Origin of the sequence: Acinetobacter sp. ANC 3813, from assembly GCF_002135435.1 — a bacterium.
Taxonomy (GTDB): domain Bacteria; phylum Pseudomonadota; class Gammaproteobacteria; order Pseudomonadales; family Moraxellaceae; genus Acinetobacter.
This window is the reverse complement of the sequence record NZ_NEGK01000010.1, coordinates 115,344-164,860: the sequence shown is the minus strand read 5'-3', so window position 1 is coordinate 164,860 and position 49,517 is coordinate 115,344. Positions and strand designations below refer to the sequence as shown.

Annotated in this window: 38 protein-coding genes and 1 rRNA gene (1 of these 39 only partly in view); 21 read left to right on the top strand and 18 right to left on the bottom strand. The window is 46.5% G+C overall.

From position 1 onward, the window contains the following. Positions 1-81: 81 nt before the first annotated feature. Together rrf and B9T34_RS15275 are read left to right on the top strand one after the other, a co-directional pair. Positions 82-196, top strand: a 5S ribosomal RNA gene (rrf, locus tag B9T34_RS15280). A 554-nt stretch (positions 197-750) separates the two neighbouring features. Further along, entirely contained in the window at positions 751-2,115 is a 1,365-nt protein-coding gene (locus tag B9T34_RS15275) for an MFS transporter (RefSeq protein ID WP_086213985.1), read from the top strand. A 321-nt stretch (positions 2,116-2,436) separates the two neighbouring features. Here the strand turns inward: B9T34_RS15275 and B9T34_RS15270 are convergent, their stop codons facing one another. Beyond that, positions 2,437-3,129: a TIGR04219 family outer membrane beta-barrel protein gene (locus B9T34_RS15270; RefSeq protein ID WP_086213999.1), complete on the bottom strand. Its 693-nt coding sequence runs from the start codon at positions 3,127-3,129 to the stop codon at positions 2,437-2,439. A gap of 725 nt (positions 3,130-3,854) precedes the next feature. Here B9T34_RS15270 and B9T34_RS15265 point away from each other — a divergent pair. Both B9T34_RS15265 and B9T34_RS15260 read left to right on the top strand, forming a co-directional pair. Beyond that, complete coding sequence (locus B9T34_RS15265) at positions 3,855-5,342, top strand: sodium-dependent transporter (protein WP_086213984.1); 1,488 nt, start codon at positions 3,855-3,857, stop codon at positions 5,340-5,342. Position 5,343: 1 nt separating this feature from the next. After that, positions 5,344-5,487, top strand: a complete 144-nt coding sequence (locus tag B9T34_RS15260) for a methionine/alanine import family NSS transporter small subunit (protein ID WP_086213983.1) — start codon at positions 5,344-5,346, stop codon at positions 5,485-5,487. 40 nt (positions 5,488-5,527) lie between these two features. Here the strand turns inward: B9T34_RS15260 and rsmB are convergent, their stop codons facing one another. Both rsmB and fmt read right to left on the bottom strand, forming a co-directional pair. Further along, a complete protein-coding gene (gene rsmB / locus B9T34_RS15255; protein WP_086213982.1) occupies positions 5,528-6,835 on the bottom strand; it encodes a 16S rRNA (cytosine(967)-C(5))-methyltransferase RsmB in 1,308 nt (435 codons plus the stop codon). Further along, positions 6,832-7,794, bottom strand: coding sequence for a methionyl-tRNA formyltransferase (gene fmt, locus B9T34_RS15250; RefSeq protein ID WP_086213981.1), 963 nt, complete (start codon positions 7,792-7,794; stop codon positions 6,832-6,834). The genes rsmB and fmt overlap by 4 nt, the downstream gene beginning before the upstream one ends. A gap of 404 nt (positions 7,795-8,198) precedes the next feature. On the opposite strand from fmt, the gene B9T34_RS15245 reads away from it, so the two are divergent. From B9T34_RS15245 to B9T34_RS15220, 6 genes are all read left to right on the top strand, one after another. After that, on the top strand, positions 8,199-13,589 hold the full coding sequence (locus B9T34_RS15245; protein WP_086213980.1) for an ESPR-type extended signal peptide-containing protein: 5,391 nt from the start codon (positions 8,199-8,201) through the stop codon (positions 13,587-13,589). A 75-nt stretch (positions 13,590-13,664) separates the two neighbouring features. After that, positions 13,665-14,471 (top strand): trimeric autotransporter adhesin/peptidogylcan-associated protein TpgA, encoded by an 807-nt coding sequence (gene tpgA / locus B9T34_RS15240; RefSeq protein WP_086213979.1) that lies wholly within the window; start codon positions 13,665-13,667, stop codon positions 14,469-14,471. Positions 14,472-14,973: 502 nt separating this feature from the next. Continuing rightward, positions 14,974-16,803: a dihydroxy-acid dehydratase gene (gene ilvD / locus B9T34_RS15235; RefSeq protein ID WP_086213978.1), complete on the top strand. Its 1,830-nt coding sequence runs from the start codon at positions 14,974-14,976 to the stop codon at positions 16,801-16,803. A gap of 668 nt (positions 16,804-17,471) precedes the next feature. Then, positions 17,472-19,157, top strand: a complete 1,686-nt coding sequence (gene ilvD, locus B9T34_RS15230) for a dihydroxy-acid dehydratase (protein ID WP_086213977.1) — start codon at positions 17,472-17,474, stop codon at positions 19,155-19,157. Positions 19,158-19,228: 71 nt separating this feature from the next. Beyond that, complete coding sequence (locus B9T34_RS15225) at positions 19,229-20,551, top strand: hypothetical protein (RefSeq protein WP_086213976.1); 1,323 nt, start codon at positions 19,229-19,231, stop codon at positions 20,549-20,551. Continuing rightward, positions 20,532-20,819, top strand: coding sequence for a chorismate mutase (locus tag B9T34_RS15220; RefSeq protein ID WP_086213975.1), 288 nt, complete (start codon positions 20,532-20,534; stop codon positions 20,817-20,819). The genes B9T34_RS15225 and B9T34_RS15220 overlap by 20 nt, the downstream gene beginning before the upstream one ends. 55 nt (positions 20,820-20,874) lie before the next feature. On the opposite strand, the gene B9T34_RS15215 is transcribed toward B9T34_RS15220, so the two are convergent. Beyond that, positions 20,875-21,768 carry a DUF4198 domain-containing protein gene (locus tag B9T34_RS15215; RefSeq protein ID WP_086213974.1) on the bottom strand — a complete coding sequence of 298 codons (894 nt, stop codon included), beginning with the start codon at positions 21,766-21,768 and terminating at the stop codon, positions 20,875-20,877. Positions 21,769-21,869: 101 nt separating this feature from the next. Here B9T34_RS15215 and B9T34_RS15210 point away from each other — a divergent pair, with 101 nt between their 5' ends. From B9T34_RS15210 to B9T34_RS15195, 4 genes are all read left to right on the top strand, one after another. Beyond that, complete coding sequence (locus B9T34_RS15210; RefSeq protein ID WP_086213973.1) at positions 21,870-23,429, top strand: DUF2271 domain-containing protein; 1,560 nt, start codon at positions 21,870-21,872, stop codon at positions 23,427-23,429. Positions 23,430-23,459: 30 nt separating this feature from the next. Next, complete coding sequence (locus B9T34_RS15205) at positions 23,460-24,050, top strand: PepSY-associated TM helix domain-containing protein (RefSeq protein WP_086213972.1); 591 nt, start codon at positions 23,460-23,462, stop codon at positions 24,048-24,050. Positions 24,051-24,059: 9 nt separating this feature from the next. Next, positions 24,060-25,535 carry a sulfite reductase subunit alpha gene (locus tag B9T34_RS15200; protein ID WP_086213971.1) on the top strand — a complete coding sequence of 492 codons (1,476 nt, stop codon included), beginning with the start codon at positions 24,060-24,062 and terminating at the stop codon, positions 25,533-25,535. A gap of 162 nt (positions 25,536-25,697) precedes the next feature. After that, positions 25,698-26,435: a sulfite exporter TauE/SafE family protein gene (locus B9T34_RS15195; RefSeq protein WP_086213998.1), complete on the top strand. Its 738-nt coding sequence runs from the start codon at positions 25,698-25,700 to the stop codon at positions 26,433-26,435. On the opposite strand, the gene B9T34_RS15190 is transcribed toward B9T34_RS15195, so the two are convergent. The 4 genes from B9T34_RS15190 to B9T34_RS15175 all read right to left on the bottom strand — a co-directional run bounded on the left by B9T34_RS15190 (position 26,432) and on the right by B9T34_RS15175 (position 32,533). Next, positions 26,432-27,337 (bottom strand): LysR family transcriptional regulator, encoded by a 906-nt coding sequence (locus tag B9T34_RS15190; RefSeq protein ID WP_086213970.1) that lies wholly within the window; start codon positions 27,335-27,337, stop codon positions 26,432-26,434. The genes B9T34_RS15195 and B9T34_RS15190 overlap by 4 nt on opposite strands. A gap of 119 nt (positions 27,338-27,456) precedes the next feature. Further along, a complete protein-coding gene (locus tag B9T34_RS15185; RefSeq protein WP_086213969.1) occupies positions 27,457-28,761 on the bottom strand; it encodes a solute carrier family 23 protein in 1,305 nt (434 codons plus the stop codon). A gap of 296 nt (positions 28,762-29,057) precedes the next feature. Further along, complete coding sequence (ppc, locus tag B9T34_RS15180; RefSeq protein WP_086213968.1) at positions 29,058-31,742, bottom strand: phosphoenolpyruvate carboxylase; 2,685 nt, start codon at positions 31,740-31,742, stop codon at positions 29,058-29,060. A 173-nt stretch (positions 31,743-31,915) separates the two neighbouring features. Then, complete coding sequence (locus tag B9T34_RS15175) at positions 31,916-32,533, bottom strand: TetR/AcrR family transcriptional regulator (RefSeq protein ID WP_086213997.1); 618 nt, start codon at positions 32,531-32,533, stop codon at positions 31,916-31,918. A 151-nt stretch (positions 32,534-32,684) separates the two neighbouring features. On the opposite strand from B9T34_RS15175, the gene B9T34_RS15170 reads away from it, so the two are divergent. The 4 genes from B9T34_RS15170 (at position 32,685) to dnaJ (ending at position 38,662) form a co-directional block, all read left to right on the top strand. Continuing rightward, positions 32,685-33,788, top strand: a complete 1,104-nt coding sequence (locus tag B9T34_RS15170; RefSeq protein WP_086213967.1) for an efflux RND transporter periplasmic adaptor subunit — start codon at positions 32,685-32,687, stop codon at positions 33,786-33,788. Positions 33,789-33,790: 2 nt separating this feature from the next. Then, on the top strand, positions 33,791-36,928 hold the full coding sequence (locus B9T34_RS15165; protein WP_086213966.1) for an efflux RND transporter permease subunit: 3,138 nt from the start codon (positions 33,791-33,793) through the stop codon (positions 36,926-36,928). 135 nt (positions 36,929-37,063) lie between these two features. Then, positions 37,064-37,441, top strand: a complete 378-nt coding sequence (locus tag B9T34_RS15160) for a hypothetical protein (RefSeq protein ID WP_086213965.1) — start codon at positions 37,064-37,066, stop codon at positions 37,439-37,441. Positions 37,442-37,546: 105 nt separating this feature from the next. After that, entirely contained in the window at positions 37,547-38,662 is a 1,116-nt protein-coding gene (dnaJ, locus tag B9T34_RS15155) for a molecular chaperone DnaJ (RefSeq protein ID WP_086213964.1), read from the top strand. Positions 38,663-38,734: 72 nt separating this feature from the next. Here dnaJ and B9T34_RS15150 read toward each other — a convergent pair whose 3' ends face one another. Next, positions 38,735-40,375 (bottom strand): PglL family O-oligosaccharyltransferase, encoded by a 1,641-nt coding sequence (locus B9T34_RS15150; RefSeq protein ID WP_086213963.1) that lies wholly within the window; start codon positions 40,373-40,375, stop codon positions 38,735-38,737. 200 nt (positions 40,376-40,575) lie between these two features. Here B9T34_RS15150 and dapB point away from each other — a divergent pair, with 200 nt between their 5' ends. Together dapB and B9T34_RS15140 are read left to right on the top strand one after the other, a co-directional pair. Continuing rightward, on the top strand, positions 40,576-41,397 hold the full coding sequence (dapB, locus tag B9T34_RS15145) for a 4-hydroxy-tetrahydrodipicolinate reductase (RefSeq protein WP_086213962.1): 822 nt from the start codon (positions 40,576-40,578) through the stop codon (positions 41,395-41,397). A 56-nt stretch (positions 41,398-41,453) separates the two neighbouring features. Next, positions 41,454-42,101 (top strand): START domain-containing protein, encoded by a 648-nt coding sequence (locus B9T34_RS15140; RefSeq protein ID WP_086213961.1) that lies wholly within the window; start codon positions 41,454-41,456, stop codon positions 42,099-42,101. Between the two features lie 21 nt (positions 42,102-42,122). Here B9T34_RS15140 and B9T34_RS15135 read toward each other — a convergent pair whose 3' ends face one another. Continuing rightward, complete coding sequence (locus tag B9T34_RS15135; protein ID WP_086213960.1) at positions 42,123-42,557, bottom strand: hypothetical protein; 435 nt, start codon at positions 42,555-42,557, stop codon at positions 42,123-42,125. Between the two features lie 98 nt (positions 42,558-42,655). On the opposite strand from B9T34_RS15135, the gene B9T34_RS15130 reads away from it, so the two are divergent. Beyond that, positions 42,656-44,098, top strand: coding sequence for a PLP-dependent aminotransferase family protein (locus B9T34_RS15130; protein WP_086213959.1), 1,443 nt, complete (start codon positions 42,656-42,658; stop codon positions 44,096-44,098). 87 nt (positions 44,099-44,185) lie between these two features. Here B9T34_RS15130 and ahr read toward each other — a convergent pair whose 3' ends face one another. The 8 genes from ahr to B9T34_RS15090 form a co-directional block, all read right to left on the bottom strand. Next, positions 44,186-45,208: an NADPH-dependent aldehyde reductase Ahr gene (gene ahr / locus B9T34_RS15125; protein WP_086213958.1), complete on the bottom strand. Its 1,023-nt coding sequence runs from the start codon at positions 45,206-45,208 to the stop codon at positions 44,186-44,188. A 1-nt stretch (position 45,209) separates the two neighbouring features. Continuing rightward, the gene (locus B9T34_RS15120; RefSeq protein ID WP_086213957.1) at positions 45,210-45,791 is read right to left on the bottom strand and encodes a DNA-3-methyladenine glycosylase I; all 582 of its coding nucleotides are present in this window, start codon (positions 45,789-45,791) and stop codon (positions 45,210-45,212) included. A gap of 23 nt (positions 45,792-45,814) precedes the next feature. Beyond that, complete coding sequence (locus tag B9T34_RS15115; RefSeq protein WP_086213956.1) at positions 45,815-46,060, bottom strand: hypothetical protein; 246 nt, start codon at positions 46,058-46,060, stop codon at positions 45,815-45,817. Between the two features lie 15 nt (positions 46,061-46,075). Then, on the bottom strand, positions 46,076-46,624 hold the full coding sequence (locus B9T34_RS15110; protein ID WP_416202721.1) for a M23 family metallopeptidase: 549 nt from the start codon (positions 46,622-46,624) through the stop codon (positions 46,076-46,078). A gap of 49 nt (positions 46,625-46,673) precedes the next feature. After that, on the bottom strand, positions 46,674-47,702 hold the full coding sequence (gene mutY, locus B9T34_RS15105; protein WP_086213954.1) for an A/G-specific adenine glycosylase: 1,029 nt from the start codon (positions 47,700-47,702) through the stop codon (positions 46,674-46,676). Between the two features lie 135 nt (positions 47,703-47,837). Next, positions 47,838-48,197 carry an HIT family protein gene (locus B9T34_RS15100; protein ID WP_086213953.1) on the bottom strand — a complete coding sequence of 120 codons (360 nt, stop codon included), beginning with the start codon at positions 48,195-48,197 and terminating at the stop codon, positions 47,838-47,840. A gap of 47 nt (positions 48,198-48,244) precedes the next feature. Continuing rightward, positions 48,245-48,982 carry a dienelactone hydrolase family protein gene (locus tag B9T34_RS15095; protein ID WP_086213952.1) on the bottom strand — a complete coding sequence of 246 codons (738 nt, stop codon included), beginning with the start codon at positions 48,980-48,982 and terminating at the stop codon, positions 48,245-48,247. A 197-nt stretch (positions 48,983-49,179) separates the two neighbouring features. Continuing rightward, positions 49,180-49,517, bottom strand: partial view of an FKBP-type peptidyl-prolyl cis-trans isomerase gene (locus B9T34_RS15090; protein WP_086213996.1) — the 3' portion only. Its footprint extends 352 nt past the window's final position; 338 of the gene's 690 nt are visible here — the last part of the coding sequence; its start codon lies off the right edge, out of view — the gene reads right to left on this strand; the stop codon is at positions 49,180-49,182.

The following is a 49,517-nucleotide window of genomic DNA, read 5'->3' as shown; positions in this document are numbered from 1 at the left end:
TGTTAATGTATTCTATTTGGTACGAAGTAAGGCATACATCAAATGATGTAAATAAGACCCGAACAAGTCCATAACAGTTGTGCTGGCGACAATAGCAAGAGTGAACCACCTGATCCCTTCCCGAACTCAGAAGTGAAACCTCTTAGCGCTGATGGTAGTGTGGGGTTACCCATGTGAGAGTAAGTCATCGCCAGCTCATTATTCTAAACACCCCCTGACTACTCAGGGGGTGTTTTTTTATGCCCATAATAAAATTATATAATCTGATGCTGGAATTTTAATACAAAAGTTTATTTGGCCGCTGTATAAGCACACGTCCTTTTAGCTTTTCACGCTGAATAAGCAATCGACCCGAAAAAACTCATGAATTGTGCCTAAGCTAAATACCATTTAAGTCGAATTTTGGCCTAAATAGGGCATATTGAGCATATAAAAATGTATTTAATTTAGGCTGTTTAGCCGAATTAAAGGTGAAAACTGACAATTTTTTTATCAAATCATCTATTGTCTGATTGCTTATAGTTGATTTTTAAATCATTGATATTGAATAAAAATAAAACTAGACCTCGTGTTCATCATTTTATTCTTAAGTAAATATTTCTAATTTCTATAGCTTTTTCTGACATTTTCTTACCAATTTAGAGTCCGATATTTTAAAGGTATGGGTTGATACCTTTGAAATTTTGGACAAAAACTGCCCTAAACCGCATTGTAATCCAAAATTAATCTCACAATTGGAGGTGAGTACTAATGTCGGCAAACACAATGAATGTGAATGATGTCGTTGATCATGCAAAATTTTCAAAATCACACCTAAGTATTATGCTGTGGTGTCTTATTTTAATTTTATTTGATGGCTATGATTTGGCGATTAATGGGGTTGCATTGCCTTTGCTGATGAAAGACTGGGGGCTGACAACAGTTCAGGCTGGCATGCTGGCCAGTACCGCATTAGCCGGTATGATGTTCGGGGCAATGCTGTTTGGCACTTTGGCAGATAAGATTGGCCGTAAGAAAGTCATTATGATCTGTGTATTTTTATTCAGCGGTTTTACCTTTGCTGGTGGCTTTGCATCTAATCCCACCGAGTTTGGCGTATTGCGCTTTTTAGCTGGATTAGGCATTGGCGGTGTATTGCCAAATCTTGTGGCGTTAACCTCAGAATATGCGCCTAAAAAACTGCGCAGCACACTGGTTACGACCATGTTCAGCGGCTATGCAATGGGCGGTATTATGGCGGCGCTGTTCGGCGCTTGGCTGACTCCAAATTTTGGCTGGCAGATTATGTTTTTTATCGCTGGTTTTCCATTGCTGCTGTTGCCATTTGTATGGAAATTCTTACCAGAATCTTTGACCTTCTTGGTAAAAGTTAAACGTGATGATGAAGCGCGTAACATGCTGAAAAAAATTTCCCCTGAGCAAATGATCTCTGAAAATACTCAGCTGGAATTATCTGAAGTTGTTGTGCCAGGCGGTACAACCGTAAAAGCCTTATATCAGCAGGGGCGTGGCGCAGGCACTGCATTGTTTTGGCTATGCTTCTTTATGTGCCTGTTAACCTTGTATGCTTTAGGCAGCTGGCTGCCAAAACTGATGATGGCGGCAGGCTATTCAATGGGCAGCAGCTTGATGTTCTTGCTGGCGATGAATATTGGCGCAGTCATTGGTACGGTTGGCGGCGGTATTTTGGCGGATAAATTCCATTTGAAGCCTGTGATCATCATCTTATGCTTAGCCGGTGCAGTTGCTTTATCGCTGCTGGGCTTTAAGTCGCCGCAGCCGGTGATTTACCTCTTGGTTGCTGTTGCTGGCGCATCTGCGATTGGCTCACAAATTCTGCTGTACAGCTATGTGGCGCAATACTATCCGCTTTCTGTCCGTTCTACAGGCATTGGCTGGGCATCGGCAGTGGGCCGAACTGGCGCGATTGTGGGGCCAATTTTAATTGGCATGCTGCTGGCGAAAGAGCTGCCGCATCAAGTTAATTTTATGGCAGTTGGCATTCCAGTCATTATTGCAGCAATTGCAGTGTTCTTTATCCGTAAGAGTGAAGAGGATGTAACAGATGCGATTCCAGCGAAGAAAGCATTAAAGGCGCAGCGTTCATACAGCTGAGTTTTAGTTTAACTTTAAAAGGCTCATCTTGGATGGGCCTTTTTTGAAGCAGCCTAATTAATATTTATGATTTACAAAGCTGGTAATGAATCTGATGCGCAGAAAAAAGCCCTTAACATCCTGTTAAGGGCTTTTTCATATCAGTTGATGACTGGATTCCGATCCGGTCTAAGCATCCTGCTTTCTTTAATTTTATTCTTTTAATTTTGCTCTTTAGAAACATCCTGTCTCTGTATGACTTAACTATAGTGCGGTCTGATTCAGCTGAATAGTGTCGATTTTCGTCAGACTATGTACGCAATTTCTTACAATACCATAGCTTTAGAAATGCGCTTCTAGACCAACATAAGGGCCTTTGAATTTAAGTTTGGTCTCTGCATCTGAGTCTTTTTCCAGCTGAATATCTAAGATACGGTAACCCGCTTTGGCACCTACATCGACAAGAATGGAATCAATGAAATTGTATTTTAATTCGGCCTGCGCATCGGTAATACGCTGATCATTCAGACCTGCAATGCTGACTTCCGCATTTGCACTTAAACCCGTAAACGGCAATTTTAGGCCTGCTTGCGCATACAGCATCGGCAGCGTTTCGCTAATGTCTTGTGTTGATGTGTAATTATGACGGATATCACCTTCTAGGCTTTTTACACCCGCGCCAATATCTGCATTGACGATATTGTCTAAGATTTCATAGTAAAGAATGAAATCTGAATAATCGAGATCCACCTGATTGCGCGGTGTGCCTGAAAATGTTTCGTCACTGTCTGCATTTAAATTGACATGCTTGATTTTTGCATTGGGTAAAAAAGGAATAGGATGTTCAACGGCAACAGAAAAAGACAGTCCGTGATCATCTGCCAGCTTTGCATTCGAAGGATTGAATTGCGGATGATCTAGATCTGCACTGTACTGCCAGTAGTCAATATTGCCTTTAACACCAATCACATCTGCCTGCGCATTCGTGATGGCAGCCATACCCAGTACAGCGCACAGTAGATTTAAAGCTTTCATGTTGCGTTCCATCTATGAAAAGTAAGTCAATTTTATCCGGTATGCTGGATGCATAATCAGCACTTCGCGCATCATAGCTCGAATTGCAATGAGCACAAAGCGATTTAATGCTGTGTTCTGAGGATGGTTGAGGCTGTTTATTGACTGACAGTTTGCGTACTTCACGTTGAAAGTTATGTAAAAATTTAAGTGAAAAAGAGATTAAATAAAGTGTTTTAGAGTGCATGAAGAATAGTTTTTTTATGCTTTGGATAGAAACAGAGAAAATGGGGTAAAAAGCTTCGCAAAAAAATATCCGTAACTTTTGTGCTGCAGGACTCATTGAAAGCGTTTGCAGCATCTGCGCGGAAGTATTTAACAAGGACATATAAAGCTCTAATTATCATTCCCAAAAGTTTGTTTATTTATAAAAAATAATGTATAAAAAATAAGCTGATAATTTGTGCAAACGAATAGAAATACATTATGAAAAGTGAATGTTTGGCGCATAAGTTACAGAAAGTTTGGTTAAAAAACGGTATTGTTGAGCTCATATAAAGGTCAATATCTGCTTAAAACTTTATGCAAGATTTAGCAGAATTTTCCTGTTTGCAATTGGCGGATATTGCTCAAAAGGCAGTGCGCTTATTTCAGACGCTCAGAATTATTTTTTATGGTACTTTTTTTGACTGCGAGATAACCCAATAAAAAGCAGCATTTAAAGAAGCCTAAGGTTTAGGTATTTTATGACAGATTCTCGTGAAAATTGGACGTCACGATCGGGCTTTATTATTGCAGCCATTGGTTCTGCAGTAGGGCTGGGAAATATTTGGCGTTTCCCTTATGTTGCTTATGAAAACGGCGGCGGCGCATTTCTTATTCCGTATTTAATCGCACTGATTACTGCCGGTTTACCGCTATTGTTTTTGGATTATGCAGTTGGTCACCGCAGCAGCGGTTCACCGCCTAAAGCGTATAGAAAGCTGTTTAAAGGCGGTGAAACTCTAGGCTGGTGGCAAGTCTGCGTGTGTATCATCATTGGTTTGTACTATGCCAGCGTATTAACTTGGGCCGGCAGCTATGTATATTTCTCGATTGGCCAAATGTGGGGCAGCGATCCAGAAGGCTTCTTCTTTAAGACGTATTTGCAAACCTCAGAAGCATCCGGTTTTGATCCTCAATTTGTCAGCCATATTTTCTGGCCGCTGGCAGGTATTTGGGCACTGACTTTAATTATTTTATATGGCGGTGTTAAAAAAGGCGTAGAGCTTTCGAATAAAATCTTCATGCCGCTGTTATTTGTGCTGTTTACCATTCTGGTTATTCAATCCCTGCGTTTGCCGGGTGCGGTACAAGGCCTGAATGCGTTTTTCACGCCAAACTGGTCAGCCATGATGGACTATAAAGTCTGGCTCGCAGCCTATGGTCATACCTTCTTCTCGCTGTCTGTCGGCTTCGGGATTATGGTGACCTATGCATCGTATTTAAAGCCGAAAACAAACTTGACGGGATCAGGTTTAATTGTCGGTTTTGCGAATGCATCCACCGAGATTTTAGCGGGTATTGGTATTTTTGCGGCTTTGGGCTTCATGGCTTTTACTGCAAATTCAAGCGTACAGGATGTGGTGAGCGGCGGGATTGGCTTGGCGTTTATTGCTTTCCCTAAAATTATTTCAAGTATGGGTCCAGGCGCAGATCTGTTCGGCATTCTATTTTTCACATCGCTCTTTGTTGCCGGGATTTCATCGATGGTGAGCATTTTGGAAGTTCCAATTGCAGCCATGATGGACAAGTTAAAATGGGCGCGTAAGAAGGCAGTAACGATTGTGGGCGGCGGCAGCGCAGTCGTGTCTATCGTGCTGTTTTCAAGTGTGAACTCGATTAAGCTGGTTGATATTATTGACCACTTTATCAACAACATCGGTATTATTGGCGGCGCATTGCTGTCCATTATCAGCATTGCATGGTTCAAGCGCTCAGCGCTGCTTGAGATTAAAAATCATGTGAATGCAATTTCTACGGTAAAATTAGGTAAAGGCTGGGATTTCACCTTAACCGTAATTACGTCAATGATTTTGCTGGTGACACTGGCGATGACGATTTACCATCTATTGATCAAAGGCTATGGGGATTACAGCGCAAGCCTGCAGTTGATCTTTGGCTGGGGCTGTGTGATTTTCTGCGCAGTGGTCGCTGTTGTTTTATCGAAAATGAAAGACCGCGAGGAGGGTTAAAATGAATACTTCCGCAATTATAATGATGGTTATTTCCATGGTCTTCTTATGGGGCGGGCTGGCATTGTCTATCCTGCACCTGATGAAAAATCCTGAAGAGCTGGATGATGTATTGGAAGATGTGAAGGACCAGCATACGCTTTAATGCTGATCCAAAAAAAAGCAGGCCGATTGGCCTGCTTTTTTTATGCGGTTTTTTCAATCCGGCAATAGAAGAAGCCGTCGCCAAAGTCATTTTCTGGCAGAATCTGGCGGCCGTGAATTTGCATCAGCCCCCATTTTTCTTCAATTTTAATTTCTTTAGCATCGTTATGTTCCGCAAAGAAATTCACCATTTGCTGTTCATTTTCGGCTTTTAAAATCGAGCATGTGATGTACAGCAAGGTGCCGCCTACTTTTAATTGCGACCACATGTGATCCAGAATCTGCTTTTGCAGTTCAACAGTCTGCTGAATATCTGAAGATTGGCGCAGCAGGCGGATGTCTGGATGGCGACGCATTACGCCGATAGCCGAACAAGGCGCATCCAGCACAATGCAGTCCACGGGTTCAGGCGCTGTCCACTTCGTCGCATCTGCCGTAATGATTTCAACATCGGCATAAGCATTCAGTTCAAGGCGTTCCAGATTTTCCGAAACCCGCAGCAAACGCTTCGCGTCATGATCCAGCGCAATCAATTTTTTAGGAGTGAAGCGTTCTAAAATATGCGCAGTTTTGCCGCCCGGCGCTGCGCAGGCATCGACCACGACTTTATCATCTAAATTTGGCAGCAGCTGAGCGCAAAGCTGCGCATGCTCATCCTGAACAGAAAAACCGCCTTCTTCGAAGCCTGGCAACTGGGTAATATTGCCCGTTTGGTCGAGTACAATGCCTGTATCTGAAAGATCACAAGCATGTGCATCAATTTGCTCTTCATTCAGAATTTCAAGATATTCGTCACGGCTGATTTGGCGTTTATTCACACGTAAAGTGAGTGGCGCGGTGTGCTTCAAATTTTGGCAAAGCTCGCTCAGCTGCTCTGGCCAATCTTTTTTCAGACGTTTGAACAGCCAGCTCGGCAGGCCGTGGCTGGCGTTCAAGGCGCTTTGAAAAGCTTCAGTTTCACGTGAAACGCGGCGCAGGATGGCGTTGACCAATCCGCTCATCGGTTCAAAACCCAATTGCTTGACAGCATTCACTGTTTCAGAGATGGCTGCGTGTGCAGGAATACGTGTACATAGCAATTGGTATAAACCTAAATATAGACAGCTTTCTAAGGCTTCATTATCTAAAGGCTTGGTCAGCAGCGGCAAAGTAATGGCTTTTAAAGAATACCATTGGCGCAGGCAGCCTAAAGTCAGTTCATGATACAGCGCGCGGTCACGCTCGCCGACGGTATTGATGTGCTGATTCAGAACCGATGTTAAAGATTGGCCATTTTGTACAGCCACCAGTGTTTTTACGACCTGAGCACGAAGGTTCAGATTTTTTGCAGAGGATTGATTTTGGCTCATGCGAATGTATTACCTACTGCTAATTTTTGAGTTTGATTAATTTGAACTGGATTTAATGCTTTGCCGCCCGGCCATTGCAGGCTGGTCAGGCAGATGGCTTTTTCATCGCCGCAGGCGACATGCACCCCCTGTTTATCCAGCAATAAAATAGTACCAGCGGCTTGTCCTGCTGCATTTTGCTCCGAAAGTGCAGAACCCCAAATACGCAAGTTATTGCTGTCGTCGAGTGGAATAAATGCAACAGGCCATGGGTTGAATGCACGGATATTGCGGTCAATGCTGACGGCATCCTGTGACCAGTCAATTTGAGCTTCTGCTTTAGACAGCTTATGCGCATAGACAGTTTGCGCTTCATCTTGAACTTCACGGCGCTCTAGATACTGCAGCAGTTGTTCTTCCGATTCCAGTACAGCAGCAATAGCTTCTGCGCCTTGCAGCGCCAATTTGTCATGCAGGCTGGCAGAAGTATCGTCGGCTTCAATTGGGCACAGCGTTTTATACATCATATCGCCAGTATCTAAACCCGCAGCCATTTTCATAATGGTGACACCAGTTTCTGCATCACCTGTGGCAATCGCGCGCTGAATCGGGGCTGCACCGCGCCAGCGCGGCAGAAGTGAGCCATGAATATTCAGGCAGCCGTATTTAGGCATATCCAGCACGGTTTGAGGCAATATCAGGCCATAAGCTGCTACGACCATGATATCAGCATTCGAGTCTGCAAGCGCTTGCTGTGCAGCCAATCCTTCTTCAGTGGATGCCTTGAAATGCAAAGGCTGATAAACAGGCAGATTGTGTTGCAGCGCCAATAGCTTAACTGCAGATGCAGTTAATTTTTGTCCGCGTCCCGCTTTGCGGTCAGGCTGAGTGTAGACCGCGATAATTTCGTGATCTGTTTTTAGCAGCGCAGCCAATGCTTGAGCTGCAAATTCAGGAGTACCCGCAAAAACGATTTTCACATGTATGCCTAGTCAACTTAAAAATAGATTATATCAAACATAGTCAAAAAAACCTGTGTCTATGCAAGCAGGTATAATAATAGAAAAAACATATTATATTTTAATATATTTAAACAAAAGATAAAATTAATTAGTATTGTTAAATAATTGAAATGTATTTTTTTGTTACCTTTTTATTATTAATATTTAATAAACAAAATGTATATATTTATTAATTTAACTAAAAAATGATTGATAAGTAATCATTTTTATTTGTATATCACCATTTTTTATTTGTGACTTTGCTCACATTTTTATAGAATAGAATAAAATCAATATTTTTTATACATAAACTTTGTTGATTTGTGTTTTATTTTTGATTGAAATTAGCACAAATGCGTTTAATAAAAGTGAGCCAGATTTAGATGAATAAAGTCTATAAAGTTGTTTGGAATGTGACATTAGGCACATGGACTGCGGTTTCGGAATTAGCGAGAGGCTGTTCAAAAACGAAATCAAAAAATATGAAGTCAGTGATTCTGCCTTTAGTGGTCGGTCTGACATTTTCTTCTGGAGCCGGAGCCGCTTCATATAACGCTGGTGGCGGCAATGCAGCAACAACCAATTCAATTGCGATTGGTACAAGCGCTAATACAGCCAGTTCTGTCACTGGCGCAAATCAATCAGTTGCAATTGGTTATTCAACAACAGCAAGTGGTGACCAATCGGTCGCTTTAGGTGCTAATGTTATTGCATCAGGTAATTCAGCTATTGCTATTGGCGGTGATGATATTGACCGTATTGCGAATGATAAGGCCGTTAACGACTCTTATGAGGCATTAACCGGCGTTCGTTTGGTTGCGGGTAACGCAACAGGCGGCAGTTACCGTGCAACCACTGCGAGTGGTGCAGGCGCGACTGCAATGGGTACGCAGTCTGCGGCCTCTGGTAATTTCTCGACAGCTTTGGGTATGACCTCAACTGCAAGTGGTAACGCAAGTTCTGCATTGGGGGTCTACGCAAATGCCTCTGGTGGCGGCGCGTTGGCTATTGGTGCTATTTCAAAAGCAGAAGCTGAGCAAAGTATTTCATTGGGTACAAATTCTAAAGTTGTACAAGCTGCATCTAACTCAATTGCCATCGGTAATGGTGCGGTAGCAAATAATAAAGACTCTATTGCTATTGGTTCAGGATCAAATGCGAATAGTCAAACATTATCAAATCAAGCCTATTTGGTTGGAGGCACGGCCAAAGGCGAAATGAATATTGGTGATCGCCGTATTACGGGTGTAAGTGCTGGTTCTTCAGATACAGATGCAGTCAATGTTTCACAGCTGAAAAAAGCTGCTACTATAGCGAAAACGACCGTCAGTAAAGGCAAAAATATTGAGCTAACGACGACTCAAAATGCAGATGGTAGCACCAACTATGAAGTTGCGACAGCAGATAATTTAAATGTAACGTCTGTAACTGCTGGAAATACTACGCTGAATAACAATGGTTTAGCAATTGATGGTGGCCCAAGTGTACTGGCTTCTGGCATTGATGCAGGCAACAAAAAAGTGACCAATGTTGCCAATGGTGATATTGATGCATCATCTAAAGATGCAGTCAATGGTAGTCAGTTATTTAAAACAGATAACAAAGCACAAGCTGCTTTAGATACAGCCAATAAAGGTTTTGCACTGAAAGCACAAGATGGCCGAACAGTTCAAAAAGCGTTAGGCGAAGCTGTTGAGGTTGTGGGTGCTGATACAAATATTGAAACACAAGTGACCAATGGGCAAATTCAAATTCGTTTAAGTGATGATATTAATGTCGCCAACAGCATTACGGCAGGCGGTAATACCTTAAATGCACAAGGCTTAACCGTAGGTGACAGCACTTTAACCAGCAATGGTTTAACTATTGCAAATGGTGGCCCAAGTGTTTTAGCAACAGGCATCGATGCGGGTGATAAAAAAATCACCAATGTGGCGAATGGTGCTGTGACATCAACATCGAAAGATGCCGTGAATGGCAGTCTGCTATATGGTGCGCAAAGCAACGTGGCGAATGTCATTGGTGGCAATACTGTTGTTGATGCAAATGGCAATATAAGCACTTCAAACATTGGTGGTACAGGTAAAAATACCATTTCTGAAGCCGTAGCAGCAGCCAAAACAACGGTGAGCAAAGGCAAAAATATGGAAGTGACTGCCACTCAAAATACAGATGGGAGCACAAACTATGAAGTTGCAACTGCAGAAAACTTAGACGTTACGTCACTTAAAGCAGGTAATACTGTAATCAATAACAATGGCCTAAGCATTGTTGGTGGTCCAAGTGTGCTTGCTTCGGGTATTGACGCGGGCAACAAAAAGATTAGCAGTGTGGCGAATGGTGCTGTGACATCAACATCGAAAGATGCCGTGAATGGCAGTCAGCTATATGGTGCGCAAAGCAACGTAGCGAATGTCATTGGTGGCAATACTGTTGTTGATGCAAATGGCAATATCAGCACTTCAAACATTGGCGGTACAGGTAAAAATACCATCAGTGAAGCCGTAGCAGCAGCCAAAACAACGGTGAGCAAAGGCAAAAATATGGAAGTGACTGCCACTCAAAATACAGATGGGAGCACAAACTATGAAGTTGCAACTGCAGAAAACTTAGACGTTACATCACTTAAAGCAGGTAATACTGTAATCAATAACAATGGTCTAAGCATTGTTGGTGGCCCAAGTGTTTTAGCAACAGGCATCGATGCGGGTGATAAAAAAATCACTAATGTGGCGAATGGCGCAGTTAATGCAACATCTAGTGATGCCATTAATGGTAGTCAACTTTTCGCACTCAAAGATCAGTTGGATTCTACGATTATTAATGCTTTGGATGCAGCGAAACCTCAAATTTCATTAAGCTCAAATGGCAATGCTAAGTCCACCATTATGGATCAAGACACCATTGATATTGGGACAGCTGCCACTGAAAGAAATTTGACAGCGCAGAAAGTGGGCAACAGCATCACTTTTGCATTGAATCCCGATTTGGATATTAACTCTGTGACCGCTGGTGGTACCTTGTTAAATCAAAATGGTCTGAGCTTTGTGGGACAAGATGCAAACGGCAACCCAATTGCTACAGGTCCAAGTATTGGTTTAAATGGTATTGATGCGGGTGATAAAAAAATCACCAATGTGGCCAATGGCGCGGTGTCATCAGCATCGAAAGATGCCGTGAATGGTAGCCAGTTGTATAATGCACAAAGCAATGTTGCGAATGTCATTGGCGGTAATACCACCATTGACCCGAACACAGGCAATATTAGTACTTCAAACATTGGTGGTACAGGTAAAAGTACCATCAGTGAAGCCGTAGCAGCAGCCAAAACAACGGTGAGCAAAGGCAAAAATATGGAAGTGACTGCCACTCAAAATACAGATGGCAGTACCAACTATGAAGTCGCAACCGCAGACAATTTAGATGTTACTTCATTAAAAGCAGGCAATACGTTAATCAATAATACAGGTTTAACGATTGCTGGCGGTCCAAGTGTGCTTGTATCTGGTATTGATGCGGGCAACAAAAAGATTAGTAATGTGGCCAATGGCGCGGTTTCATCAGCATCGAAAGATGCCGTGAATGGCAGCCAGTTGTATAACGCACAAAACAATGTTGCGAATATCATTGGCGGTAATACCACCATTGATCCAAACACAGGCAATCTCAGTACATCTAATATTGGCGGTACAGGTAAAAACACCATTGATGAAGCTGTGGCTGCGGCTAAAACAAAGGTGAGCCAAGGCAAAAACATGGTGGTGACTGAAACTAAAAATGCAGACGGTAGCAGTGATTATAAAGTTGCAACCGCTGATAATTTAGATGTGACGTCATTAAAAGCGGGTAATAGCGTACTGAATAATCAGGGTTTAAGTATTACTGGTGGCCCAAGTATATTGGTGTCTGGAATTAATGCTGGCAATAAAAAAATCACCAATGTAGCCAATGGTTCAGTTAGTGCAACATCTACAGATGCGGTGAATGGTAGCCAGTTGTATACGCTAGACTCACGTTTGGACAGCATTATTAATAAAAATATTAATGCATTGGAACAAGGATTTAGCCTAAGTTCAAACGGTACCAATACGGCTGCTGTTGTTGCTGGCGATACGCTTGATATTGGTACAGCATCTACTGAGCAAAACCTGACCGTAACCAAATCAGGCAATACCATTGATTTTGCATTGAATCCTGATTTAACCGTCGATTCGGTCAATGCTGGTGGTACGATTATCAACGGTACAGGGTTGAGTTTCCAAACACTGGATGAAAATGGTGGCATCATTATTGCCGGACCAAGCATTAGCTATGCGGGCATCAATGCAGGTAATACAGTCATTACGAGTGTTGCAGATGGTGAAGTATCATCAGCATCAAAAGATGCGGTGAATGGTAGTCAGTTGTATAACGCACAAAACAACGTCGCCAATATCATTGGCGGCAACACTACCATTAATCCAAATACAGGTAATATCACAGCATCTGATATCGGCGGTACGGGCGCAAACAACATTCATGATGCAATTCAATCAGTCAATAATGCTGCAGCCAATGCCAATCAAGGCTGGAATGTCAGCACCAATGGCGGTACAGCAAGTAATGTAAAACCGGGTAATACTGTAGATTTCGCGAATACTGACGGTAATGTCAACATTAGCAATAACGGTAATAACATCACGGTTAATCTGAATAAAGATCAGAACTTAGGTGCCAATGGTAGCTTAACGACGGGTGATACAAAAGTAACTGACAATGGTTTAACCATTGCTGGTGGCCCAAGTGTGACCAAAAACGGTATTGATGCAGGTGATAGCAAAGTTACCAACGTGAGTGCCGGTACAATTGCTTCAGGTTCAAAAGATGCAGTGAATGGCGGTCAAATTCACGACATGATGGGTGTGGGTGCTTATGATCCTGCGGGTAACTTAAGCAATATTGGCGGTACAGGCGAAAGCAATATCAATGATGCGATTGCAGCCGTAAATAAAAATGCAGTGCAGTCTAAATCGACTGTGAGTGAAGGCAGCAACATTAAAGTTGTGAGCAATTCAAATACAGATGGCAGCACCAACTATACGGTGTCCACAGCGGATGATATTACGCTGAACAGTGTAACCGCTAAACAAGTGAATGCTGATAAGGTGGTTGCTGGCAATACCACGATTGATACGAATGGCTTAAGCATTAAAGATGGGCCATCAATTACATCTTCAGGTATTAATGCGGGTAATAAAGTGGTGAGTGGTGTGGCCAAAGGCGATATCAGCGCATCATCTACTCAAGCCGTAAATGGCTCGCAGTTGAATACTACTAATCAATACATTGCGAACTCTTTAGGTGGCGGTGCGGGTTATAACAACATTACGCAAAGTTTTGATGCGCCAAACTATCAAGTCAACGGTGGTTCTTACAACAATGTCGGTGATGCATTGGGTGCCTTAAATGATGCAGATCAAGTACTGGGCGATCGTATTACCAATTTAGGCGATCAGTTACAGCAAGCGTTCCATGATAACAATCAACGCATTAATGATGTTGAAAAACGCGCCAATGCGGGTATTGCAGCCGCAATGGCGCTTGAAACAGCACCGTACATTCCAGGCAAATACACCTATGCTGCGGGTGCGGCCTATCACGGTGGTGAAAATGCCGTGGGTGTGACCTTGCGTAAGACTGCGGACAACGGTCGTTGGTCATTAACAGGCGGTATTGCTTCAGCATCACAAGGTGATCCGAGTGTTCGTATTGGTATCAGTGGCGTGATTGATTAATACACTAGACGGGAAAGAGGGAACTCTCTCTTTCTCTCTTGTTCTTTTATTGCATATATAAATATTGAGAAGACAATGAACACAATGTTAAAAAGCCTGTTGGGCTCAGCAATCGTGGGTTTAGCGCTAAGTACACCTGTTTGGGCTGCGGAACAGTTAAACCTAAACATGGCAGATGATACGATCGATTTTCCAGAAGTGAAAGACAGTTATTTAGATCAGGTTCAGCGCTTTGAATATGCGCAAGTGAAACGTTTAGACGTGGGTTTAACCAAAGACCAAATCCGTTATATTTTAGGTCACCCACATTTTAGTGAAGGCTTGTTTTTTGTCCGTGAATGGAACTATGTTTTAGACATTCGTGTACCTGAAACGCAAAGCTACAAACGCTGCCAGCTGCGCATTGATTTTGATAAAGACTACTTAGCCAAAGCGTATTATTGGAAAGGTGAGGCATGTCAGGGCTTGGCGCAATATGGGGCCAACAATGATTCAAATGCCTTGGTGGCGGGTGGTTTAGATATTCAAGCGGCACAAGCAAGCGTATTATTTGCTTTTGACCGTTATAACGAACCTGCAATTAACCGTGATTATAGCCGTGTTGAAGAAATTGCGGATGCAATTAAACAATCGGGCAGTAAGCAAGTCACGATTACGGGTTATGCTGACAAACTAGGTAATTTTACTTACAACCAAGCATTGTCTGCACAGCGAGCCAATACCGTGGCTGTTTTGCTGGCGAAAAATGGTGTGGCAGTAAACAGTATTAAAGTGGATGCCAACGGGGCGACACGTCTTTATAAAGAATGTGAAGGCCAAACAAAATCGACAGCAACTGTGGCATGTTTAGCACCGAACCGCCGTGTAAATATTAGCTGGTAAACGGGCAAAAATTAAAAGCCATCTTTTGTATTGTTGTGCAGAAGATGGCTTTTTTTATGATGGAATGAAAATGGTAAAAAATTCTTGTTTTGCATGTGCAAGCGCATGGTCTTTGATAAACGTAGCGAGATGTATGATTGTGTGCGGGTAAAGTAGCCTCAACATTAACAAGCATGCTACGGAATGCTTTTGTACTGAAATGATAAAAAATCATATAAATAAAACTCATGCAAATTGTAAAAATTATTCATGAAAGTTTTGTATTGCCCAGAAGCCTATGGCGTTATAGTAGCCCTCAGTAAAAAGATTTTTGCAGTCAGATAGCCGAATAAATGCAAGCGCGCCGCGCCTGTAAAGATATCTCTCAGGTCATCATGAAAAACAGTGACTTGGTGTATGATAGACGCAATTTTCGGCTGATTTAACGCTCATCATCAGTATGATTTAGCCAGAATGAATCTTCGGGATTCATTTCAAGCTCAAACTTTGTTGGAAAAATACAATGCCTGACTATCGTTCAAAAACATCGACACACGGAAGAAATATGGCGGGTGCACGCGGCTTATGGCGCGCAACCGGGATGAAAGATGAAGACTTCGGCAAACCGATTATTGCAGTAGTGAACTCATTTACCCAGTTTGTGCCCGGTCACGTCCATCTGAAAGACTTAGGTCAGCTCGTGGCGCGTCAAATTGAACAGGCAGGCGGTGTCGCTAAAGAATTCAATACCATTGCGGTCGATGACGGCATTGCCATGGGGCACGACGGCATGCTGTATTCATTGCCTTCACGTGATTTGATCGCAGATTCAGTTGAATACATGGTCAATGCGCACTGTGCTGACGCAATGGTATGTATTTCAAACTGCGACAAAATCACACCGGGAATGCTCATGGCTTCAATGCGCTTGAACATCCCCGTGGTGTTTGTCTCTGGCGGCCCGATGGAAGCGGGTAAAGTCCAAATCCGCGGTAATGAACAGGCGATTGACCTTGTTGATGCGATGATCGTGGCGGCAGATGACAACTACACAGACGAAGAAGTGAAAGCATACGAACGTTCTGCATGTCCAACATGCGGTTCATGTTCAGGCATGTTCACTGCCAACTCAATGAACTGCTTAACCGAAGCTTTAGGTTTATCTTTGCCGGGTAATGGCTCTACGCTTGCAACGCATGCCAACCGTAAAAAATTATTCGAAAAAGCAGGCCAATTGATCGTTGAAATCACCAAGCGTCATTATGAGCAAAATGATTACAGCGTATTGCCGCGTAATGTTGCGACGAAAGCATCGTATGAAAATGCCATGACTTTAGACATCGCGATGGGTGGTTCAACCAACACGGTTCTTCATTTATTGGCTGCTGCACACGAAGCAGAAGTTGACTTCACCATGGATGATATCGATCGTTTATCGCGTAAAGTTCCAGTGCTGTGTAAAGTGGCACCTGCGGTTAAAAATGTCCATATGGAAGACATCCACCGTGCAGGCGGTATCATGTCAATTCTTGGTGAATTAGACCGTGGCGGCTTACTCGATACGTCTGTACCTACAGTGCATGAAGCAACCTTAAAAGATGCTTTAGATAAGTGGGATATTATCCGTACTGAAGACGAAGAGGTTTATAACTTCTTCAAATCAGCACCGGGCGGTGTACCCACTCAAACAGCATTCTCACAAGATCGGTACTACACACGTTTAGATGGCGACCGTGAAAATGGTGTGATCCGTAATGTTGAACATGCATTCTCGCAAGACGGTGGCTTGGCCGTACTTTACGGCAATATCGCATTGGATGGCTGTATCGTAAAAACAGCAGGTGTGGATGATTCTATTCTGAAATTCAATGGCACAGCACGTGTATTTGAAAGCCAAGACTCTGCAGTAGAAGCGATTTTAGGCGGTAAAATTACGGCAGGTGATGTAGTTGTGATCCGTTACGAAGGTCCACGCGGCGGTCCGGGTATGCAAGAAATGCTTTATCCAACCAGTTACTTAAAATCTAAAGGTTTGGGTAAAGATTGTGCGCTTGTCACCGATGGCCGTTTCTCTGGCGGTTCATCAGGTCTTTCAATTGGTCACGTTTCTCCGGAAGCAGCTGAAGGCGGTGCAATTGGTTTGGTTGAAGATGGCGACCGTATCGAAATTGATATTCCAAACCGTACCATTCATTTGGCGGTAGAAGACTCAGTTATGGCTGAACGCCGTGCAGCGCAAGAAGCGAAAGGCTGGAAACCAGCTGAAGAACGTCCACGTAAAATTTCAAAAGCATTAAAAGCCTATGCAATGCATACGACGAGTGCGGCGAAAGGTGCGGTACGTGAAATCTAAGCTTTAGATTTCTAAATAGAAAAGCACTCCAAATGGGGTGCTTTTTTTAATTTTTATGTAGAAAAATCGCATTGCATTGGATACGAGGAAATGTCATCCGTAACTGTTTGAGGCAAACGGTAATTTAAAAGTGAATGTTTCTGCGGTCATTCTTTTGGTTGAAAACAGTTGCCGAATTTTGTCGGTGAGGTGCATTGCACCGCTAGATGGTTTCCTTGCGAAGCTTCGCCTCTCATTTTGCCAAAACAAAAGTAACATACGAGCTCTGAAAATTTGCTTTTATAGAAATAAGACTCCGTTGTAACCAGCTTTTTAATGAAATAATGAGCAATTAGTTTTTATTTTAAAACTCTTGATCTTATTAAAAATAGAACCAAAGATCACAACCTTGAATAGTAACTATAAATTATATGGCTTTATATAGGCATTTCCTTACTTTTTAAAGGAGAGGGCTCGGGAGTGGATTTATATGAAAAATTCTCCCTTTATTCAAATCTTCTCATAGGCCTTATATGGCTTTGCCATGTGCTTGAATAGCATTGAATGCACGAAAATCTTTTTATGTTGGGATGTAATTTCTTTTACATGCCGACTGCTTTCTATACAATAAATTCAAAAGAATCCGCCAAAAGCTGAAGCCGTAAATCAGCCATCGCCAAGGAAGAACAATGAGTAAAAATAATATCCGCGAACATTCCGCTCCAGTTTATGAAGGCATAGAAAATGCGCCAGCACGTTCCATGATGCGTGCAACAGGTTTTCAAGATGCAGATTTTGAGCGGCCGTTTATTGGCATTGCATCGACTTGGGCCAATGTTACGCCCTGCAATATGCACATTGATGGCTTGGCGCGTGAAGCTGAACAAGGTGTAAATGCTGCAGGCGGCAAAGGCATTATCTTTAATACCATTACTATTTCTGACGGCATTTCCAATGGTACGGAAGGTATGAAATATTCGCTGCTGTCGCGTGAAATCATTGCCGATTCCATTGAAGCGGTGGTGGGCTGTCAGGCCTATGACGGCGTGATTGCGATAGGCGGCTGCGACAAAAACATGCCGGGCTGCATTATGGGGCTCGCCCGCTTAAACCGTCCTGGACTGTTTATTTATGGCGGCACCATCAAGCCGGGCGCAGGGCATACCGACATGATTTCGGTATTTGAAGCGGTCGGTCAGCATGCCAAAGGCGAAATCAATGCAATTCAGGTCAAGCATATTGAAGAAGTGGCGCTGCCGGGGCCGGGTTCGTGCGGAGGCATGTATACCGCGAACTCGATGGCTTCGGCCATTGAAGCGCTGGGTATGAGCCTGCCGGGATCTTCAGCGCAGGAAGCAGTCTCAGAGGACAAAATTGCCGACTGTCAGCGTGCAGGTGAAGCCGTGATGAATTTGCTGCGCCTCGATATTAAACCGCGCGACATTATGACCAAAGCGGCTTTTGAAAACTCGATTAAAGTGCTGATCGCCTTAGGCGGATCGACCAATGGTGTGCTGCATTTGATTGCCATGGCGCATACGGCAGGCGTAGCACTGTCTTTAGATGACTTTGTCCGTATAGGTAAAGACATACCGGTGGTTGCGGATGTGCGCCCATCGGGCAAATATCTGATGTCGGAACTGATTGCCATTGGCGGCATTCAGCCGCTGATGAAGCGCATGCTGGATGCAGGAATGTTAGACGGCTCTTGCCTGACTGTCACGGGTAAAACCTTGGCGGAGAATTTAGCCGATGTGCAGGACTATCCAGAAGGCCAGCAGATTATTTTGCCTTTTGATGCGCCCATCAAAAAAGACTCGCATCTGGTGGTGCTGAAAGGCAATCTGTCACCGACAGGTGCGGTAGCCAAAATCACAGGCAAAGAAGGTCTTTATTTTGAAGGCCCTGCGCGGGTATTTGAAGGTGAAATTGGCGCGATGCGCGGCATTTTGGATGGCGAAGTGCAGGAAGGCGAAGTGGTGGTGATTCGCGGTGAAGGACCGAAAGGCGGGCCGGGCATGCCGGAGATGCTGAAGCCGACCTCAGCCATCATTGGCAAAGGCTTGGGCAAGTCTGTCGCGCTGCTGACCGATGGGCGGTTTTCAGGCGGCAGTCACGGTTTTGTGATTGGCCATGTCACGCCAGAAGCCTATGAAGGCGGCCCGATCGGCTTAGTGAAAAATGGCGATAGAATTTCAATTAACGCCGAAACCCGTGAAATGACTTGGCATGTGCCAGAGGAAGAAATCGCCGCGCGCAAGGCCGCTTGGGTCAAACCTAAGCCAAATTATACCCACGGTGCCTTGGCAAAGTTTGCAAAATTAACTTCAGGGGCTGAGAAAGGAGCAGTTACCGATCTAAATTTAGATGTATAATTGATCATTCCCTAACAAATTGCTATAAACCCTTGTAGTCCTGCAAGGGTTTATTTTTCGAGGCAAATCTCATGTCACTGCTGCGCCGTTGGTTTGATCCAATCCGATCGAGCTGGTTTTATCAGAAACCGACTCGTCAAGCGGTGTTACCCACGGCACAAGGTCTAAGTGTTTATCTGCGTTTAGATGATGTTTACAGCTACTTGACCGCCCAGCAGCTGCCGCAGCTGGAAGAAATTCTTAGTGATGAACTGAAACCCCTTAAAGTTTATATTTCCAATCAGAGCGGCGAACCGCCCAATCATATGTCTGCCGCAGAATGGCAGCAGTATTGCCTCAACGACGCCAAAATCCTATCCAAACAGCACCGTTTCAGTTTTCATGACACGCCTGAACAGCCGACTGCAGAAGCCCTTCAGCAGGCGGAAACCATTTTGCGCAATACGCCGCTGCGCGGTCAGGACTTTTTATATTTGCTGGAAGATGTTTTTCATATGCTGTGGCAAAAGCAATATGGCAAATTGCGCACCCTGCATGCCATGGCCAGCCGCCATCATCAGGCGCAGCATTTTCCTGAGCGGATTTTTAACGATACGCCTGTTTTGGCGAGCTTTTTTGAGTTTGGCGAACGCAAATACCATGCGGTAGATGACCTGCTGCGTTTAACGCGCCGCTTGAAGCAGCAGAAACTGCTGACGGATAACCCTATTTTTCTGATCAATCATATTGAATGGCGTGAACATCTGATCAGCGATGCAGAAGAGCTGAACGAGATTCAGGCGATGGATCCTGAACTGGATTTATATATTGCGCTGGAAGATCCGATTTCATGGCTGCTGATGGTCTATATCAAAGAAGAATTGGCGGATTTTTATAATATTCAGCTGAATGTCTATCCGCTCAGCTATCATGGGCGTGACCTGTTTGACTGGAGTCTAGCGACCCGCTTGTCCAAGCGGACTGAAGTGGCCTTTACACCTTTTTGCCGCCCGACGGAGGCTGCTACGCTGCAGATGGCGCAGCTGTATTACAGCGTGCCTGAAGAACAGCGCATAGACGCCATGCATGAAATTTTGCAGGCGGTGTGGACCAAGGGCAAGGACCTGTCATTCAAAGCGCATTTTCAGCAGCTGCAGCAGCAACTGAATATTGAAACTTTAAACACAGAAGATATCGCCGCGCTGTTAAAAGAAAATGATATGCACTGTGAAATGAAATCGCAGCCGGATTTTCCTGTGCTGGAGCTGCGCATTGATGGCCAAAGCTATGTGTTCAACAGCCTATACCGCGTATGGATGATTGAAAGTATTTTCAGTAATGTGTTAGAAGAGAAGTATAAAAGTGAAAACACAGCTGACAGTGAATCGAAAACGCATGAACAAAGAGAAAGTTGAATCTTTAGAACAAGCCCGCACAAACATTGATGCGATTGATCAAACGCTGATTGAACTGATTGCCGCGCGTCAATTTTATGTGGATCAGGCGGCGCGTTTTAAACGGACTGAGCAGGATGTGCAGTCGCCTGAACGTACCGAAGAAGTGGTGAAAAAAGTGCGCGGCGCAGCAGAAGCGCAAGGCGTTGATCCGATTTTGGTGGAACACTTGTACCGTGAGATGATTCAGCACTTTATACGCCGTGAATTAAAAGAGATTCGCCCTTAGTGCAAAAAAAAGCTCCTATTGATAGGAGCTTTTTTTAATGATAAAAGCTGAAAGCTTATTCAATGACTTCAACAGTTAAGCCGTAAGTGAAAGACTCCGCTTGCGGTTTTTTGCTGTTGTCAGGATTCGCTTCAGGATAAGCGGCGGTAATTAAATATATGCCGGCCTGTTCGAATTTAATTTCAATTTCGCCTTTGGCATTGGATTTTACTGCAGGAAGCTCTTTGGTTTTATCCGTGCTTAAACTGCTTGCGCCTTTGAAGATATCGACTTCTGCATTTGGAACAGCTTTACCGTTAAATAAAACCTGCGCTTTTAATGATTCGCCTGAATACAGTTCATTCGGGTGCGTCAGCAATTTCAGCTCAAAACCTTGGTTTGACGGTGCTGGAATAGCGCTTGGCTTGCCTTTGCTGATATACGTTTCAGCAATAAAAACGTTTTTCACTTCCAGTGTCTGCGCATTGGCTGGCACTTGGTCGGCTGCAATCATACGCGGCGGCTGAGCATTGGCTGCAGCAGGCGCTTTTGCTGCTTCTGCTTTAGGCGCTTCAGGTGCTTTTGGAGCTTGCGGCATCGGCGCACGCATTGGACGGACACGCAGCCAGCGGCCATCCACCAGCGCATATTTACCGCTGTTGCCCACGGCATCTTTGGTTTGAATGCGGTAAGTGCCATCTGCCGCTGTTTCAATTTCGGCTACATTGAAACGCTTTAATGAGGCTGCTGCTTCAAAAGGCAGCTGCTGGCCATTGGGCTGGGTCAGAATATAGCTGGTTTTAAAATTGCCCGTCGGGGTAAAGAATTTTTCTACAGTCATGCCGCTTTGCAGGCTGACATTTGAACCTTTGATATCAAATACGTCAGGTAAAATAAAAGGGCTAACAGTGTGTGCATGGCTCAATACCGGTAAAGAAGAGAGCAAAGCAATTTTTAACCAATGATTCATTGAACCATACTCCAATTTTAGATCGAAATTATCGGTTGTAATCTACTTGATAACTACTATCATTATCAATAAAATTCGAAAAAATATTCTGGAGAATCAGTATGTCACTGACTGAAAAAAAAATAGAGCCTGCACGCGCTGCATTCCGTCTCACGCCGTTAGTGATGGCCATTGCGCTGATTTCTCCAATGAGCCTGCAGGCTGCAGACAGTCAGGCTAAAGAAGGCCAATTTGAGCAGGAAGCTGCTCAGGCGCACCGCTTTCACCGTGATTATGTGCTGGGCACATCATTAGATGTGGTGGTGACAGGTGTTGCTAAGCAGGATGCCAAATTGGCGCTGAATGCGATTCAAGCTGAAATTTCCCAGCTGGAGCAAAAGCTGTCTATTTGGCGTGACGACAGCGAAATTTCAGCCTTAAATAAAAACAAAGCAGGCACAGTTTCTCCTGAGTTATTTGAAGTGATTGCCGCCTGTGAAGCATGGCGCGATAAAACCTGCGGCGCTTTTGATGCGCGTTTAGGCCAGTTGATTGGCTTATGGGAAAAATCTCAAGGCATTCACGATTTAGATACAGACACCCATGCGCAGGTGCTGAGTTTACTCAAGCCTGACAGTGTCAGCATGGATGAATCAGAGCAGCGCATTCAAATGGATAGCGCGGTGTCTTTTGCGCCGGATGCCTATGCCAAAGGCTATATTATTGACCGCGCTATGCTGGCAGCGCGCGCCAAAGTTCCATCTGTTGAAGGCTTATTGATTGATATTGGCGGCGATATCCGTGTCTGGGGCAGTGCGCCGCAAAAAGACGGCTGGCATGTCGGGGTGCAGGATGCCTTTAATCATCATGATCTGGCTGTGCCGAGTGATGTGCTGAAGCTGAATGATCAAGCGGTGGCATTCAGCGGTCAAGGCTACCGTTCATTGGCGGGTCAATCGCATTTGCTGGATCCGAAAACCGGCATGCCTATGCAGCAGATTGAACAATGTGTGGTTGTAGGGACTTGTGTAGCCGATGCTGATGCACTGGCAACTGCTTTGGCTGCTATGCCGCCTGCAGAAGGGATGGCGCTGATTGAAGCCCTTGCAGGCTATGAAGCTAAATTGACCATGAGCAATGGCGCGACACATCAAAGCGCGGGCTGGAATGGCTTAGTGCAAAACACCGCGGCGCAGCCTGAAATGCTGACGGTAGCAAGCGCTTCATCTGTAAAATGGCCGTCGGGCTATCAAGCGACCATTGATTTGGTAATTCCTAAAATCAATGTGGAAAAATACCGCGCGCCCTATGTCTCTGTTTGGGTGACGGATGCCAATAAAAAATTGGTCCGTACCTTGGCTGTTTGGGGCAAGCATGAACAATGGATTAATTCCAACTATGTGTGGTGGCGCCGCTATGGCCGTCAAATGGAGAAATTGGATGCCGTTGCCAAACCTTCGCGCCAGCCGGGCCAATACAAAATGGTTTGGGATGGTAAAGATGACAGCGGCAAAGCGGTTCCAGCCGGTCAATATATTGTGCATATTGAAACTTCCCGCGAGCATGGCGATCACTCTTATCAAATGATGAATTTAGATGTGAAAGCCAAAGCTTCAAGCCAAAACCTGCCAGCGCAAACTGAAATTGGCAGCGTTAAAATGAATTTTCAAAAAATCAATTGATCCTGCTGAAGGATGATTAAGGTCTAAACTGTGTACCAACGCCGTGATTTTTACCGCCATGCCCGCTATGTGCATGGCTGTCTGTCTGCATTTGCCTTTATTGTGCTGGTGTTCTTCTCCCTGACGGGTCTTTTCTTGAATCATCCCGAATGGTTTGATCCAGCCAAAGAAGAGAAAATAGTCAAAATCGAATTGCCGGAAAATCTGCTGCAATCTTTGCAGAAACAGGAAAATCCATCCGACGATTTGATGGACTATATCCGTCAAAAAGAATCTATCGTTGGGCGCTACCAGAGCAGTGAAGTGCTGGATGGTGAAGTGATGATCCGCTTGGAAAGTCCAGCGGGCTCGACCGATATTTGGGCTTTAATGGATACGGGTGAAGTCGAAATTACCCAAAAACCGGCATCGGCGGTGTCGCTGATCAGCGATTTGCACCGCGGTAAAAATGCGGGTACAGCATGGAGCTGGCTGATTGATATCAGCGCGATTTTAATTTTAGCGCTGTCTCTGGCGGGCTACATTTTATTCCTCAGTATTAAATCCCGTTTGGTGCAGCATCTGCTGCTGACCGCTGCCAGTCTGGCGGTGCTGATCGCGCTGATTTGGTCGGCTGTATAGGCATTTGATATGACACTTGCAGCCCTTCTACTTCTGAGTTTTTTTGCGGTTTTACTGTTTATTCATGTTTTGCTTTTGGCTTGGCTGATGTATGCGAAACGCTCTGAAAAAAACCAAAACAGGATGTTCAGCCCGCAGCAGTATCTGATTATTTTTGCCAGCCAGTCTGGGCAGGCTGAACAGTATGCCCAGCGCACTGCACTGCAGCTGCAGCAGGCTGGGATTGGCGCAGCATGCGTCAATATTCAGGATATCCGCGCTGAGCATTTACAGCAGGCTTCCCGTGTTTTATGGATGGTCAGCACTTATGGCGAAGGCGATGCGCCTGACACGGCCCAAGCCTTTCAGCAGCAGGTGCTGAAACAATCTTATGATTTGTCTCAAATGTCTTATGCCATTTTGGCCTTTGGCGACCGCCGCTATGCCAATTTTTGCCATTTTGGACAAGAACTGCATGCTTGGCTGCAGAAGCAGCATGCACAGCCGTGCTTTGATCTGGTCTGCGTTAACCAGTTGTCCGCCGCGGATTTAGACAGCTGGTCCCATCATCTGGAACAGCTGACCAATGTTCAGCTGCAACTGGATCATGCAAAAAAAAATTGGTTAGACTTTGCATTGCAGGATCGGACTGTGCTGAACACTGGCAGCTGCGGCAGCCCGATGTACAGCATTGCCTTATCTGCAGCAGGGCAGCAGTGGCAGTCGGGCGATATTTTAGAAGTGCAATGCGCCAATTCAGATGCAGATATTCAGCGCTTTTTAGCGCAGTTTGATGTGGCTGCTGATCAGGCGCTGACTGCAGCGTTGAAGCAGAAAAATCTGCGTCTTGCGCCAGCACGCTTGGCTGAAGAAAGTCCGGTGCAATGGGCTGCGCGTTTTGAACAGTTGCCTGTGCGGGATTATTCCATTGCATCTATCCCTGCTCAAAAACAGCTGCACTTGGTGGTGCGACAGCAGATGACTGATGACGGTTTAGGCATCGGTTCTGGCTGGCTGACTGCGCATGCTGAAGTGGGTGAAAATATACGCGCCAATTTGCGCTGCAATCCATCATTTCAGTTGGTGCAAAGCGATCAGCCGATGATTTTTATTGGCAATGGTTCAGGGATTGCTGGCTTGATGGCGCATGTGCAGCAGCGTGAGGCGTGGGGTTTTAAGCAAAACTGGCTGATTTTTGGTGAACGCCAGCAGCAGTTTGATTTCCTGTTTCAGAATAAACTGCAGGAATGGCAGCACAGTGGCGTATTGAGCGAATTGGATACTGTTTTTTCTCGGGATCATGCGCAAAAGCGCTATGTTCAGCATGTATTGCTGGAAAAATCTGAACAATTGCGGTCGTGGGTTGAGCAGGGTGCTTATATTTATCTGTGCGGCAGTCTCAAAGGCATGGCGCAAGGTGTTGATGATGCGATGCGAGAAATATTGGGCGAGGCAAAGTTTGAGCAGCTGCGTTTAAAACAGCGTTACCGCCGTGATGTGTACTAAGTTTAAACTTATAAAAATAGCGCCCTTCGGGCGCTTTTTTATGTGTTTTTGATTCGTATTTCTATAGCCTCAATATTTGATTGAGGCTGGATTCCGAAAACAGTGATTTTTCATTGCTGCGGAATTCCTTAGCATTGCCTTAAATAGAAAATGAGTAAGCAAATGATCTGGTTTGTCATTGCGGTATTTGCCATTGCAGGCATGATTAAAGGCACGATTGGTCTTGGTTTGCCAGCGGTTTCTATGGGTCTGCTGACCATGGTGATTACGCCCTTTCAGGCGGCGGCTTTGCTCATCGTTCCATCGATGGTCACGAACTTTTGGCAACTGTTTGCCGAAGGCCGCGTGCTGCAGTTGATCAAGCGTTTTTGGCCATTATTGCTGGGGATTGTTGCGGGATCAATCTGGAGTATTTTCCCGACATTAGGTCATGGTGAGTTTCAAAGCGAAGCGCTGTTAGGCGCTATGCTGGGCTTATATGGGCTGTATGGTCTCTGCGCCAAAAAACTGCCAAATTTTGCTGGTCATGAAAAATGGCTGTCGCCGATTATTGGCTACTTGGGCGGAGCGCTGACAGTTGCGACGGGAGTGGTGGTTATTCCTGTGGTGCCGTATCTGCAAGGGCTGCAGCTCAAGCGTGATGATTTAGTGCAGGCTTTGGGTTTGGCGTTTACCGTATCAACGCTGTGTCTTGCAGTATTTTTACAGCAGAACCCTGTCGATGATTTGCCGCTGGATTATCAAATGTCTTTGATTGCTTTGTTCCCTGCATTAATTGGCATGTGGGCGGGTAAAAAAATCCGCTACCGTATTCCAGAGCAGAAATTCCGCAAAGTCTTTTTTGCCGGTTTAATCGCTTTAGGCAGCTATATGATGCTGCATCAATTCGGCTGGATTTAATCCAATTTCAGCAGGCTGTGCTGTGAAATTAAAAATTGGCTGAAGTGCTGATAGCTCACAGGCAAATCATCAAAGTTTTGCGCGGTCAGCAGCAGCTTGCGGTTGGCCCAAGCGCCGGTTAAATCAATATAATCAAATTCATAAATGCTTTGCAGACGCAGTGCAGCGCGTTTTGGCATGATCGCAACGCCTACGCCATTGGCAACCACTTGGGCAATAGCTGCAAAATTGGGCAGGCGCAGGCGGTACTGAATATTGCAGTTCAGCAATCGGGCTTGCGTTTCAATGGATTGCTGCAAAGAGTGATATTGCATGAGCCCGACAAAAGGGTAGCTGAGCGTTTCTGCCAGCGCCATTGCTGCATGGCCCGACAGTTCATGTGATGGAGCGCAAATCAGCACCAAGGGATCATCGGCAAATTCCAGCGTTTGCAGCTGGCTGGATTTAAAAAAACCGGAAATCAATCCTAACTGAGCTGTGCCTTGTTCAATGGCGGCCACAATTTCATTGGATTCCGCTTCTTTCAGTTCAATCTGCACATTCGGGTTTTGCAGTAAATACTGCGGTAAAAGCAGCGGCAGGTATTCACTTTGCGCAGAAGAATTGCACCATAGCACCATGCTGGAACTGAGTCCTGCTGCAAAGGGCGCCATGGCCTGTTCCAGCAAGCGGCCCTGTTTAAGTATTTGCTGTGCGTGCTCTGTGAGGGTCTGTCCGGCTAGGGTCAGTTTCACGCCATTGGCATGGCGGGTAAAGAGGCTGACAGCATAGCGCTGCTCCAGTTTTTTAATGCGCTCACTGCAGGCTTGCAGTGAAATTGCAGAGCGCTCAGCACCTTTGGTTAGGCTGCCTGTATCCACAATATTCAGTATCAGCTGCAAGTCGAACAGATCTAAGCGCATGCAGGTTTATCCTAAAGAGAGTTTTCTATTCTACTGACAAATGGTGCATAAAAACTGTTCTGTAACTATGCGGAAATAAGAAAAGCAGCCCGAAGGCTGCTTAAAAAACTGTAGGCAAATTATTCTGATTTGTCGCCTAGGCTGAAGAACCAGTTCAGGATGAGGGCTGCAAATGTAGCCGTACCAATACCGCCTAAGTTGAAGCTGCCAAATTGAAGCGCAAAATCGCCAGTACCTAAAATAATGGTAACCGCAGCCACCATCAGATTTTTATTTTTAGAAAAATCAACTTTGTTTTCAATCCAGATTTTCGCGCCGGCAATGGTAATTAAACCAAAGACCACAATCGAAGCACCGGTCAAAATTGCGCTTGGAATGGTATGGATAATAGCGCCGAATTTAGGGGATAAACCTAAGAAGACGGCAAAAACACCCGCAATAACAAAGACAATCGTGGAGTACACGCGGGTTACCGCCATGACGCCAATATTTTCGCCATAGGTGGTCATACCCGGTGCGCCAACTGCGCCAGACAGTGTTGTTGCTACACCGTCTGCAACAAAAGCTTTGCCTATATGCGGATCAAGATTTTCACCTGTCATCGCGCTGACGGCTTTAATGTGGCCTAAGTTTTCCGCCACTAAAATCAGCGCAATAGGCGCAATAATCAGCATGGCGTTGACATTGAATTCAGGCGCATGGAATTGCGGCGTGCCGAACCAAGCCGCTTGCTGAATCGGGACAAAGTTGATTGGTGTGCCAAAGCCCATGACATTGGAAACGACGTAATACACTAAGTAAGCCAGCAGCAGGCCGACCAACAGCAGCAGGCGCTGCAGCAGACCCTTGGTGAATACGGCAATAGAACCCATGCACAGCACGGTCACTAAAGACATCCACATATTGAAGTTATTGCCCATTACGCCTTTTACGGTGATAGGAGCGAGGTTGAGGCCGATGATCATGACCACAGCACCCGTGACCACAGGCGGCATCAATTTTTCAATCCAGCGGGTACCGGTCGCCATCACAATAAAGCCGAAAATGGCATATAAAATACCGCAGGCCATAATGCCGCCGGCAGCAAGTGCAATATTGGCATTGGGTGCGCCAGTGCCAGAAGCTGCATAGCCTGTGGCTGCAATCACAACCCCAATAAAGGCAAAGCTTGAACCCAGATAGCTAGGCACACGGCCGCCCGTCATGATGAAGAATAAAATTGTACAGAGGCCTGACATTAAGATCGCTAAGTTAGGATCAAAACCCATCAGGAAGGGTGCTAGAACCGTTGCCCCGAACATGGCAAAAGCATGCTGTATCCCCAATACAGCACTTTGCGCGGGCGGCAGGTATTCATTGGTGCCTACAGGACGTGCATCGATACTGCCTTCATACGGGCGCCATTTGGGAAACCAATTGGACATAAAGTGAGCACTCAAAATTCAAATTGGGCACATCATACGCCTCTTTTTTGGAAGATTTAATCACTGAAATAAAAAAATGTTAAAACTAATGCTATGACTTTTCATTATTTTTTACCTTACGGTAAAGTTTTTAATTTTAAAAAAGAGTATTAAATCAGTCATTAATTGCCATTGAGATGTGCATTTTTTTTCATAATTTTTATGATCGAAGCAGTCATCACATTCAATAATTTTAAAATGAATGGTCAATAAAAAGGCATATCATCAAGATATGCCTTTGAAAGCAGAATAATTTTTTAGCCTGTATTGCGCAGTCCCGCCGCAATTCCGGCAATACTCACCATCAATGCATGATCGACAGGCGTGTTTTCCGCCTGACGTTCAGCCAAGTAGGCGCGGCGGCGCTTCATCAGCTCTGCTTGCAGCAAGTGCAGCGGCAGCAAATAAGGCTTACGCACTTTCATGGACTGATCCAAAACATCATTGCTGCTGAGCAGCTTGGATTCGCCTTTCAGCGCAAGCAGGGTTTGCACTGCATCGCGCAAGCGCTGGCGCAATTCTTCCCCCAGTATTTTTAAGTCTTCATCCTGCGTCAGATGCGATTCATAATACAGGGCCACATGACTGTCCGCTTTTGACAGCACCATTTCCAGCATATCAATGAGCGTCTGGAAATATGGCCATTGCTGCAGCATTTCATCCAGCGTGTCTTTTTGGCCTTGCTGAATCACCTGATTGATGGCAGCGCCTGTACCAAGCCACGCAGGAAGCATTAAGCGGATTTGTGTCCATGCAAACACCCATGGAATTGCGCGCAGCGACTCAATGCCGCCGCTGACTTTGCGTTTGGCTGGGCGAGAACCTAACGGCAGCATCTGCAGTTCAAGCTCAGGGGTTACGGTGCGCAGGTATTTCACAAAATGCGGATTTTCCCGCACGGTTTGACGGTACACCTGCACAGACAAATCCGTCATGCTGTGCATCAGCTTGCGCCATTCCTGTTTAGGGACAGGTGGTGGCAGCAGCGTCGCTTCTAAAGTAGCCGCAGTATAAATTTCTAAATTTTGCAGGGCAATACCTTCTAAACCGAATTTAAAGCGGATCATTTCGCCTTGTTCAGTCACACGGATCGCGCCAGAAATAGACCCCGGCGGCTGTGAAAACAGCGCCTGCTGAGTTGGCGCACCACCGCGGCTGATCGAGCCGCCGCGGCCGTGGAATAAAGTCAGCTGTACGCCGTGCTTTTTCGCCACATCCGTTAATTCTTCCTGTGCGCGGTATTGCGCCCAGTTGGCAGACATAAAGCCGGCATCTTTGGCGGAATCCGAGTAGCCAATCATGACTTCATGCTTGCCTTGAATGTGCTGCTTATACCAATGCATGCTGAACAGAGTCTGCATGGTTGCGGCTGCGCCATCCAAATCTTTTAAGGTTTCAAACAGCGGCACCACTCGCAGCGCCTGCTTAATGCCCGCTTCTTTTTGCAGCAGCAGCACGGCCAGCACATCGCTTGGATATTCCGCCATGGAAATAATATACGCGCCTAAGCTTTCTGGCGGCTGCTGGGCCAGCGTGCGCATTGTTTCAAAAACTTCCTGAACATCTGGATGTTCAATCAGGCTCTGTTTTGGCTCATTTAAATGCTTTGGCAGCAGCGGGCGTTTGCTTTGCAGCTCCTGCAGCAGGAAATTTTGACGCGCCTGCTCCGTCCAGGTTTCAAAATTGCCTAAGCCCAAATATTCCGTAATGGCAGAAATCGCTTGGCGGTGGCGGCCAGACTCCTGACGGATATCCAGTTTCAGCAGTTCAATGCCGAAGCAGTTCACGCGGTGAATAAAGTCCAGCAGTTTACCGTTGGCAATTTCCGGCAGGCCGCAGTCGATCAGTGAGCGGTAGCACAGCAGCAGCGGCTGCAGCAGTTCATCTTTGCTTTGAATGACCTGACTGTCATCGGCATCTTCACCTTTGAGCTTTTGCGCCAGCCAGTAGCGTGTGGCTTTTAAGCGCTGGCGGGTGTCACGCAGATATTCACGGTAGGGTTCAGGGTGAGTTTTGCCCAATGCGCTGAGCAGTTCTGCGCTGCATTGTTCAATGGACAGTTCCCAGCGCAGGTCTTCAATATCACGCACGTATAAATCTGCAGCCTTCCAGCGCGACAGCCACAGCACTTCTTGCGTAACACTGTGAGTCACATTCGGATTTCCGTCACGGTCACCGCCCATCCATGAGGCAAAACGCACTGGGGCAATGGTCAGCGGCAGCGGCTTGCCGCAATGCTCGGATACCATGCCGTCCAACTCACGCATGAATTTTGGCACAGCATTCCACAGCGTCTGCTCAATGGTGGTAAAGCCCCATTTGGCCTCATCAACAGGCGTTGGGCGGTGCTGGCGGATTTCATCTGTTTGCCATGCCGAGCTGACCAGCTGCTTGAGATCGTTTAAAACGGCTTGGCGTTCACGCGGCGTCAGCTTTTGCTGATCAAATTTAAACAGGCAGTCATTAATGCCGTCGTATTTTTGGATTAAGGTGCGGCGGCTGACTTCAGTGGGATGTGCGGTCAGCACCAGTTCAATTTTTAAATCGCAGATTTGCTGATACAGCGCTTCGGCAGAAATGTCGCGCTCTTGGAATTTTTTGAATAAATGATCGAGCGGGTTTGGAGAGGGCGCTTGCGCATCAAACTCGCTCTGACGGCGGCTGCGCACCACGTTGTATTGTTCTGCAATATTGGCAAAGTTTAAAAAGTGCGTGAAAGCGCGGGTCAGCGGCAGTATTTCGTCATCTTCCAGACTTAGAAATAGCTGTTCCAGCTGCTTTTCTGCTTCGGCTTGCCCATCGCGGGCGCCTTTGGCAAGGGCACGAATCTGTTCCACCTGATTAAACAAATCTTGTCCGGCATGCTGCTTTAAGGTTTCGCCCAGCAGGTTGCCAAGTAAGCGGACATCGTCACGTAACGGAGCATCAATTTGTTGAATCATTTTTTGCTTTCTCCAGTTGTTCTGACTTTGACTATACCTTGATTGTATGACAATCCAAGAGGGGCACAGACAAAAGTCGGATTTTGTTTGGCTAGAAAATAGCAAGCTTTGTGCCGATCTAGCCATGGAATGGCTTAGACCTGCAGTGCAGCGGGAGAATTGCGCGCTGAGTTTTAAACTGCAGTGCCGTAGCGCAGCATAAACAGCTCAATACCGCTGTGAATAACCTGCAGGCATTCTTCGGGCTTTGGCACAGCGCGGATGCCCATCAGCACTTCATGATGGCGCATGCCGAGCAGCAGGGAAAACAGCAGCAGTAAATGTTCCCGCGGTGCTGCAGCACGGATGAAATTGAGTCTGACTGCCTGCTCAAAAAAGTTTTCCCATAAATCACTGAGTTTTTGATGCGAGGCATTGTAAAACTGCTGCGCCAGCGGATTATGCTGAGAAGCCAACTCGAGCAGTAAATATTCCATTTTCAAGGCTTCAGGCAAATTGACCAGATTAAGGGTCAATTCACAGGCATGCTGCAGCGCCTGTAGAAAATGACTCTCTTTGCTCAGAACAACAGGGCGGGCATTAATAAAGGAATCGCAGGTTTCAGAAATGGCGCAAGTAAAGAGCGTATCTTTGTCTTGAAAATGGTTGTAGACCGTCAGTTTGGTCACGTCGGCTTTTTGCGCTATTTTATTCATGCTGCAGCCGTCATAGCCGCATTCCAAAAACAGCTCTTTGGCTGCATCTAAAATGCGTTTGCGTTTTTCTAGGTCTTTGGGGCGGCCAGCAGTCATTTGCAAAAAAAATTCCAAAAATGTCATTCAGGTCATTGATTTGATCATAGATCAGCAATTAATGTACCGTGTGGTTTATTAATTAAAAAACAATCAATTTATAATCCACCCATTTTGCCTTAAAAATTACTTCATTATAAGAGCGAGTTTCATGAGCACGATAAAAACCGCTGTGGTCAGCATGATCATTGTCTGCGCGATAACCTTAGCAGGATGCAGCAAGGATGCATCATCAACTGAGCAGGAAGTCCCTTTCGTGATGGTAACGCAGCCCAGCGGCGCGCATGCTGATCAGAAAAGCTATGCTGGCGATGTGCAGGCGCGGCAGCAAACCGCGCTGGCTTTCCGTGTCGGCGGGCAGGTTGTCGAGCGTTATGTAGATGTTGGGGATCAGGTGAGAGTCGGTCAGGTCTTGGCGCGCTTGGATGTAAAAGACGCAGAGCTGCAAAAAGCGTCTAACCGAGCGCAGCTGGAAAGCGCGCAGTCTGCACTGAAAACAGCTGAAGATGAGCTGAAGCGTTTCCAGCAGCTGCTGCCAATCAATGCCGTGAGCCGCTCGCAATATGATGCGGTGGAAAATCAATATAAAAATGCACAGGCAGCGCTCAAACAGGCGCAGTCGGCTTATGACGTCAGCAGCAATCAAACCCAGTATAACCAGCTGACCGCCAATAAAAACGGGGTCATTACCGAACGCAATATAGAAGTCGGGCAGGTGATTGCTGCAGGGCAGCCGGCTTATCAGCTGGCAATCAACGGCGAACGCGAAGTGGTCATTGGCGTGCCGGAACAGGCCATCACTGAAATTAAAGCGGGTCAAAGCGCTAAAGTCACCTTATGGTCTAAGCCAGATCAGCAGTTTGATGCCTATGTGCGCGAGATTTCACCTGCAGCTGACCAGTCACGCACTTACAGCGTGAAAGTGGCATTGCGGGAAGGCCAAGCGCTGATTCAGCTGGGGCAAAGCGCGCGGGTGTTCTTTAGCCATATCCAGCAAGGTCAATTGAATGTGCCGCTGGCCAGTGTGTCTGCGCAAGGTCAGCAGGCCTATGTATTAACAGTCACGTCAGACAATACCGTGCATAAGACCCCTGTCACTTTAGGCGCCTACGGCCGTGACAGCGTGCCGGTGCTCGGTGGTTTAAAAGCGAACGATTATGTGGTGATTGGCGGCGTGCATCTGCTGCGTGAAAAACAGAAGATCCGCCCAATTGACCGTGAAAACCGTCCAGTGACGATTCAGGCTGGGGGCTAAGCATGAACTTCAATCTTTCCGAATGGGCGCTGAAAAATAAGGGCTTGGTCCTGTATTTCATGTTGCTGCTGGGCATCGTCGGCATCGTTTCATATTCCAAGCTGTCGCAAAGTGAAGATCCGCCGTTTACCTTTAAAGTGATGGTGATTCAGACCTATTGGCCGGGCGCCACGGCTAAAGAAGTCTCGCTGCAGGTCACAGACCGCATTGAAAAAGAATTGATGACGACAGGTCAGTATGAACGCATTGTGGCGTATTCGCGTCCAGGCGAGTCCATGGTGACCTTCATGGCCAAAGATTCATTGCGCTCCAAGGACATTCCAGATGTCTGGTATACCGTGCGCAAGAAGGTCAATGATATTAAGCATCAGCTGCCAAGCGGCGTGCAGGGGCCATTTTTTAATGATGAGTTTGGCGATACCTTTGGCAATATTTATGTGCTGACGGGTAAAGATTTTGATTACGCCACGTTAAAAGAATATGCCGACCGCCTGCAGCTGCAATTGCAGCGGGTCAAAGATGTCAGCAAAGTGGATTTGATTGGCCTGCAGGATCAAAAAATTTGGATTGAAATGTCCAATACCAAATTGGCGCAGCTGGGTATTCCTGCCAGCGCCATCCAGCAGGCGCTGCAGCAGCAAAATACCATTGCCAGTGCCGGCTTTTTTGAAACCAATTCAGACCGCATCCAGGTCCGAGCCAGCGGTAATTTGCAAACGGTTGAAGAGCTGAAAAAAATGCCGCTGCTGGTCAATGGTAAAACCATTCAGCTGGGTGATGTTGCAGAGGTTTACCGCGGCTTTAGCGAACCTGCACAGCCGCGCATGCGCTTTATGGCGGAAAATGGCATCGGTATTGCGGTGTCCATGCGTAAAGGCGGCGATATTTTGGCGCTGGGCAAAAATCTGGAAACAGAGTTTGCTTCACTGCAAAAGGCTTTACCGCTGGGCATGAAGCTGCAAAAAGTATCCGATCAGCCAGTTGCCGTGAAACGCAGCGTCAATGAGTTTATGAAAGTGCTGACGGAAGCAGTGATTATTGTGCTGCTGGTGAGCTTTTTCTCTCTAGGTTTCCGTACAGGTTTGGTGGTGGCATTTTCTATTCCGCTGGTGCTGGCGATGACTTTTGCCGGCATGAATCTGTTTGATGTCGGCCTGCATAAAATTTCGCTCGGCGCGCTGATTCTGGCGCTGGGCCTGCTGGTGGATGACGCCATTATTGCGGTGGAAATGATGGCGATTAAGATGGAGCAGGGCTATACGCGGCTGCAGGCCGCGGGCCATGCTTGGCGCACTACCGCATTCCCGATGCTGACTGGCACACTGATTACGGCGGCCGGCTTTTTGCCGATTGCTACGGCCGCCTCTAGTACGGGGGAATATACCCGCTCGATTTTCCAAGTGGTGACCATTGCGCTGATGGTGTCATGGGTGGCCGCGGTACTGTTTGTCCCGTATTTAGGCGACAAACTGCTGCCCGATTTTAATAAAGAACTGATTCAAAAAGCGCCATGGTATCAGCGTTTATGGGCGCGCCTGCGCAAGCAGCCGGAACCTGCGCCGCTGGTGCACCATGCAGGAGAACATCATGATCCGTATCAAACCAAGTTTTATCAGAACTTTAAAAAATGGGTTGATGTCTGCGTAACTTACCGCAAGACGGTGATTGCAGCGACGGTCGGCATTTTTGTGCTGTCGGTATTGATGTTTAAACTGGTGCCGCAGCAGTTCTTCCCGCCATCGAACCGTGCAGAAATCATGGTCGACATTAAGCTGGAAGAGGGCGCATCACTGAAAGCAACCGAGGCGGCTGTGCGCAAAGTGGAAAACTTCCTGTCAAAGCAGGAAGGAATTGATAACTTTGTGGCCTATGTCGGTACAGGTTCACCGCGCTTTTATTTACCGCTGGATCAGCAATTGCCGCAGGCCAGTTTTGCCCAGTTTGTGGTGCTGGCTTCGTCTTTGGATGACCGCAATGAAATCCAGCGCAAACTCAGTGAGCAAATCCGCTTGCTGCTGCCAGAGGCGCGCACCCGTGTAGCGCTGCTGGAAAATGGCCCGCCTGTGGGCTATCCGCTGCAGTTCCGTATCTCGGGTGAAGACTTAGGCCTGGTGCGCGAGTGGGCGCAAAAAGTAGCGGCCAAAATCAGCGCCAATCCCAATACCACCAATGTGCATTTGGATTGGGGCGAGCCGAGCAAAGTAATTAAATTGCAAATCGATCAGGACCGCGCCCGCCAACTGGGGGTCAACACGCTGGATGTGTCCAATTTCCTGAACAGCTCGATTAGCGGCGCGGCCATCAATCAATTCCGTGAAAAGCGCGAGTTGATAGAAATCCGCATGCGCGGTGATGAGGCGGAGCGTGTGGATGTTGCTTCACTGAGCAGTTTGGCTGTGCCGACGGCTTCAGGCGCTACAGTGCCGCTGGCGCAAATTGCAAAAATTGAATACGGCTTTGAAGACGGGCTGATTTGGCACCGCAACCGTTTGCCGACCATTACAGTGCGCGCGGATATCCGCACAAAACTGCAGCCGGCAACGGTAGTGAATGAATTGACTGAGCCTTTAGCTGAATTGCGCAGTCAGCTGCCAAGCGGTTATTTGCTGGAAGTGGGCGGTACGGTAGAAGAATCTGCCCGCGGCCAAACTTCAGTGAATGCAGGCATGCCGATGTTCTTGGCCGTGGTGTTTACATTGCTGATGATTCAGCTGCGCAGCATGTCGCGCACATTTATTGTGTTCTTAACGGCGCCTTTGGGCATTATTGGTGTGGTGCTGTTCCTGCTGTTGTTCAACAAGCCGTTTGGTTTTGTGGCGATGCTGGGCACGATTGCGCTGTCGGGCATGATCATGCGCAACTCTTTAATTTTAATTGATCAGATTGAGCAGGATATTCAAGCAGGGCACGAGCCGTGGAATGCGATTATTGACGCTACAGTGCGCCGCTGCCGCCCAATTGTGCTGACGGCGCTGGCTGCGGTACTGGCGATGATTCCGCTGTCGCGCAGTATCTTTTTCGGTCCGATGGCGGTTGCCATTATGGGCGGTTTGATCGTGGCGACGCTATTAACCCTGTTTTTCTTGCCGGCATTGTATGCGCAATGGTTTAAGGTTAAAAAAAATCAGCATAATGCGTAAAAGTTTCATAAAATTGGGTGCGAAATATTGTTTTTTTCAATATAGTAGCACTTAATCTTTATTGATAATTTTAATAAGTATTTCGCGGCGTGCATTGATGGATCACTGGGCGCTGGGTATGGGGTTAAATCAAACATGACGACAGACAATCTAACCAAGTATCGCCGCTATCTCGCGATTTCTTATGTCTTCATGTTTTTGGCGCTGTTTACCGTAGTCAGCAGTATTTTTGCCTATTGGTTTGCACGAAAAGTCACACAATTAGATTCTGCCGAAGTTTGGATGCAGGCGCAGGCTTTATGGGTGGTGCGCACCATCACCATTTATATTATTTTGGCCTGTTTTGCTGCCTTGTGGTTTATTCCATTATTTTTCTATTACTGGGACACCTATTTATGGGTGACAGGCTGCACGGTCGCAGGTGTCATATTTTCCTGTATCGCCTTTCTGTATTTACTCAATGCCTGGATTAAAGGCATCACTAAATTTTTCAAAAATAAAGCGGTTTTCTAAATCCGCAGAATTTTTTTCAAGCTATCCCCTTGTAAAAGACGGTATGACCCCAATTTCATACCGCAGTTGAGTGTTAATTGAATTCCGTGAGGAGCATCGCCAGACATGGCTAAACGTGATTATTATGAGGTTTTGGGTGTCGCTAAAACCGCTAGTGATGATGAAATCAAAAAAGCCTACCGTAAGTTGGCGATGAAATTCCATCCAGACCGCAACCCAGACAACCCAGAAGCTGAAGATAAATTTAAAGAAGCTTCAGAAGCCTATGAAGTGCTGTCTGACAGCGAAAAGCGCAGCATGTATGACCGCATGGGCCATCAAGCCTTTGAAGGCGGCATGGGCGGTGCAGGCGGCGGCTTTGGCGGCTTCAGCGCAGAAGATATTTTCAGCCAGTTCGGCGATATCTTTGGCGGCGCATTTGGCGGCGGTGGAGGCCGTGGGCAGCAGCGCGCGCGCCGTGGTTCGGACTTACGCTATGTGATGGAGCTGACGCTTGAAGAAGCGGTGAAAGGCGTGAAGAAAACCATTACCTTTACTGCGCCAGCGCCATGTGATGTGTGTGACGGCAAAGGGTCTAAAAACCCGAATGATGTCGAAACCTGTAAAACTTGTCATGGCGCGGGTCAAGTGCGCATGCAGCAAGGTTTCTTCTCCGTGCAGCAAACCTGCGGTACGTGCCGCGGTCAAGGTAAAATCATCAAGAACCCTTGTACGAAATGCCATGGTTCAGGTGTGTCTGACCGTCAGCAAACGCTTGAAGTGACCATTCCTGCGGGTGTGGACAATGGCGACCGTGTTCGTTTAAGTGGTAAAGGCGAAGCGATCCGTGATGGCCAGTCTGGTGACTTATACGTAGAAGTGGTGGTGCGTGAGCACGAAATCTTCCAGCGTGATGGTGCAGATCTCTATATGGATGTGCCTGTAAGCATTGCAGATGCTGCTTTGGGTAAAGAAATTCAGATCCCGACCTTGGACGGCCGTGTGAGCCTGAAAATTCCAGAAGGTACACAAACAGGTAAACTGTTCCGCTTGCGCGGTAAGGGTGTAAAACCTGTCCGTACCAGCATGCAGGGCGATTTACTTTGCCGCATTGTGGTGGAAACACCTGTGCATTTGACTGCACGCCAGCGTGAACTGCTGAAAGAGTTGCAGGAAACTATGGATGGTGAAGACAGCAAATCATCACCAAAGAAAAAATCATTTTTTGGCCTATTTGATTAATCATTTGAATACGCCATAAAAAATAGCCTGCATTTGCAGGCTATTTTTTTGGATGCTTTATTGGCAGCGCATTTATTTTGCAGGCATTTCTTTGATTAAGTCTTCATAGCTTAATTCAAATTTTTGAATGGTTTTCATGCGTTGCAGTTGATGCAGCGCTTCGGTTTTTTGACCGTTGTAGGCCAGCATCTTGGCGTATTTAATGAAGTTGTATTTGGTTGGATAGCTGCGCACCAGTTTGCCAGCATCATCCAGTTCAGTTTGTGTCATGTGCTGATAAGGATTCATGCGGATAAAGTTAATTCGATGATCAAACTCGGTCAGCAGCAAGATACGGTCATCACGGGTGATTTTCTCTGGGGTTTTTTCATAGCGCGCAGTTTGGTCCAGTTTAGGCACCAGCACATCATAATCGCGGTAAATTATAGCCAGCAAAATCAGACCTATTACAAACACACAGCGCAGAACAATAGGCGGTAGGCTAAATACTGCTGTATCCGATTTTTGCGCAAGAATGATGCCTATCACAAAGCCCATTGGTAATAAGAAATACGCATAGTTTTGCGGAAATTCCAGCATGGCATGGATGACAAAAATCCCCACCATTAACAAACCCACGACTGCAGCTGCAGATTGCGCACGCTTATGCAGCACAATGCCTAAGTAGCCGAAGTAAGCGAAAAATGGCACAGCAACCACGGCGCCATTCCACAGCAGAAAATCTAAAATGAAATTATGCGCACTGCGCACCCAGACAGGGCCAGGGAAAGTATCTGAAATACTGACAAATGCAGTACTGGTTTGATACCAGCCGTAGCCAAACCACGGCTGCGCTGCAACAGCATGCGCCATTTGCTGCCAGATGGCCAAACGCGACATATCGCCGCCCGCGCGCTGCACGACATCACGGCTTTTAATCATGTCCATGCCAGATGCTTCGGTCAGCCATTTGCTGATTTCAGGCAGGCAAAGAATCAGTCCCACAAAGCAGATCAGCCAAATGAGGCTATAGCGCCAAGGCAGGCGGATCACATGGCGGTACTGCTGATAAGACAGATACAGCAGAATGGCAATGCAGGCCACCCATGAGGTGCGGGATTGGCTCAGCGCAACGCCAATGAGCATCGGCAGTGCGGCCAATACCAGCCATTTGGTTGATAGGGCTTTCTTTTCATACAAATACAGGCAGGCCAGCAAAGACATGAGCAAAAAGGTGCCCATATTGTTTGGCTGTGCAAAATTGGCAAAAGGACGGGTCGTACCGCTGATGTTCATCATCATAAAGCTGAGTGACGCATCAAAATTCAGCCATTGGCAAATGGCCACCAGTCCTGTAGCCACGCCGCCCGCCACAAAGGTATAGCTTAAATAGGTGAAGGTTTTGTCACGGCTGGCCTGATCCGCGCTTAAACTGTAGCCCAGTGCAATAGCCAGCCAGAATGAAAAGACATACAGAAACCCAAGCAGGGCAATGCTGAAGTAATAAACGTGGCCAAAGGCGAATTGCAGCAAAGGCACCAGCGCCAGCGCAAAAATAGGCAGGGCTATTTTGGGCAGCAGCAGTTTCTGCTTGAGACATGCTGCAGAGACGGCAAACAGCGCAAAGAATGCGTAAAGCTCGCCCAAATAGGTTGCCCAAGGCCGGTAATGAATAGGATGCAGCCATGCAATAAACATAAAAATTGCAGCAAGCGCAAACAGGAAATTTCTCATGCCTGATCATCGTGAAAAAAACCCGCCTATGATACATCGAAAACTCTGGATATAAAAAAAGCGCTGCAAGGGATACACACTTGATAAATCACAGCGTGATGTGCCGCGCATTTTGATAAATTTTTTATCTGTTGAACTTAGTCTCGTTCAGGAGTTTTGCTATAGTAAGAGCAATTTCGAATCAGCATTAGGAAAATGTTATGTCAGCAAACCCGCGCATTGGTGTATTAGGTGCAGGCGGCCGTATGGGACGCATTTTAATTCAGGCAGTACAGCAGGCTGGCTACCAATTGGCGGCAGCGGTAGAGCGTCCAGAAAGCAGTTTGGTCGGCGCGGACGCTGGTGAGCTGGCAGGCATTGGCGCAATTGGTGTAAAAGTTGTTGGCGGCTTAGAACACGTATTACAAGACTGCGATGTGGTGATTGATTTCACTGCGCCGGCTGCAACTGCACATCATCTTGAGCTATGCCGTAAAGCGGGCGTTGCGATTGTGATTGGCACAACAGGTATGAATGATGAGCAAAAAGCATATTTAGATGCATCTGCTCAGGAAACGCCAGTGGTTTATGCAGCCAACTATTCAGTGGGTGTAAACGTTTCGATTAAACTTTTGGAACTGGCATCTAAAGTTTTTGGCGATACCGTTGATATTGAAATTGTCGAAGCGCATCACCGTCATAAAGTCGATGCACCGTCTGGCACAGCATTAATGATGGGTGAGGCGATTGCAGAAACTTTAGGCCGCGACTTGAAGCAAGATGCAGTGTATTGCCGTGAAGGTCATACTGGGCCGCGTGAACGTCAAAGCATTGGTTTTCAAACCATCCGCGGCGGTGACATTGTCGGTGAACATACAGCAATGTTTATTGGCGAAGGCGAACGTGTAGAAATTACCCATAAAGCCACCAACCGCATGAACTTCGCAGCTGGCGCAGTACGTGCCGCAGCTTGGGTTGTGGGCCGTGATGCACGTAAATATGACATGAAAGATGTACTTGGATTTAACGATATTCAAGTATAAAACTCAGTCAAAATCCGCTATAAAAAATAGAAAACTAAAATAAGACGAATAATGGAATGAAAAAACTGATTTTGCTGGCTTGCGCCGCCGCGCTCAGCGCTGCGGTGCAGGCTGTACCTGCAGAAGGTGCACCTAAACTCAGCTTGAACAAAAATAATATTAAGGTCTGGACCTATCAGGACAGTCAAAACCCAGTGATGATGTACAAAGCCGAAACGACAATGAATGCGTCCATTGAACAGGCGGCGGCACTGGTTTTAAATATTGATCATGCTGTGGATTGGGTGCCGTTTTTGAGTCAAATGAAACTGCTGTCCCGTGATGATAAGAAAGGCGAGTTCCTGCTGTATATGGTGCTGGATTTTCCCTTTCCGCTTAAAGACCGCGATTTAGTTGTGCAGGGCAAAATGTCCAAAGATGCGCAAGGCGTGATCACCATTCAAAATAAGGCCTTAAAAAAAGGTTATCCGCTGAACAGCAATTATGTGCGTTTAACCCAGTACGAGGGCGATTGGTCTTTTCAAGAATTGGGTCCGCAAAAAGTTAAAGTCTCGACTTCAGGCTATGCCAATCCAGAAGGCTCCATTCCGCTCTCAGTGGTGAACTTGTTTGTACAGCAGCAGCCTTATCAAATGCTGCAGAAAATGAAAGCAGAATTGGCAAGGCCGCAAGCGCAATCTGTGCTGCCTGCTGTTCTAAAATAGCCGTATCCAAGCGGTTCAGCCCTATTCAGGCTGAACGTGCTGCTGACTGGGCAGATGATACGCCGTCATGGTTTTCAGCTGCATCGGTTCGGGCAGTTCAATGCTTAACTGCGCGATTGCATTGCCGTGCTGCGGATCAGATAGTTTCAGCTGAAACTGGCGTGCGGACAGCTGTTCACAAGCAAAGCGCAGTTTCTGCTGATACGGCAGCAAATTTATATTGTTTGAGCTTTGCGCCCTATAGATATATAAACGCTGGCTCGATGCACTGTAGAGCGTGGGCTGAACTTTCCATAACTGATAATGTGTCAGTTTTTGAGATTTTAAAAATCCATCAATTAATGCGCTGCAGATAAAATTCTGTTGCTGTGCTATGGCATTCGGCTTTTGAGGCTGGCAGGCCAAAAGGCATAAGCTCAGGCTGCATAGAGCGAAAGTCATTGTTATTGTTTTCATGAATTTCTCCTGTATCTGATTGAAAAACTGTACAGAAAGCTTAAATATGTTAGTGTTTTGGGTACAGATACAGTAAATATAAAAAAAAGGGTACAGATATGGTCTTTCAATATCAGCTGCTGGCGCAGCAGCTGATGCAGAAAATACAGGCGGGGGAAATAGCGGCAGGCCAGCGTCTGCCTTCACTGCGCCAGTTTTCGCAGCAGCAGAAGATCAGCCTGAATACCGCAAAAAGCTGTTATGAACTGCTGGAAGCGCAGGGACTGATTTATGTGAAAGTCAAATCTGGCTATTTTGTCCAGCTGCAGGTGCCATCTTCAGGCTGTGCGATTGAGGCGCCGGAGCATCCTGATTTTCAATCGAAAATGCGTGAGGTTTCTAATTTAGGGCTGCAAATAGAAATTCATGAGGCGGCAATCAACAGCAAGCTGATTCATTTGGGTTCAATTCAGCTTTCTCCTAATTTGGTTCCCGCGAAAGCACTCACCCGGTCCATTCAGCGCGCATTAAAATACAGCAAGCCTGAAGATTTTCTCTACAGTGACCGTCAGGGCCATATTCGTCTGCGTGAAGCCTTGTCTGCACATTGGGCTGAAGATGGCTTTCATATTGCACCAGAACAGATTTATGTCAGCAATGGCTGCATGCCGACGCTGGCGGTGATGATCCAGAGCTTGACCAATGAGGGAGATGGTGTAATTGTGCCGACCCCGAATTATAATGGCCAGCTGCAGATGCTCGCGCTGCTGAAGCGGAAAATGGTGGAAATTCCAGCCAATACGGAAGGCTTTGACCTTGTTCGGCTGGAGCAGGCCATGCGGGATTCAGGCGCTAAAGTATGCCTATTAACTGCAAATTTTCAAAATCCGCTGGGCTTTTGCCTGAGCAATGCAGACAAAGAAAAAATTGCCCAGCTGGCAGCCAAATATCAATGCTATGTGATTGAAGATGACATTTATGCCGAATGCAGCTTCAGCACCCAGCGGCCGCTGCCGATTCAGTATTGGGATCATCAAGGCTATGTGGTGTACTGCGGCTCGGTATCTAAGTCTTTATCGCCATCTTACCGGCTGGGCTGGTTTTGCCTGCCTGCGCGCCTAAAGCCTATGCATGCACACATGATTCTGCGCAATGTCTCGGTGAATACGCCTTTACAGCTGGGGCTGGCGGATTTTATTTTCAGCAGGGCATATCGCCAGCATTTATCAGCGCTGCGCCCTAAACTTCAGCTGCAGGTGCAGCAGTACCGCCAGTTTATCGCACAGGCTTTTCATGGCATTGATTTTCGTCTGAATCATCCGCAGGGCAATTATGCAATGTGGCTGCAGTTTCCTGATCAGATCAACAGTTTGGCGCTGTATTATTTTGCAGCTGAGCAGGGCATTAATATTATCCCAGGAATTTTGTTCGGTGAAGACAGCCGCTATAACAACTGCATCCGGTTAAATGCCGGGCATGAATTATCTGTAGAAATTCAGCAGGCAATCCTGCTGCTGGCGGATTGGGTCAGGGCGCAGCTGGAGAGTCAATCTGCTGCCTGAAGAACTTTTTGAAAGGATTGCCGTATTCCTTGCTGCTGAAAAAAGCCTGCTGGAGCAGCAGGCTTTTTGAGTGTTTATTTTCGCAGCTTAAAAATCCGCTTTCAGCACCACGCGGTAACGGACATTGCCTGAATGCAGGCGTTCAATGGCCTCATTAATTTGCGACATTGGAAACAGTTCAATCTGCGGCGCAATATTTTTTCGTGCTGCAAATTTCAACAGCTGGCGCAGGGCAGCAGGTGAGCCTGTCGGTGAACCTGTGACGGACTTAGCGCCGCTGATAAGCGCGCCCGCAGGAATCTGCATTGGCTCCAGCGCCATGCCAAGCATATGAATGGTGCCATTGGGCGCTAAAGCAGATAGATAAGCCTGCCAGTTCAAGGTCACATTCACTGTGCTGAGCAGCAGGTCAAATTTGCCGCGCTGCGCTTTCAGCGCATCCGTATCACGGCTGCTGACCACATGGTCAGCGCCCATGGCTTTGAGTTCTTCGGTTTTATCTAAGCTGGATGTAAAAGCGGTAATTTCACAGCCCCAAGCTTTGAGCAGCTTAATAGCCATATGGCCAAGCCCGCCAATGCCGATGACACCAACATGGTGAATGGCCTGAATCTCATGTTTTAAGATTGGATCAAATACCGTAATTCCGCCGCAGAGCAAGGGCCCAGCAGATTCAGGGTCTAAATCCTCCGGCAGCGGAATAGCCCATTGCCAGCCGGCGCGGACTTTATCGGCAAAGCCGCCTGCATGGCCAACGATGGTTGGCGTTTTGCCGCCCGTACATTGCACTTGCTGTCCAGCAATGCAAGGGTCGCAATGCTGGCAGCTTTCTGCTGTCCAGCCAATCCCAACACGCTGGCCTAATTTTAAGCCTTTTGCTTCAGACCCTAGCTGTGTAATTGTGCCGATAATTTCATGACCCGCAACGACAGGATAAACCGAAGATTTCCAGTCATTATTGATGACGGACAAGTCTGAATGGCATAGGCCGCAATATTCAACCTTGACTTCAATTTGGTGCGCAAGCAATTCACCTGCATCAAATTGATAGGCTTGCAATGCTTCACCCGCTTGCATGGCGGCGTAGGCATGGATGGTATTGTCACTCATCTTAGAATTCCTTTTTTATAGTGCTTGCGTGCTTGAATGCGCAATGGTTTTCATGATCATTGACCATGCCGACAGCCTGCATAAATGCATAGCAGATGGTCGGTCCAACAAATTTGAAGCCTTTCTTTTTCAGTGTTCTAGACATGTGCTGGCTTTCAGCGGTCTGCGGCGGCGCGATGCGGTAGTCTGGCACGTCATTATGGATTATTTTTTGCTGTGTAAAGGACCAAAGGAATTCAACGGGATTGATGCCGTCCTGTTTCAGCTGCAGCCAAGCCTGAGCATTGCTGCGGATGGCTTTAAGTTTGCCGATATGCCGAATGATACTGGTGTCTTGCACAATGTCTGCTAAGGCTTCATCGCTGAGCTGAGCAATATCTTTGATACTGTGCTGAAAAAAATGCTGCCGATAGGCCTCGCGCTTTTTTAAAACCGTAATCCACGACAGTCCAGCCTGCTGTCCTTCCAAACACAGCATTTCAAATAAATGCGCCTCATCGTGTACAGGGCGTCCCCATTCCAAATCATGATAAGCAATATAAAGCGGATCACTGGAGCACCAGCCGCAGCGTTGAGTTGTCATGTTGAGGCTCCAGAAAGGCGAGATTAGAGCTGGAAGGCAGTCCATTGGTCAGCTTTGTTATCCCAATAAAATAATTCCGCCTGCGGTAAATCTGTAAATTGGATCCAAACATCTTTGCCGGCTTTGTCGGCATAGCCTGTGCTGATCAGCAGGGCTTCTTCGGTAATTTCCATAATCCAGCCTTGATGGTTTTGCCCAGCTAAGACTATTTTTTGCTGATTGCCTGATTCAGCAAATTCGACTAGACGGTTGATCAATGCTTCTGACATGAATATTTCCTAAAATTAACGTAAATATGGGTATGGGTTGACTGCACCGCGTCCTTTGCCGTTAAGGTAAATGCCGTAATGCAGGTGCGGAGCGGTGCTGCGCGCATTGCCTGTATTGCCGACATAGCCGATCAGATCACCTTTTTTAATGCGGTCACCGACATTCAGGCCGCGTTTGTGACCGTCTAAATGCGCATAGTAATGCCATGATCCGCCAGGTCCCATCACCCAAATCACTTTACCACCCAAATTGTTATTGCGTAAGTCTGCGATCAGGCCTTCAGTTGCGCTGTACACTTTTGTTCCACGTGGAGCCAGAATATCAATGCCTTCATGGCTGCGGCCTTGACTGCGTGAGGCGCCCCAGGTGTCTTTCAGTATCTTGCGCGGCACATCTGCCACAGGCACAGGCAATGTGCTGGAAAGACGCATAGATTTGAGCTTTTGAACCTGATCTGCAGGGAGGGTGGATGACGGCGGGCGTTTTGGCGCAGTGGTGCAGGCAGCCAGTAAGATGATTTGAAATCCAGCAATAAACAGGGCAATCAAGCGAAGCACACACATTTCCTTCTATGTTTATTTTCAGCTGCCTTGCGGGCCTATATGGACTATGTCATAGATTGACGGCAGAGATCAATTTTTTCATGGCGGTCGGAATGCCCAGCGCAACCGCTTGCTCTGGACTGAGCCATTGCCCATTCAGCTCAATAGCGGCATGTTCTTTTTGCTCTGCAGGCAATTCAAAGACAGCAGCATCCAGCAGCCAGGTAAAGTGGGTAAAGCTATGTGAAATTTGCGTGCGCTGCTGGATTGGCTTTAAGCCTAGACTTTGCGATTGCTGCAATAATTCCTGCGGCTGATCAAAAATGGGCAGACACCAAAGCCCGCCCCAAAGTCCGCTGCTGGGGCGCTGGATCCACAGCCATTCATCTTCACAGCGGATCAGCATCACTTCGGCTTGTTTAATGGGCACGGCTTTTTTCGGCTTTTTAAAAGGCAGTTCTGTTTCGAGGCCTTGCTGATGCGCTTTGCACTGCTGCTGCATTGGACAATACAGGCACAGCGGTTTTTTAGGGGTACAGACGGTTGCGCCTAAGTCCATAATGGCTTGGGTATAATCATGATTGCGCTGTTCTGGGCAAAGCTGTTCAGCCAAGGCCCACATTTCACGTTCATGCTGCGGTTTGGACAGATCATTTTCAATGGCGAAGAAGCGCGCCAAGACACGTTTGACATTGCCATCCATAATGACGCCGTATTGGCGCAGTCCAAGCGACATCAGTGCGCCCGCGGTCGATGGCCCAATGCCTGGCAGTTCAATCCACTGCTCTAAATTTTCTGGAAAATGACCTTGCCGAGTGACGATGCCTGCAGCTTTATGCAGATTGCGCGCGCGGGCGTAGTAGCCTAAGCCCGCCCAATAAGGCGCGACATCATCCCATTGCGCTTGGCCTAAATCCTGGACCGTAGGAAAACGCTCCATGAAACGTTCAAAATATTGCAGTACCGTTTTGACTTGGGTCTGCTGCAGCATAATCTCAGAGACCCAGACTTTATAAGGATCATCTGCAACCTGCCACGGCAAATCATGGCGTCCGTGCACATCAAACCAAGCCAGCAGGGCATCTGAAAATACAAACATAAAATTGCACGGTAAATAGAAAAAACTGCGTCAGTATACATGGAAATATTTAAGCCGCTTCCAGCAAAAGCGGAATATTCAAAGATGCTGGCGCTGAAATAAAAAAGGATCCGAAGATCCTTTTTTGTGAAGCGCTTAGCCCGCGAAGCCCCAGCGTTCATCCAGCGCTAAGGTTTGATTTTCATAGCGTGGAATAATGTGAATGTGCACATGTTCGGTGGTTTCGCCAAAAACTTTGCCGTCATTAAAGCCGATATGAAAGCCTGTTGGATGATGGCGCAGCGTTAATTCATTGCGCGCCTGTTCCAGTAGCGACATTAAGCTTTTCCGTTCTTTGTCGGTAATATCGAAAAAGGAGCTGACGTGACGCAGAGGGATAATGACACTGTGACCTTTAGACAGGCTGTGAGGTTCCGGCAAGATCACACCAAACTCATTTTGAGCAATGACATCAAAGTCATCATAATTGCAGTATGGGCAGTTATTCTCAGTCATTTTTAAATCCTCCAAATCAGAATTTACTGCGTAAGAACGCAGGATGATTACTTTAATTTACGGTCCAGCAGTTCGTACATGGCTTCCAGACTGGCTTTTTCAGCGGCTGCGCTATAGCCTAAATCAACACCATTGGCTTTGGCGCGCTCATCTGCTAGCGGATTACTAAATCCATGCTTGGCATCTTCAAAAACAATCACTTCATGTTCTACTTTAGCGGCATGCATTTCGGCTTTAAATGCAGCAACATCATCTAAACTGACCATGCTGTCCAGTTCGCCGTGCAGAACAAGGATTTCAGCTTTAACAGCCCCTTCTTGCGCAGGCGCTTTAGGTGATAAATTGGCATGAAAAGTTGCCACAGCCTGCAGGTTTGCGCCTGAACGCGCTAAATCTAAAATGACTTTACCGCCATAACAGAAGCCGATGGCCGCCAGCTGATCTGCATTGACTTCTTCTTGCTGCGCGAGTGTGCTTAAAGCTGCTGATGCGCGATTCACAATCGTGTCAGGGTCTTCAAAAGTCTGCATCATCCATGCATAAGCTTCACTTGACGCCGTGGTTACTTTTTTATCGCCATACATATCTATGGCAAGAGCTGCATAGCCATGTTCCGCCAACTCACGTGCACGTTGCTCTGTGTATTCATTGCGGCCCCACCATTCTGGCGCAACAATGACACCAGGGACTGCAGCATCAGTTTCCGGCGCTGCAAAGTAGCCAATCAGCTTAGCGCCATCGGCTGCAGTATATTCAATTTCACGTGTTTTGATTTTCAGTGCCATGTCGCTGTCCCTATCTAAGTGGTCGTTTATGATTAAAGCATAATGAGATGATTTTAATCATGATCATGCATATAATCATTAAAAGTCAGAAGAAAAAACTGTGGAAAAAACTGTAAAAAATATGATGTTGAAAAATGGCAGTGCGTTAAGAGCATACAGTGCGGTCCTGCGCTGTATGCTGAAAATTTTGTAATGATTTATTTGGTGATTTCGAGCAATTCAACATCAAAAATCAATGTGCTGTTGGGTGCAATCACATCACCTGAACCGATTTGCGCATATGCTAAATTGGCTGGAATGAAAAAGCGGTATTTTGAACCTTCTTTCATGAGCTGCAGGCCTTCAGTCCAGCCTTGAATCACTTGGCTCAGCTGGAAGCTGGCAGGCTGATTGCGCGCAATTGAACTGTCGAAGACAGTGCCGTCCAGCAAGCGGCCTTCATAATCGACTTTGACCATTGAATTGGCTTTTGGCGTCTTGCCATTGCCTTGTTTTAAGACTTGATATTGCAAGCCTGATTTGGTTACTTTAATGC

Bases quoted from the DNA above. Each gene is read 5' to 3' on its own strand.
- B9T34_RS15275 (WP_086213985.1), top strand. From the start codon at position 751: ATGTCGGCAAACACAATGAATGTGAATGATGTCGTTGATCATGCAAAA.
- B9T34_RS15270 (WP_086213999.1), bottom strand. From the start codon at position 3,129: ATGAAAGCTTTAAATCTACTGTGCGCTGTACTGGGTATGGCTGCCATC.
- B9T34_RS15265 (WP_086213984.1), top strand. From the start codon at position 3,855: ATGACAGATTCTCGTGAAAATTGGACGTCACGATCGGGCTTTATTATT.
- B9T34_RS15260 (WP_086213983.1), top strand. From the start codon at position 5,344: ATGAATACTTCCGCAATTATAATGATGGTTATTTCCATGGTCTTCTTA.
- rsmB (WP_086213982.1), bottom strand. From the start codon at position 6,835: ATGAGCCAAAATCAATCCTCTGCAAAAAATCTGAACCTTCGTGCTCAG.
- B9T34_RS15245 (WP_086213980.1), top strand. From the start codon at position 8,199: ATGAATAAAGTCTATAAAGTTGTTTGGAATGTGACATTAGGCACATGG.
- tpgA (WP_086213979.1), top strand. From the start codon at position 13,665: ATGAACACAATGTTAAAAAGCCTGTTGGGCTCAGCAATCGTGGGTTTA.
- ilvD (WP_086213978.1), top strand. From the start codon at position 14,974: ATGCCTGACTATCGTTCAAAAACATCGACACACGGAAGAAATATGGCG.
- ilvD (WP_086213977.1), top strand. From the start codon at position 17,472: ATGAGTAAAAATAATATCCGCGAACATTCCGCTCCAGTTTATGAAGGC.
- B9T34_RS15225 (WP_086213976.1), top strand. From the start codon at position 19,229: ATGTCACTGCTGCGCCGTTGGTTTGATCCAATCCGATCGAGCTGGTTT.
- B9T34_RS15220 (WP_086213975.1), top strand. From the start codon at position 20,532: ATGAACAAAGAGAAAGTTGAATCTTTAGAACAAGCCCGCACAAACATT.
- B9T34_RS15215 (WP_086213974.1), bottom strand. From the start codon at position 21,768: ATGAATCATTGGTTAAAAATTGCTTTGCTCTCTTCTTTACCGGTATTG.
- B9T34_RS15210 (WP_086213973.1), top strand. From the start codon at position 21,870: ATGTCACTGACTGAAAAAAAAATAGAGCCTGCACGCGCTGCATTCCGT.
- B9T34_RS15200 (WP_086213971.1), top strand. From the start codon at position 24,060: ATGACACTTGCAGCCCTTCTACTTCTGAGTTTTTTTGCGGTTTTACTG.
- B9T34_RS15195 (WP_086213998.1), top strand. From the start codon at position 25,698: ATGATCTGGTTTGTCATTGCGGTATTTGCCATTGCAGGCATGATTAAA.
- B9T34_RS15190 (WP_086213970.1), bottom strand. From the start codon at position 27,337: ATGCGCTTAGATCTGTTCGACTTGCAGCTGATACTGAATATTGTGGAT.
- B9T34_RS15185 (WP_086213969.1), bottom strand. From the start codon at position 28,761: ATGTCCAATTGGTTTCCCAAATGGCGCCCGTATGAAGGCAGTATCGAT.
- ppc (WP_086213968.1), bottom strand. From the start codon at position 31,742: ATGATTCAACAAATTGATGCTCCGTTACGTGACGATGTCCGCTTACTT.
- B9T34_RS15175 (WP_086213997.1), bottom strand. From the start codon at position 32,533: ATGACTGCTGGCCGCCCCAAAGACCTAGAAAAACGCAAACGCATTTTA.
- B9T34_RS15170 (WP_086213967.1), top strand. From the start codon at position 32,685: ATGAGCACGATAAAAACCGCTGTGGTCAGCATGATCATTGTCTGCGCG.
- B9T34_RS15165 (WP_086213966.1), top strand. From the start codon at position 33,791: ATGAACTTCAATCTTTCCGAATGGGCGCTGAAAAATAAGGGCTTGGTC.
- B9T34_RS15160 (WP_086213965.1), top strand. From the start codon at position 37,064: ATGACGACAGACAATCTAACCAAGTATCGCCGCTATCTCGCGATTTCT.
- dnaJ (WP_086213964.1), top strand. From the start codon at position 37,547: ATGGCTAAACGTGATTATTATGAGGTTTTGGGTGTCGCTAAAACCGCT.
- B9T34_RS15150 (WP_086213963.1), bottom strand. From the start codon at position 40,375: ATGAGAAATTTCCTGTTTGCGCTTGCTGCAATTTTTATGTTTATTGCA.
- dapB (WP_086213962.1), top strand. From the start codon at position 40,576: ATGTCAGCAAACCCGCGCATTGGTGTATTAGGTGCAGGCGGCCGTATG.
- B9T34_RS15140 (WP_086213961.1), top strand. From the start codon at position 41,454: ATGAAAAAACTGATTTTGCTGGCTTGCGCCGCCGCGCTCAGCGCTGCG.
- B9T34_RS15135 (WP_086213960.1), bottom strand. From the start codon at position 42,557: ATGAAAACAATAACAATGACTTTCGCTCTATGCAGCCTGAGCTTATGC.
- B9T34_RS15130 (WP_086213959.1), top strand. From the start codon at position 42,656: ATGGTCTTTCAATATCAGCTGCTGGCGCAGCAGCTGATGCAGAAAATA.
- ahr (WP_086213958.1), bottom strand. From the start codon at position 45,208: ATGAGTGACAATACCATCCATGCCTACGCCGCCATGCAAGCGGGTGAA.
- B9T34_RS15120 (WP_086213957.1), bottom strand. From the start codon at position 45,791: ATGACAACTCAACGCTGCGGCTGGTGCTCCAGTGATCCGCTTTATATT.
- B9T34_RS15115 (WP_086213956.1), bottom strand. From the start codon at position 46,060: ATGTCAGAAGCATTGATCAACCGTCTAGTCGAATTTGCTGAATCAGGC.
- B9T34_RS15110 (WP_416202721.1), bottom strand. From the start codon at position 46,624: ATGTGTGTGCTTCGCTTGATTGCCCTGTTTATTGCTGGATTTCAAATC.
- mutY (WP_086213954.1), bottom strand. From the start codon at position 47,702: ATGTTTGTATTTTCAGATGCCCTGCTGGCTTGGTTTGATGTGCACGGA.
- B9T34_RS15100 (WP_086213953.1), bottom strand. From the start codon at position 48,197: ATGACTGAGAATAACTGCCCATACTGCAATTATGATGACTTTGATGTC.
- B9T34_RS15095 (WP_086213952.1), bottom strand. From the start codon at position 48,982: ATGGCACTGAAAATCAAAACACGTGAAATTGAATATACTGCAGCCGAT.